Source organism: Variovorax sp. NFACC27 (assembly GCF_048301545.1).
In the GTDB taxonomy this organism is placed as follows: Bacteria; Pseudomonadota; Gammaproteobacteria; order Burkholderiales; family Burkholderiaceae_C; genus Variovorax; species Variovorax gossypii.
Genome location: NZ_CP157613.1, coordinates 8,105,072 through 8,162,580, shown reverse-complemented (window position 1 = coordinate 8,162,580; position 57,509 = coordinate 8,105,072). Strand labels below are relative to the sequence as shown.

The following is a 57,509-nucleotide window of genomic DNA, read 5'->3' as shown; positions in this document are numbered from 1 at the left end:
CGCCAGCAGCAGCTCGACGCCGGCGCCATCACCGCCGAGGAAGCCCTGAATTCGCCCACCCGCAACCTCGTGACGCGCGCCGTCGGCGTGGAGGCCCAAGTCTTGCTGGAAATGCACGAGCACAGCGCAAGACCGGGCGATCTCTATATGCTTTGCTCCGACGGGCTCAGCGAGATGGTTTCGGATGAGCAGCTTTTCACGCTTCTAGGACACGATGTCGGGCTTCAGAAAAAAGCATCACTTTTGGTTGCAATTGCCAATGACAATGGCGGACGGGACAACATCTCCGTTGTTCTGGCCAGCGCGAGCGTTGCGGAAACGCCCCGCACGGGCAGGTAACAGGCTCCGGGGGCGGCTTTCCGGCGTGCCTGCCGTCTTTCAAGCTTTGGATTCGGGGAGTCGGCAATGCCGAAGATGATCATTTCGGTCGATGGCGTTGTCATCGGGCAAGTGGCGCTCGCCAAGGAACGCACGACGCTGGGACGCCGTGCCTACAACGACATCGTGATCGACAATCTGGCGGTCAGCGGCGAGCACGCCGTGCTGCACATGAGCGGTGGCGAAGTCGAAATTGAAGATCTCAACAGCACCAACGGCACCTACGTCAATGCGCTCGCCATCCAGCGGCAGGCGCTCAAGGACAACGATGTCATCGAGGTCGGGGGCTGCCGAATCCACTTCCGCGCGCGCAGCAACCTTGACCCGGCCGTCGGCGCCGGTTCGGTTCGCGCCACCTCGGGCGAATACACGTCGGGTGCCATGCCGCTGTCGTCGGCACCCACGGAATCGGGCGCGCTGGTCGAGCTCGGCATCCCGGTGCTGCGCGTGCTGTCCGGCGCCAACGAGGGGCAGGACGTCGGGCTGCAGAAGGTCGTCACCACCATCGGCAAGCCGGGCGTGGCTGTGGCTGTGGTCACGCGCCGGCGCCAGGGCTACGTGGCCGCCGGCGTCGAAGGCAGCGTCACGCTCAACGGGCTGCAGCTGGGCACCGAGGCCGTCGCGCTGCAGGAGCGCGACGTGCTCGAGCTGGGCGGCGCCACGCGCATGCAGTTCGTGCGCATCTGAGCCGCCTTTTCCCTTGGCTTGCCGCGGTCACGCCCGCACGGACCCGGCGCCGTGAGAGAAGAGCTGCGGCGGCACTGGCCGCGCATCGTGATCACCCTGCTGCCGGTGCTTCTGGCGCTGGCGCACGCCACCGGCGCCTGGCGACTCACCGCCCTCGAACGCCTTGACCAGCTGATCTACGACGTCCGCCTGCGCGCCACCATGCCGGGCACGCCCGACGCGCGCGTGGTGATCGTCGATGTCGACGACGCCAGCCTGGCGCGCCAGGGCCAGTGGCCCTGGCCGCGCGACAAGATCGCTCGCCTGACCACCGAGCTGATGACGCGCCAGCAGGCGGCCGTGCTCGGCTTCGACGTCATGTTCCTAGAGCCGGACCGCAGTTCGGGCCTCGAAAGGCTGAGGCAGATCGCGAGCGGCCCGCTGAACGGCGTGCAGGGCCTGGCCGCCGAGGTCGAGCGGCTCGCCCCTTCCCTCGATCACGACGCCACGCTCGCCGCGGCGCTGGGCGGCCAACGCGTGGCGCTGGGCTATTACTTCACGCGGACCGGAACGCCGAGCGCCAAGGGGCAGCTGCCCGCGGCGCCGCTGCTGACGGAAGGCGCTTTCCCTCCGGGTGGTACCTACGCCACGGGGTGGAACGGCTTCGGCGCCAGCCTGCCGGAACTCGCGAAGGCCGCGCCGGTGGCGGGCTTCCTGAACACGCTCGTCGGCGCGAATGCCGATGGCGTCATCCGCAGCGTTCCGCTCATCGCCCGCTACGACGGCGACAAGGCGCAGCCGGGGTACTACGAGTCGCTGGGGCTGGCGGTCTATCGGCTGGCGAATGGCTCTCCGCCCGTACAGCCGGCCTTCGCGTCGGGCGCGGGCGCCATGCCGCAGCTCGAGTCGCTGCGGGTGGGGCGGCTTCGCATTCCGGTCGACGGCACGGGCAGCATGCAGGTGCCATTTCGCGGCCCCGGCGGCTCGGATGGCGGATCGTTCCGCTATGTGCCCGCCTCCGACGTGCTCGAGGGGCGGCTCGGCCCCGGCGAGCTCAAGGGCAGGATCGTGCTCGTGGGCGCCACGGCGCCGGGCTTGCAGGACCTGCGCGCCACGCCGGTCGAGGCGGCGTTCCCCGGCGTGGAGGTGCACGCCAACATCGTCTCCGCGCTGCTCGACCAGCGTCTGCTCAGCGTGCCCGACTACGCGCCCGGCTACGAAGTGCTGCTGGTCGTCGTCGCGGGGCTCCTGCTGGCCTTCGGGCTCTCGCTGCTGTCGGCGCCGCGCGCCGTGCTGCTGGCCGCGGGCGTGATCGTCGCGCTGATCGGCCTCAACGCCTGGCTGTACGTGGGTTTCAGCCTCGTGATGCCGCTGGCTTCCGCGCTGGCCATGACGGCGCTCGCCTTCGCACTCAACATGAGCTGGGGCTACTTCGTCGAATCGCGTGCGCGGCGCGGGCTGGTGCGGCTCTTCGGCACCTATGTGCCGCCCCAGCTCGTCAACGAGATGATGGCGCACCCCGACCGCTACAGCATGCGCGCCGAGAGCAAGCCGATGACAGTGATGTTCTGCGACATGCGCGACTTCACCCGCCTGTCGGAGCAGATGGCGCCGGCCGAGCTGCAGGCCTTTCTCAACACCGTCTTCAGCCGGCTCACCAACGTCATCAGCGCGCACCGCGGCACCGTCGACAAGTACATGGGCGACTGCGTCATGGCCTTCTGGGGCGCGCCCATCGACACGCCCGACCACGCCACGCTCGCTGTGCGCGCCGCGCTCGACATGGCCGACGCCGTGCGCGACATCAACCGCATCCACCGCGCCAGCGGCCGGCCCGAGATCAGCGTGGGCATCGGCATCAACAGCGGCGTGATGAGCGTGGGCGACATGGGATCGGCGGCACGCCGCAGCTACACCGTGGTCGGCGACGCGGTCAACCTCGCGTCCCGCCTCGAGGGGCTGAGCGGACACTACGGCGTGGAAGTGGTCGCCAGCGGCGCGACGCGCGAACTCGCGCACGACTTCATCTGGCAGGAACTCGACAGCGTGCGCGTCAAGGGAAAGGCACAAGCCGTTGCCGTTTTTACGCCCCTTGCCGCGCGCACGCCCGAAGCGATGGAGCAGGCTCAGCAACTGCTCGAACGCTGGAGCGAAGTGCTCGCCGCGTATCGCCGCCAAGACTGGGCCATGGGCCGAAACTTGCTCGCGCCCCTGCTCGCCGCGGATGCGAAAAAAGTCCTTTACCAGCTCTACGCCCAGCGTTTAGCCTCGATGGCGTTGCGACCGCAAGACCCGAACTGGGATGGCGCGACCCGGTTCGAGACCAAATGACGACAGACACATACAAAGGGGTCTTTCACAATGCAGGTTCGTGTGCTGGGTTGCTCGGGCGCCATCGCCAAAGACTGCCGCACCACCTCGTTTCTGGTCGACACGGATCTGCTCGTCGATGCGGGCACCGGTGTTGGAGACCTCACGCTCGATGAAATGGTCTGCATCGACGACGTGGTGCTCACGCACAGCCATCTCGATCACATCGCCGCACTCCCCCTGATGCTCGACGCTATAGGCGGCCGCCGCACGCAGCCGCTGCGCGTACACGCGCTGAGCGCCACCATCGATGCGCTGCGCACGCACGTCTTCAACAACGTCATCTGGCCGGATTTCGAGAGCATTCCCAGCCTCGAGGCGCCCTTCGTGAGCTTCCATGACATCGCGGTCGGACAGCGGCTGCAGCTCGGCAGCCGCGAGCCCAAGGTGGTCGAAGTGCTGCCCGCGTTCCACACCGTGCCGGCCTGCGGATTCGCCGTGCGGAGTGCCGAGGGTGGCGCCCACTGGGTGTTCAGCGGGGACACCGAACGCAATGCGCCCTTCTGGGAGCGGGTGAACGAACTCGACGTGGCGATGCTGGTGATCGAAACGGCATTCAGCAGCCGTGAGCAGGCGCTGGCCGAGCGCAGCCTGCACCTGTCGCCCGCCGTGCTGGCCCAGGAGCTCGCGCACATCGGGCCGGACAAGCACTACCCGATCTACATCACCCACACCAAGCCCGCCGAAACCGACGAGATCATGAGCCAGATCGAGGGGCTGGTGGAAGAGCAGGTGGCAGGGCTGGCGCAGCGGGATATTCGCTGGCTGAAAGCGGATGGCATCCTGACCTTCTGACAGCCGGTGACGCATTGGCATGACAAATTTGTCACCGTGTGTAGCGTCTTTAGGCGGATTCTGTCACATCGTGTAACGCCAAAGTGGGTAGAGGTGACGTGTTCGGTCGGCAGGAGGCCTTGAGGACGGGTGGCACAGATGCTGCGGAAGGTACTTCGCTCCGGGCAGGTTCCCGGGCGTAACAACCAACCTACCTGGAGTTAGTTCAATGAACCGTCGTACTCTCGCTCGCCGCGCTCAGGCCGGCTTTACCCTTATCGAACTGATGATCGTTGTGGCGATCATTGGTATCTTGGCTGCTATTGCAATCCCACAATATCAAACTTACATCGCTAAGTCGCAAGTCACCCGCGTAATGGGCGAGGCTGGAAACCTCAAGACGGCTGTCGAAACGTGCATGCTGGAAGGCCGGACGGGTTCGGTTTCCTCCAATATCCCGACGGGAACTGCCCAAGCTGCTGACGAATGCAATCTGCAAGCTACTGCATCGTCGATTCAAGATGGCGCGAAACAAGGTAGCGGCGTGGCTGCGGCAACCGGTACGGGCTATCCGCAAGTTACGCTGTCGACCACCGCGCCGGTGACGATCATTGCAACATTCGGTAACGGTGCCGCTGCAACTCTCAAGACGGCAGGTACGAACACGTTGACCTGGACGCGGAGCCTTGAAGGCACTTGGAAGTGCACCGCCACTGTTGACGCAAAGTATCGCGCAGCTGCATGTGCTGACGCCTCCTAACTGTTGTCGACTCTCAACAAAAAAGGCTCTGCTTTGGCGGAGCCTTTTTATTTGATGATGACCCGTCCTGAAATGTGTTGACACCTTTCATCAGCGAAAGGAAAAAATGCAATGGACACAGACGTCAAGAGAACGCGATGTCGAAATTAAAGCTCAAGGTCCGGGGCGTTACTCTGATTGAACTGATGATCGTCGTTGCGATCATTGGGGTTCTTGCTGCGATCGCTATTCCGCAATATCAGACGTATGTTTTTCGTTCCCACGTGCAACGGGTTGTCGGGGAGTCTGGCGCGATAAAGACAGCGATAGAAACTTGTCTAGCCAGTGGCCAAATCAATGTTGGCAATCCCGCCATAGCAAACAACTGCGACCCACAAGCTAGTGGCTCAAACTTGCAGGCGACTGCAGGCAATGCGGCACCATCGATTTCTGAGATTTGGGCAGCATCTGGCACTGGCGTCCCGCAAGTCACGCTGTCTCTAACCGCTTCTTCGACGATCGTAGCGACATTCGGAAATTTAGCGGGAGCGCCATTGCAGGGCGCTACAGCCGGAACCATCACATGGGCGCGTGACTTGAACGGCTCCTGGAGTTGCAAAGCCGCCAATATCGACGCCAAGTACGCTTCCGCGGCGTGCCCTCTGTAATCGATCATTCTTCATCTGTACTTAGGAGCAGGCACAGGGAAAATGCCAAGGCGAGTTTCTCTGCGACGCCAGCCAAGGCGGAGGACATTGCCAAGCTAGACTTTGCTACCTCAATCGATAGCGCCTTGATTGTGTTGCCTTTGCTTTCCCCATTGCTGCGGGGCTATCGGTCAATACTTGGAAACAGTTGGCCTCTTGGCTATGTCTGCCTACCTTGCTTATCTTGTGCAGGGCTGGTCATTTCAATCTTCGCCCTTCGGTAGTTCTTCGATGCGCATCGAACACAGGACTCGTTTTGATTTTTCAGGGTCCTCTTCCTGGACTTGCCCCTTGGTTTTCTGCCATCGCAGTTTTCCTTGTGATCGCCTGAGCTGCCTGCGTCGGTACAAGACTCACAAAGGATCGTGGCCAAGCGTACGACACACTCGCCTACGGCCTGCTTCAGTACTACGCGCTAGCCGGCATTTTGGGGCTTGACCGCAGAGCTCGGTGCGGGCCGAGCCTTTGGCAACTTGCGTCAACACAACCAGTTCGCGGCTTGATCAGCATGTACTGATTGCCGCGCTATGGTTCTATGTCCGCTATCGCGGCGCACCATTGTGAAGACGTCTGCTGTGGACGGGCGTGATTTTATTTCTCTTGATTGCGGCTGCGGCCTCGACATCGCGCACAGGCCTGCTCGAAATCTTGTTAATCGTCGAAATCGCGGCCTTCATCGCGTGTCGGGTGCGATAGGTGTATCGCGTCGACGAACGCGCATAAATTGCTGTTGTATCTCGTGGTTGAACTCGGCGTGCCTGCAGCGCTACTCATCTGTAGCAGCTTTCTCCGATTGCTGATCAGCACGAAAATCCGGCACGAGCATGATCCATTCAACACCGTAGCCTGTGGGGGCTGCTCGGCGTGATCGCGTTGCACAGCCTGCTTGAATGCCCGCTGTGCTATGGTTCATTTCAACTGGTGTTTGGCCTCTTTGCCTTGGGTTTCTGTGGCCTGTCTCCAATCCGTTTGGCAACCAGGCGCAGTACTGCGGGAAGAAAAATATCCGTAGCAATGTGCTTCCGCGCTGATCGTTGTCATCGGCTATGTAGTCTGGGATTACATCAGTGTCAGGCAGATCTATTTGCCGCGGGGAGTGCTTGTCTGCTTATCGGGACGACAAGCCGGCTCACGCGCAGAACCCATGACTGCTTGCAAATTAGGCGAACTTTGCTGAACTCACGTTGATAACAGTGACTCCTGCCAATGCGGCAAGGATGTATGACCTGGCCAAGCGTGTCTTGCATTTTTCGCCACAGCCGCGTGCCATCAGCGAAGCTGATCGAAAGAGCGCGACTGCTGAGCTATAAGGACGAAACCCGCATCGAAGCGCAGCGATTCAGCATCGCATTTCCGCTCCAGTACGGCTTTGGATAGAGGGCAAGCCGATGAATCCATCAGCGCCCTGACTGACCCGAATCGACGACGTCAGCAGGGTTTCTCGCATCCCCCCGCGCCTTACTGTGTCACGAGTTCGCGCCACGAGATCCGGCGGGTACCAGGACCACCAGCACCTGGCGGCAGTTCGATGTTCTCGAGCTTTCCTGTGGAGAGCTTCACGCTGCCGATCAGCTGACTGCCTTTTCGTGCATACACCGAGGCTGCGGCTCCCAGACCATTGCCTCCCGCGAGAAGCGTTCCGACCACCTGGGCCTTTGTCGCCGGGAAAAGCGAGAGGCCTGTTTTGTAGTCGACATAGTTCAGGTACGCCGAGCCCCCGATGCCGCAGGCATTTGCGTTGTTCGGGATGTTCGAGACGAAAACCAGAACGCCCAGTTGCAGGGTCGAATCGGTATTGATCCGCTCGCCCGTGTTCGGCAGATCGATGAACCAGCCGTACATGTTGCTCAGGTTGGTGGCATAGCTCATCGAGCTCGAAACCGTCCGTACCCCATCCTTGTCGGTGAACGTCTGCTTCATGAAGCACTTGGTCTTCAGCGTGGTCGAGCAAGCCGTTGTACGGGGGCTTCCGTAGATGCTCGTAGTCGTACTGCTTCCCGTCAGGGGATCCTTGATGGCATAGATCGTCTGCACCTGCGTGGCGCCCGCGCTCTTGGCGTCGATGTCCGACACCCCAAGGTAGCTGCCCGTGCCCACGTAGATGATGTGACTGCTGCTCGCGAAACCGAGTTCGATCCAGCTCGTGATGGGTTGCGGATTGTTGTTGGCGTCCTGGAGCGTGGCCAGAAGTTGCACCGTGGGTGTTCCGGATCCATCTGCCTTCAGGCTGCTGAGGTCGAAGCGCCAGACATTGCCGTAAAGGTCACCGCTGTACACCTGGGTCACGGTGTTGTTGAGGTTGATGTTGTCCATCCACGCGCTGATGCGGGACAGGCCACTTGGGCATGGGGCGACCGTGCATCCCGAGCCGGGAACCACTGCCGTTGCGCTGCCGACGCCGGTGCTGATCTTCTTGATGACTGCGCCGGTCTTCGCGTTCAACACCCACAGGTGGCCGCCGCCGCCGCCAGGCGAGATGTTGTTGTAGCCAGAGGTCACAAGCACAGCCCAGGTGCCGTCGCCGAGCTTGGTGATGATTGGGATGCCGTAGGTGTATCCGAGGTCGTTGTCGTTGTTGAACGTGAATTCCCACAAGACCTTCGGCGTGTCCGGCGTGGTTACATCCAGCGCGTAGTACCCGCGACCGCCTGCGGCCAGGCCGCCGACAAGAAGCGTATGCCATGCGCCGTCGAAATACGCTTCGCCCTGCTGGGGTGAGCCGTTCACGAAGTACGAGTGGTTGCGGCTGTAGTTCTTCTCTGCCAGCTTGTAGAGCTTGGGCAGCAGCACCGAGGGAATGTATGCCCAGCTTTCGGCGCCGGTGTCGGCGTTGAACGCGTGCAGCATGCCGTCGTTGGCGCCGACGTAGAGCATGCCCTGGCGCGTTTCGTTGGTCTTCTTGAATGCGGCATAGCCGGTATCGGTGTAATTGAAGTTCGACTTCTTCACATAAGCCGATTGCGAGCCGACGATGTCACCGAGCACGTGAGTGCGCTTGAAGTAGTACTTGCCGCCGCTGCCGTCCTCGTTGCTCCGGTCGCCGCGCAGGAAGTTCACGAGGTTGATGCCCCCCATGCCCTTGTCCGAACCTGCAACAGTACTGTCGATCTGCTGCGCTGAGGGAACACAGGCGCTGCCCGCGGCACAGACCTGCGACAACGAGCCGATCGCCGACATCTTGAAGTAGTTCTTCATCGTGTCGGTCAGCGAGTCCCACGCGAAGTTGATCAGCGTGCTGCCGTTGTTGGTGTAGATCTTGCGCGCGCTGTAGGTCGTGTTGTCCAGAAGCGCGGTGGGCAGTGTCGCGGAGGAGGTGTTGGCGGTGCCCGATTGCGACCATTGCGGCACCGTACCGGGAACGCCGGTGACCGGATCGATGGTGTAGCGTGCGACTTCGCCGAACCACTGTACCGAGGTGAACCCGGAGTCGAACAGGAAGTTGTCGGAGCTCGTCACGTTCGCCGTGCTGGGTGAGACGGCTGCGCCAGCGCTGTTCTGGGCGTCGACGTTGTTGAGGAAGTTGGTGATGCCGTCCTTGACCGCGACGGGGTCGCCCGCACTGTAGTAAGCGCCGCGCCCGTTGACGGCCGCATGCCACAAGTCGTCGACCGTGGTTTGCGAGTTGCTCACCGGTGTGGGCCAATTGCACGCACCGCTGCTTTGCCAGCGGCATTTCGTGTTGGAAGCGGTCGTGCCCTTGAGGACATCGTAGTAGTCGCCGCTGGTTGCTGTCTGATAGTCCGACTGATACTGCATGTAGCCCGACACACCCAAGCCGATGGTGTAGGTGTACATGCGTTGCTGACCGGCGAGTGTGTTGTCCGCTCCGACGTCCACGCCGCTGCTGTTCTTGCTAGTGCCAAGAATGCTCGAGCGGATGTCGGTGGTGTAGTAGTACTGGGCTACGTCGGCCAGCGTGTTCGAAACCTGGCTTCCGTCGTAGTAGGGTCGTTGCACGGTGGAGCTGTCACCGTCCTGATCGCCGATGGCGGTTGTGCCGTCGACCTGTGTGATCGTGTTGTACACGACTCCGGTGTTTGTCTTGGCCGTCGCTGCTTCGTTCCAATAGCCGTCAGTCGACAGCATGGTGTAGTTGCGTTGACAGGCGTACTGCATCGGATCCTTGACAGTAACCGCGGTCGTGTCGCCGCTGGATGCATTGACCCAGAGCTTCTGGCTGCCTGTCAGTTTGCCTGCATACATGCGGCCGGCCGTCGAGAGCGCCACGCGAAGGCCGGTGCCGTTGCTCGGTATCGCCGCTGTCAGTTTTTGGTACCACAGGTCTTTCTGTCCGCCCTTCGTGGTCGCAATGTCGTCGACATTGAGAAAGTCGGAGCCTGTGTTGTTGTTGAGGCTCATGAAGCCCAACCGATAGCTGCTGGTCAGGCCGGAAAATCCAAGGCCTGCGGCAGTCTTCGTCATCTGCATGCGTGTACGGTAGTAGGCCCACCAATTGGCAAAATTGGTCATCTCCTCCGTGTAAGTGCACGCGGTGGTGCTCATGCAGTCCGTACGCGTTCCGGTTTGGGAATAGCTGGTCACGTCGGAGCTGATCGTCGTCAGCACGTTTTGCCCTGGGACGTAGACGGCCGTCACACCGCCGGTGAATGCGGTCGCGCCGATGGTAATGCTCCCGGACTTGCTCACGACGGGGGTGTCGGTGAAGTCGCCCAAGGCGCTGGGCGCGGTGATCGTCACCGTGCTGCCTGATCTGGAAGCGCTGAAGCCGGTGACCGTGCAATTGCCAGTGCTGTTGGTCGTACAGTCGTTGATGCTGTTCGCAATGGCTTGGGCCAGTGTGTTGCGGTTGCTGGTGGAGCCTGTTCCGCCCGACATGATCTGTTTTGAGCCCACAGTAATTCCACTGACGGAGCTGTTGCCTGAGCCACTGAGAGTCAGCTGGCTTGTTGCCCCGACGGCGCCGACAAGCGTGACCCCGGGATATCGGGCATATACATATTTCTTCCCTCCAGTGGGGGCGGTATCGATGCGGGTGGCTTGGCAATCGGTCAGCGCGGTGTCGCTGCACCAGCGCAATGTGGCGGGGACGGTGTTCGACGCCGACGGCGCCGATTGCGTCGCACAACTTCGCAGGCTCTGGTCGGTGCAGTACTCACCCGCCACGAACTTGTAGTACAGGGCATTGCCGACAAGGTTCTGCGTTACCCCTGAATTGGCATTCGTAAACAGGTTGGCCTGGTTACCCGTGAAGCCTGTATCAGCCGACTGCACGCCATAACCGTCATAAGGGACGGCCGTCCATTTGTCGGAGCCCATCGTTGGGTACTTGCTTCCGTCGTACTTGATGGGGGGCGAGTAGGTGGTGTTCGGGTTGTAGTAGATCTTGTTGTACGCACTGTTGCGAACAAGACCGGCGTTGTTTCTGTAATTCCCATCTTGTCCCGCCGTATCTGGCAGATAGTCCCAAGTCATGCTGCCCGAGTCGTCGAGCACGAAGAATAGATTGGGCTTGACCAGCGTCGGGCTCGACGTTTCGAGTGGGGCGGTGGCTAGGTCGGTCTGTGCCGCCTTCGCGGTGTACATCGCCGCCAGCAGCGGCGCGATGCAGAGCGTGGCCTGCAGGAGATGGAGGGTGTTGCGTTTCATGAAGAGGCTCTTCCTGTTGCGGCGGCTAGATCGCCACCATGGCCTGGACCATGCTCTGGGTGTTGCGCGGTCCATCGACCACGACAGTGATGCGGTAATAGGTCTGCTTGGGCGAGTCCACATTGCTGCCGGTACCGCCGCGACCGCCACCGCCCGTGCACGAGGTACCGCCCGGGCAACTGCCGGCGGTGGCGCGCGGCGACGTGGCGCAGATGTTGGTGCCGACATTCGCTTCGCCCGTAGCGGGGCACATGCGATGAATGACGTAGCGCACCGTGTTGCCCGTTGTTGCATCCTTGTCCAGGGACTTGGCGTTGGTCGACAGCTTTGTCGTCCAGAACTCGGCCCAGGTTTGGCCGCTCGCGGGGTCTGCTCTGGTTGCCAGGTAGCCCTGGGCCGTCTGGTCGCACGTGACGGTACTGCCCGAGGCGCAGACTCCCACCGCATTGACGTTGTCTTCGAGCCATTTCACGGCCGTTTCGACGCCAACGTCCGCCGAATGCGTAGCTGCCTGCTGAAAGGCCAGGTTGCCTGCAACGGTATTGGAGGTACCCACTGAGCGCGTCAGTGCCACTGCAGCCAGGGTCAGTGCGACCAGCACGATCAGCGCAAGGATCAGTACGACGCCGTGCTGCGACCGGTGACTCTGCCGTGAGCGTGTGCACGCGAAGCGGTGCGCCATCAGAAAACCCTTGCTCTTGTTGTCGTTGCTCAGCATCCGCCGGTCCCTCCTTGTGCTGTGGTCTGCGAGCCCTGCCAGACCAGATTGCGGACCGGTACCGTGGTTTGCAGTGTCTTGTAGCGATAGTTCTTCCACTCCGAATTGCCGCTCAGGTCGAACGGCGCGGAGGCGCTACCGGCCCAGGTGGGCGCGGTGCTGGTGGACGGGGCCTCGCCTGCTGCTGCGTCATACTTCGTGTATTGCCCGCTGCGAGCCACCAGGGCAACGCGCAGCGCCAGCGTGCGTGCCCAGCCGCATTGAACGGCGAGGCCGCTCTTGTCCGCGGTGCTCCCGGGGGTGATCTGGTCGTAGGTGTCGACGATGCCAGACATCTTGTTTGAACCGATGCCCGAGGTATCGCGCCCGTATTGCGCACGCAGGCCGACGATGCTGGAGGCAATGGAAACCCAGACGGCCGGGTTGACCTTCGGTGACACGTAAGTTGCGTCCGCGCAGTTGTAGGCGGTGTAGTCGCAGACGGTCAGATTGCCGTCGCGTACCGCATAGGCGCGGGCGATCAACGATTGCCCAATGTTGTAGACCATGCTGCCCAGAGCCAGACCGGTGGGATCGCCCGGATCTACCGTGAGAGTGGTGTCCGTCTTGGCGGTGATCTTGTCCAGGTTGAGACTGCAAGGCGATGGACGACTCGAAGGCTGCGCGATCACATAGTCGTTGACCGCGAAAGATCCGGCCGTGGTGATCGGGTAGGTCTTCGAAGATGGTGCGGTGGCAATCAGGTCGCCTTCGGCGGGGCTGTCGCTCGTTCCGGAGATCATCAGCAGGGTATCTGTGCCCGCGGTGCCCGCAGGCACGAGCGTTGTCGCCGGATTGACGACAACAGGCGCCAAGGCATCGAGCTTGACGGTCTTGCTGTCCTTGCTTGTCTTGAAGGACAGGCTGCAACCCAGAAGGCTGAATGCATTGATGCCGTAGCCGGCTTCACGCGCATCGCGTTCCAGGCCATACAGTGCTATAGAGCCATTGATCTGTGCGTCGTCGCCACCGGTAGTTGTGCGCTTGTTGCCTTCGAAGACGCCGAAGACCTGCATGATGACGATGACCGACAGCATGCCGATCAGCAGGCCGATCAGGATCTCGATCAGGCTGAAGCCCGAGGCCGCCTGGCGTTGGCGGGAACGCTTGTACTGGTTCATTGCTGGGCTTACTTCTGTGGCTGGTCGAGCCGCGCAACCATGGTGTATTGGCGCTTGTCATCTCCCGGCGCCTGCCAGTAGATGGTGATGGTGACCGTGTTGGTGCCGAGGGCCGCGGTGGCACCCTTGTCCTCGCTCTTGATGGCCACGTCGGGTGGGTTGTCGGTGGTTCCAGGCAGTGCGCTGGCCCAGGCATCCTTCCAAGCCTTGTAGCCATCGCCGGTGGCCGCGAACTGGGTTTTCAGAACCGTATCGGATCGGTCGCTGACCCACATGCGGCTGATCAGGTCATTGGCTTGCAAGACCGCCGTCGACCTGTATTCCGCCGCCGATGCCTGCTTGACGGAGGTGATCTGCAGGCCGATCAGTCCGAGGATTCCGACCGAGAAGATCAGCAGCGCAACAAGCGCCTCCAGCAACACGATGCCGCGTTGGTTCTTGTTCGAGCGCAAGCCGCGGCTGCGTTGGATCGCGTGACGATGAGGACGTGTGTTCATGGTCTTCGTCAGGGAGTGCAGGCCATCGGATCACCGCTGCCGCGCTTGGGGTCGCACATGCGAATCTGCCCGCCTGCGGAAACGAGAACGCGCAGGCAACGCAGGGTGCCGCCGGACTCGGCCGCACAGGTACCTTTGCTGGATTTGATGTCGATGGCGCCATCCAGGATGTCGGTATCGGGAGAAGTCGTCTTCACGATGCGTCCGAGGCCGTTGAAGCCGAAGGTGCCCGCGTGGTCGCTGGTGATCGTGGCGCTGGCCCGGCCCGAGACGGGTTGACCCGACTGAAGGACAGTCGCATCGTCATTGCACTTCGAAGCCGGCGTGCCTGCCGATGCGAGGCTCACGACCCAGCTGGTGCCCGTCGTGGAAATCGCGCAGGAACTGTCGAGCGAGGTCGTGAACTGCATTCGCACGGGGGTGTTGCGCCGCACGGCCTCGGCACGTGCGAACTGCAGGCCGTTTTGCACCGACTCCGCCGTGCTGCGAATCTGCGAGTTGTAGATCCATTCGGTGAACGATGGCGCACCCATGGCAACGGCAATCGCGATGATGGCAATGCCGACCATGAGCTCGATCAACGACACACCTCGAAGGGCCGCCGTTGCAGCTGGACGGAAACGCGGCGCGGCTGGCATTCAGCACCCGCCCTTGTTGGTGATCCAGCAGTTGGTGCCAGCTGTCCAGCCTGTCTTGCCCTTGGAAGTCTTGCCTCCCTTCTGATCGAGCGTGAACTCGAATCCAGGCATGGTGCTCGTCTTGCCGCTCGCCTTCAGCGTGAAGGTATCGGCCGTGGCTGTGCAGGAAAAATCGAAGCTCTTGTTGGTGCTGGTAAGTGCCGTTGTCTGCGTATCGATCAGGCACTTGGTGGTGGAGCCGCTCAGGTTGTAGCTGCGACTGTCCTGATAGCCCTGTTCCATCCTTACCGCGAGCGCGGAAAGATTGGACGTCGCATCGGGGATGCGACCCCGCAGCACATATTCGCCATACAGCGGCACGGCAATCGCCGCGAGAATCCCGACGATCGCGACCACGATCATGATTTCGATCAGCGTGAAGCCATGCGACCGGGAATTGGCGATTCGGCTTCGAGCAGGTTGCTGTGTCATCGGGAGAACGCCTTTCAGCCCCGTCCGACAGAGTCGGAAACGAAGTGGAAACAATTGAACATAGTTGTTAAATGGTGTCTTCAAATGTTTACGTTTACAAAGCCTCTCGTCTCCCCCCGATGACCATTCGTCGGCAAGTCAGCCCGGCACAATGGGTCGAATGACGTCTGCGCGGTACCTGCCGACTTCGGTTGGCCTGTTTACAAAGATGCTCGGCTTCATCCGCGTGGCTCTCGTTGCGTTAACTTTTGTTTGCCCCTTGGTCGGGGGGCCATCTGTCAGCGTTTGGCAGTTGCTTGTTTCCTGGGCTTGTCTGGCGGGGCTGTTGCTGAGCGGGCCCGTCGGCACGCCCACGCCACGGATTTGGGTGTGGCTTGGGCTGGGAGGCTTTCTTGTTGCGCTTTCCGGCTGGAGCGGGTTGGCAGCATGTCTCGCAATTGCCGGAATCGCCGCGGCCGCGAGTGTGGGCAGTGCACCGGCGTGCGATCAGGGAGGTGCTTCGCAGTTATTGGCGAGGGGCGTGCTTGTCGCCGGGCTCATCAGCGCCGTTCTGGGCTTGCTGCAGTACTACGGGCTTGCCGAACCGCTCGTGCCGTGGACCACTTCGCCGGCGCTGGGGCAAGCTTATGGCAATCTCCGCCAGCGAAACCAGTTTGCGACCTTGATCAGCATGGCTTGGTGCGCTGCCCTTTGGCTCTATGCCACCAACGAGGCATTACAGGTTCGGCGTGGTTTGGTGGCGGCGGCCGGGCTCTTGCTGATTGCCGCGGCAGCGTCGACTTCGCGTACGGGCCTTCTGCAACTGCTGTCGATCACCGGCGTGGCAACGCTGATCGCAATGCGAGAAAGGCGAAATGCACCTGAAGGCAGCATTGCCACCTGTCGCCTCCCGAGTCCGAAGTGGCTGGTCGCGACCATCCCGTTGTACTTTGCGATCGCCTGGGTGCTTCCGCAGCTGACAAGCGGTGGCGACGGCGCAGTCGAAGGCATGCTCCAACGCCTGCACACCGGCGCACCCGAAGACCACAGCCGCCTGATCCTGTGGCGCAACGTACTCACGCTGATCGCCCAGCACCCCTGGACTGGCTGGGGATGGGGCGAGCTCAGCTTCGCGCACTACAGCACTCAATACGACGGCGCCCGGTTCGTCGAAATCCTCGACAACGCCCACAACCTTCCACTGCACCTGGCGGTGGAGCTGGGCATTCCCGCCGCCGTGCTGATCTGCGGCGGCTTTCTCTGGATGGTGATTGCCGCGCGGCCCTGGCGTGAACGCGATCCGGCTCGCCTGATGGCCTGGGGCATGCTGGGTGCGATCGTGCTGCACAGCCTGCTCGAGTACCCGCTCTGGTACGGCCCGTTCCAGCTGGTGTTCGGCCTGTGCCTCGGCATGCTTTGGCCGGGCAGGGCGCGTGTTGCGATCCGACCTGCGCTGTCATTCTTGGTGGCGGGCGTCATGCTGCTGGTCGTGGGGCTCGCCGGCTGGGACTACGTCCGCGTCAGCCAGATCTATCTGCCACCCGACGAACGGCTCTCCGCGTACAAGGAAGACACGCTCGCCAAAGTGCGGGGAACGTGGTTGTTCGCGCGCCAGGCCGAGTTCGCGGAGCTGACGCTGACCACCGTGACGCCAGCGAATGCCGCCGAGGTGCATTCGCTGGCGCAGCGTGTGATTCATTTCTCGCCGGAGCCGCGCGTCATCGTCAAGCTGATCGAAAGCGCCGAACTGCTGGGCCGCGAACGCGAAGCCGAGGCGCAGGCGGAACGTTTCCACGATGCTTTTCCGCAGGAGTTTGCGCGCTGGCTGAAAGAGGCCGATCGGGATCCTGCGCGACTGGCCGCGCCGCAATAGAAGAAGACCTCGAGACGAGGCTCTGCACGCACTGCCGTCGGCGCATCGTGCGTCAGGCACCTGCCGGCGGCACCCGATTTCTCTCAGCGGCGTTGCCCGGAATACAGCGAAGGCGTCGAGCGGTCGCGTGCGGGTGACAAACGGCGATTTAGTACTTTCAAACTCATTTAGCATCGAGAGACACATATAGACACAACGTTGCGAGGGGAGGATTCCAGCCATGTACTGGAAGCGCAAGGTGTTTCATTCAGGCGGCTTCACGCTCGTCGAACTCGTCGTCGTCATCGCGATGATGGGGGTACTGCTCGCATTGGCCGTGCCGAGTTTCGTGGCGATGCAAAGGAACTCCGCAGCCGCAACGCTCGGCAACGAATTCGCCATGGCGGTCGGCTTTGCGCGCTCGGAGGCCATCGCAAAGAACAAGTGCGTCACCGTCTGTGCGCCCGAGGACATCACCGTCGCCGCCCCGACCTGCGCCGACGAGGGGCGCGAATGGAGCAGCGGGTGGATCGTGTTCTCGAATCCCAAATGCGACAGCGTCGCCACCGACGACACGGCGGAGTTGCTGAAGTTCTATATCGGCAGGACGGGCGGCCCCACGCTGACCGCACCCACCAGCAAGGTCGCGACGCTGCGGTTCGACGCGCGCGGCCGCTCGAGTCTTCCGGGGCAGCAAGCGCTGGATCTCGTTCCCGCAGGCGGCTCCGTCACCAAGCTCGTGTGCCTGGACATGATGGGGCGCGCCCGGATCGGCAACGTCGGCGCCATCAGCTGCAACGACAGCAATCAGAACTAGGTGGGAGTGCGAATGATGATGACGTATCGCACTCGGCAATCGGGTGTGGCGCTGATCGAGGCGCTGGTTGCTCTCCTGATCTTTTCGCTCGGCCTGGTTGCCATCGCAGGCCTGATGGCCGCCGCGGTGAAGTACCAGACCGGCAATGAAGCCCGGCTGAATGTCTCGGCCGCGATCAACGACCTGTCCGAGAGGCTGCGCATCAACGCGCCCGGAGCCAATGGATATTCGGGGGTCATCGGAGGTGCGCGGGCAACCGGGACGGGCTATCAGTTGACCGAGACCTACTCGGAGCAGGTCGCCGAGGCAGTCGCGGATTCGCCGACGGATTGCGGGCAAGTCGTCTGTTCACCGGCGGAGCTGGCCGTCTTCGATCTCGCCAGCTGGAAGAACATCCTGCGCACCGCTTTTCCGGGCGGGGCGGGCTACATCACCGGGGACGTCAGTTCGGGCTTCGACGTCAGCGTCATGTGGTTCGACAAGAGCGCGGTGGATGAAAAGGGCGCTGCCGTGCAACCGGCCAGCTGCACCGGCAAGGTCAAGGATCAGCAAACGGTGTCCGCACGCTTCTGCTGCCCCGAGGGAGCAGAAGCGCCGGCTGGAGTGCGTTGCTACACCGCGAGGGTTCTTCCATGAAGACGCGTGCCTGCAGGTCACGCGGCCTCACATTGGTCGAGCTGCTGGTCGCGATCGCGCTCGGGCTGCTGCTCGTCGCTGCGGCCGGCTACCTGCTCGTCTCGACGACGCGAGTTTCAAGGGCCGTCGACGCCAACGCCCAGCAGCAGGAAGCCGCCAGCGTCGTGCTGGACATCATCGGCCGCGACCTGAAGAACGCGGGCTTCTATCCAGCCAGCTTTCCTGTTTCGGTCGAATCCTCCAGGTTCCAGGGGACCTATTCGAACGTCGTCTCGACTTCGGTCGAGGCGTTCGACCAGGGGATCTTCGGATGCAGCGAAGGGCTGTTCGACGTCGCGAATGGCACCTGCCCTGCATCCAAGTCAACGGAGCCCGATTCGCTCGTCGTCAACTACTTCTCTGCCGACAACTTCGAGGTCGAAGGCGTCGGCACGAGAAAAGACTGCCTGCGCCAGGACGTGGAGCTCGCCGAGTTCAATGGAGCCAGGTACAACGAAGCCCGCGCCGGCTCGGGAGCCAAAGGCACCGGCACCGTCGCGCTGCCGCTCTTCATCAGCAACGTCTACGGCCTCGGGGCAAGCTACACCTACAAGCAGGATGGCCGCTCCATCTCGACGCGAAGCTTCCGCTGCGCCGGCAACGGGCCCAACACCAAACCCCATCAGCCCATCGTCTCCGGCGTCACCCAATTGAGGTTTCGCTACGGGGTTTCGGAGGCCGATACCCTCGAAGCTCCCGCACGCTTCTTCACGGCAGCGGAAGTCGGCGGTCTTCCGGTTGCCACCATCAACGGGGAGCGCAAGACCGCCTGGCAGCGCGTCGTCGCCGTGCAGGTGTGCGTCGTGACCAAGACGCTCGACGCCACCGTGAGGCAGACATCGAGCGGCAGCTATGTGGACTGCGATGGCGCGTCCGTCGCGTTCGCCGATTCCGATCGCGCCGTCTACAAGCAGCAGACCCGCATCTTCGGCGTTCGCAACAATCTCACGAGGACATTTTGAAGACCTCGCGCCACCCGGCCGCCGAGCGCGGACTTGCCATGGTCGTCGTGCTGGCCTTCATCCTGATCCTCTCGGGCGTTGCCGCCTTCACCGTGCGGCGCGTGATGTTCGGCGAGCACGTTGCGCGCAACGTGCTCGACATCGAAATCGCCAGGCAGGCGGCCGAGGCTGCCTTGCGCGATGCGGAGCGGGACATCTCCCTGACTGCCGACGTCGCAGGCGCGACCTGCACCCGCGGCGACGATCGTCCGATCAAGTCGGCCTACAGCGAACCGAACTTCGGTACGGATTGCCCCCGCGGCCAGTGCCGTTTCGGCGAGCAAAGCCCCGCAGCCTATTACGCAGCCAGCAACTCCAAGGCCGAGACCAACCCCGAGCCTTGGTGGCCTGCGGGCAAAGGGGGCGTCGGCTGGAAGGCATCCCCGCCATCCGGTTGTTCGTTCACTGGAGCGGTGCCTCTCGGCACCTTCACCGGTACGCCAGGCGTCAAGGGCGTGTCGCGTCAACCCGAATATCTGATCGAGTACATGCAGCGCGGGGAAGACATCTATTTCAGGAATACCGCGCGTGGCTGGGGCCTCGATCCGAATACGGAGATCGTGCTGCAGAGCTATTTCAAGCGAAGCTGAAAAATGAAATCATCGATCCTGAAGTTTGCAGCGATGCTGGCGCTGCTTGGAAGCGGGGCCGCCAACGCCCAGATCCAGGCGATTCCGCCCAACGTGAGTCCGGCTCCGAATCTCCCGATGGTCGTGCTGAACGTGTCGAAAGACTACAGCATGTTCAGCCGTGCCTATACGGACTATGAAGACCTGAACTTCGACGGCAGCATCGACTACTTTTTCTTGCCGTACTTCAAGTACTACGGCTACTTCGATCCCACGAAGTGCTACAGCTACAGCACTCAAAGCGGTAACTTCGTGCCGGATTCCTTTGCAGACAGGGAGGCGGTTGCCGGGGATCCAGCGGGCTCGAAAAGGTATTACTGCGCCGCTGCATCGGCGACTACTTCAAATCTCTGGAGCGGCAATTTCCTGAACTGGGCCACCATGTCCCGGATGGATGTCCTGCGCAAGATACTTTACGGGGGCTTGCGCTCCACGGACGAAGCCGGCTCATCGGGAGGCTCCGGAAAAACCGTGCTCGAGATGGCCTTCGTCCCGAGAAACAGCCAGGCCTATGCGAAGTACTACAACGGCAGCGACCTGATTCGCCTGACGCCGTTCTCCTATTCCAGAGGGCTCACCCTTTGCCGGCGACATGAAAACCCGGGGAGCAGCGATACACAGGAATCGCAGGTATCCAGCTTGCGTCCGGTAATTCGTGCGGCCGAAGGCAACTACATCCTCTGGAACATGACGGAAGTGCTGAGCTGCAACTGGGCGGGAGAAAACGGCTACACGTGGCAGGTTCCCACGGTCAGGTTCATGACCGACAACTACGTGGGAGCTGGCGGTGCGTCGACCCACAGCAGCAGCATTCCTTCCGTGGCTGGCGAGTACCTGGCCCGCGTGGAGGCTTGCAAGAAGGACCTCGTCGGAGAAGAGCGCTGCAAGCAGTATCCGAACAAGAACCTGAAGCCTATCGGCCTGCTGAATGAATTCGGTGAAAGTGACGACTACGGACGGCGCGCGGCCAGGGCCGAATTTGCGATGTTTCTCGGCTCCTTCGATACCAATCTCGATGGCGGCGTGCTTCGCAAGAACATGTCCGAAGTCAACGATGAAATCGATGCGCAGACCGGCGTATTCAAATCTTCGTCCGATGCCAATGAGCGGGGCATCATCTATTCGTTGAATCAGCTGAGGCCCTTTGGATACAACCCGAAGACGGGCAAATACTCGAAGAGCTGTACTTCCGACAACATCAAGAACGGAGATTGCCCGGCCTGGGGAAACCCCATCGGCGAGATCCTCCTGGAAGGGCTTCGCTACTACGCCGGAAAGGCTCCCCTCTACAGCGGTGGAAGCAATGACGCGCAGCTCGGGCTTCCGTCTCCCGCCTGGATCGATCCGCTGAAGGCAAACCCGACCCATGCGGACTCGAACAAAACGAGAGAAGGGCTCTACGGAAAGAACATCTGCCGGCCACTCAACATGGTCACCATCTCCAGCGGCGTGGCGACGTTCGATGGAGACAAGATGAGCGCACTGGACGACCGCTCTTCGGGCATGGGCGCACCGCAGAGCGCCGCCTACTACACGAATCTGATCGGCGGCTCCGCGCAGGAAGGTATTTCAAGCACGACCCGGCTGGCAGGCTCCAACGGTACGGCCGTTGATGGCATCTGCACCGGCAAGCTCATAGGGGACCTGAGCCTCGTGGCAGGCCTTTGTCCCGAGGCACCGAACATGCGGGGCACTTACCTCGGTGCCGGTGCCGCTTACTACGCGCACGTGAACCGCATCCGCTCGGATCTCACTGTTCCTGCGGACGCGAACTCCAAGGTGCTGAAGGTCCGGCAGTACGCGGTGACGATGTCGGGCGGATCCGCGTCCATCCGCATTCCGGTTCCGAGGTCCAATCCGCAGAAGTACGTCTTCATCACTCCTGCCAGCATCGATTGGAGCGGTGCGACTCCTCTTCCAGGCAACATGGTGGACTTCAAGGTCTTGAGGCGCGGCGCGAATGGCGAATCCGGGACCTTTCTCGTGCTTTGGCAGCACCAGGCACTGGGCGAGGACCAGGATCAGGACATGTTGGGGTCCATCCGGTACGAGACCGATTCGAGCACCACCCCGCCCACGCTGCGTGTCTTTACGCAAACGCTGGAGTCGAACACCGGGGTCTCCAAGCCGTTCGCCTTCGGCTACACGATGGTGGGCAGCGACAAGGATGGAAGCCACTTCCACAGCAGCATCAACAACTATGTCTCCAGCGAGTCGACTGCGACCTACGCCGCGTCGAGCGTGCAGACCGAGCCCAGGAATACGGAAGAAAAATGCTATCTGAACGATGACGGAAGCAGGCCGAGCGGATGGAGCTACGCCAGGGCACCGCGCCTGTGCGTGAAGATCGGCAGCAACTTCGTGAAGGGCGAGACCCAGCTCAGCTACCAGATGCTCGGCTCGAGCGACGCCGTGATCCAGGATCCGCTCTGGTACGTTGCCAAGTACGGCGGCTTCAGGGACGACGAGAAAAAGCCGACCGGACTGCCGGACGCCGTGTCCAAGTGGGACGCCAAACGTGCCGATGGCGCTGCCTGCGGGGCCGCCGGTCAACCCGGTTGCAACGACGGCATTCCGGACAACTATTTCCTGGCACGGCGCCCGGATCTGCTTGAAGAATCGCTGCGGCAAGTCTTTGCGGACATCACCGGAAACTCGAACTCTGCCCCTGCCGTATCCCGGCCCGACCTGCGTGCCGGCGACTTCAAGTACGTCGCGAACTTCTCGGCGTCCGATCTGCACGGCGAGTTGCTGGCGTATCGACTGGACACCGCGGGAAATTTTGTCGGCACGCCCGCCGCGAAGGGGCATGTCAATCTGACCAACGCGGGGACTCGCGCGATCATCACGAACCTCGGAACTGCCGGGGTGCCGTTCACTTATGTGGGCCTGGATGTGCCTGCAGGCGCCGGATACCTGGCCGAACTCGATGCCTCCTCGACAAGCGTGCGGCGAGACATCATCAATTACATGCGCGGCACTCGCACCAAGGAGAAGCTGTCCGGAGGTACTTTCCGCGACCGGAATTCGGATTCGATCATGGGTGGCGTGGTGAACTCCAACCCCTGGCTGCAGGACTTGCCCGTGGCCAACTTCTTCGGCCCAGCCTTCCCGGGCTACGGCAAATTCAAGTCCGCGCAGAAGTCGCGGCCCAAGCTGGTCTGGGTTGGGGCGGGAGACGGCATGTTCCACGCCTTCACGGCCGACGCGCTGATGCCGGTGATGTCCTATGTGCCGCAGGCACTTGCCTCGCGCCTCAAGGAGATTCCGAACGCGACGGTGACCGACATGCGCGCCTATGCGGACGGCTCCCCCTTCACCGCGGACGTGATGACTTCCGCCAGGACGGATCCGTGGAAAACCTATCTGTTCTCCAGCCTGGGGCGTGGCGCGAAGGCGATCTTCGCGCTCGACGTGACGTCGCCGGCCCGGCTCACCGAGGGAAATGCCACCGAGACCTACAAGTGGCAGTTCACCGCCGCGGACGATGCCGATCTCGGCTATGTGATCTCCGAAGGGGGAACGCATCCGGCAAGCAATCAGGCTGCTCAGGTCGCCAAGATGGCGAATGGCAAGTTCGCGGTGCTCTTCGGCAACGGCGTGTCCAGCATTTCGGGCAAGACCGTGCTCTACATTCTTTTCGTGGACGGCCCGAATTCCGACGGCAAGTGGGTCAACAACACCCACTACAAGCGCCTGGAAGTCGGCACGGCGGGCGGCAACGGATTGATGCAGCCGACCTGGCTCGACACGAACGACGACGGCATCGCCGACGCGATCTACGCCGGCGACCTCAAGGGCAACATGTGGAAGTTCGATGTCTCCAGTGCCGAGGTGACAGAGTGGAAGGAGGCCTACGGCAAGCCGCTGTACGTCGCCTTGGACGCGTCGAACAACAGGCTTCCGATCACGACCGCGCCGGCGCTGCGCTTTCACCCCAACGGCGGGCAGATCGTGGTCTTCGGTACAGGCCAGTCGATATTTTCCGGAGACTTCCCCGACACGGGACGCAGTCACCGCATCTTCGGAATCTGGGACAAGGCGAGCTATGCCGCGAACCCCGGCACCATCCCCTCGGGTGTGACCGATCTTCAGGAGCGCAGCTGGAGCCTCGATGCGAAGACCGATGCGGTCGTCCAGAACGCAACCAGTGCGGTCGATTGGGGCACCAGGAAGGGCTGGTATGTGGGCATTCCGATGCCTTCGGGGATGGTGCTGAGCAATCCGAAAGCCACCGGCAAGGACGTCAACATTCCCATCGTCTACAAGAAAGCGGCGGAGGGTGTCGTGTGCGCCGCCAGCGCGGCGGGTGCGGACGTGCAGGTGAATGGGGTCACGGGAGTCTCCACGACGAACCTCTTCGGCATTGCCGGCGCCGCGGGCGATGTGATCGGCATCGTCGGCCTCGACCAGCGCTTCGCCATTCCCGAGGACTCGACCAGCCGGTGCGCGGCGGGGCTCTCCTGCTCCCGGATAGTGGGGCCGAACACAGACGTCACGATGAGGAAGAACACCACCCAATCGCGAATCTTCTGGCGCGAGATCCCTGGCCTGAAGACAACCGTGGAGAAGCACCGATGAGCGCGGCGCGCAAACGTGCGGGAGGCTTCACGCTGATCGAGGTGATGATCACGGTGGTCATCATCGCGATCCTCAGCGCCATCGCCTACCCGAGCTACAGGGAGCAGATTGCCAAAGGCAAGCGCGCCCAGGTGAAGGCTTCGCTCTCCCAGGCCCAGCAATGGCTGGAGAGGCACTACAGCGAAAACTACAGCTACGCGAAGGCGGCAAATGGAACGGACGTCAACCAGGATGGCGGAGCGTTCAAGACGCAGTTCGGCACTTCGCCCTTGCCAGGCGAAGGCGCCGCGAACTACAACATCGCGCTGACACCCACCGGCAAGGGGGCCGGCTACACCCTGAAGGCAACGCGCACGGGCTCGATGAGCGGCGACCGTTGCGGCGACTACGTCGTCACCAGCACGGGACGGAAATCGGTCGAGAACTACACGGGCTTCAACGCTGCGCTGGCGGCAGCGAGCGAGTGCTGGAACTGAGCCGCGGTTTTTGCGAAGGCCTTGCGAAGGCGGGCTACCCCGCCACCCAGCTCCCCGACTTCCCCCCATGCTTTTCCAGCACATGCACATCGGTGATCCGCATCCCCCGATCCACCGCCTTGCACATGTCGTAGATCGTCAGTAGCGCTACCTGCACCGCAGTCAGCGCCTCCATTTCGACCCCCGTCGGCCCCACGGTCTCGACAGTCGCGGTGCAAACCACCTGCGGCGCGCTTCCCGCATCGGCCAGCGCGAAAGCCACCGCCACCCGCGTCAGCGCCAGCGGGTGACACAGCGGAATCAGGTCGCTGGTCTTCTTCGCCGCCTGGATGCCCGCGATGCGCGCGATGCCCAGCACGTCGCCCTTCTTCGCCGTGCCGGACTCGATGAGCGCCAGGGTCGCCGCCTGCATCTCGATGCGGCCTGTGGCGACCGCCACGCGGTGGGTTGCCGGCTTGGCGGCGACGTCGACCATGTGGGCCTGGCCCTGGGCGTCAAAATGGGTGAGGGTGCTCATGGGTGAACGATCAGGTTGGAGGTGCATCATACGAGCCCGAGCCACAGACGAGGAATGCCGCGCTTGACTCCCCAACGCCACTCCAGAAGCCAGCCAACGCCCGCCCTGCGAGCGTTATGCGCTAGCGTTTTGATAGCTTCACAGGTGCTGATGCCGGTACCCGCGCTGGCGCAGATCCAGCAGGTGCTTCCCGGCATGGGCGACGGCGGCGAGATGACCGCCAGCGCCGAGCGCCATCTGGGCGACCAGATCGCCCGCGAGCTGTACCGCGACACCGACTACATCGACGACCCCGTGATCGCCGCCTACGTGCAGGAGATCTGGCAGCGCCTGCTGGTCGCCGCCCGTGCGCGCGGCGAGCTCACGCCGGAGCTCGACGAGCGCTTCGCCTGGACGATCCTGCTGGGCCGCGACCGCAACATCAATGCCTTCGCGCTGCCCGGCGGCTACCTGGGGCTCAACCTGGGCCTGGTGGCCGCGGTCGGCAGCCGCGACGAACTGGCGACGGTGCTCGGCCACGAACTCTCGCACGTCACGCAGCGCCACATCTCGCGCATCATGACCCGCCAGGGCAAGCAGATGCCGCTGATGATCGCCGGCCTGATCCTGGGGATGATCGCCGCCAGCAAGAGCCGCAACGGCGATGCCGGCCAGGCCATGATCATGGGCAGCCAGGCGATGTTCGCGCAGAACCAGCTGAACTTCTCGCGCGACATGGAGCGCGAGGCCGATCGCATCGGCTTCGGCGTGATGACGCAGGCCGGCTTCGCGCCGCAGGGCGCGGCCGCGATGTTCGAGAAGCTGCAGTACGCCTCGCGCCTCAACGACAACGGCTCGTACCCCTACCTGCGCAGCCACCCGCTGACGACCGAGCGGATCTCCGACATGCAGGGCCGCTTCCAGTTCCGCATGGACGCCGCGCCGCCGCTGCCGCTGGCGATGGACCACGCGATGATCGCCTCGCGCGCCCGCGTGCTGACGCGCCCGGGCGTCGACGTGCTGCGGCTGTGGATCGATGCCGCCTCCAGCGGCGAGTTCGCGAAGAGCACCCCGGCGCAGCAGGCCGGCACGCTGTACGCGGCAGCGCTGTCGGCGAAGGAGATGCGCGACTACAAGGCCGCGCGCGCTCTGGTCGAGCGGCTGGTCGCGCGCACGGCGGACGATCCGGCTGCGGCGAAGCAGGCGCGCTGGCTGAACGCGGAGATCGAGCTCGCCGCCGGTGGAGCGCCCAAGGCGGCTGCGCTGCTCGACGTCAAGTCGAAGGAGCGGCCCGAGATGCTGCTCGCCGCCGAGGCTGCCACCGCAATGCGCCAGCCCGCGCCGATGATTCCCGTGCTGCGCGACTGGGTGGCCGCGAATCCGCGCGATGCGACCGTGTGGCGCGCGCTCGGCAACCTCTATGGCGCGCAGAACGACACGTTGCGCGCGGTGCGCGCCGACGCCGAGGCGAACGTGGCGATCCTCGACTACCCGGCGGCGCGCGACCGCTTCAAGGCGGCGCAGGAACTCGTGCGCCAGTCCAGGGTGGTCGATCACTACGAGGCGTCGATCATCGACACCCGGGCGCGAGCGGTGGAAGTGCTCGTGAAGGAGCAGGCGGCGGAGCCGCCGTTGAAGTAGGAGCAGGCGGCAGCGGCAGTTGCCGCCGACTACTGATGCTCAGCGCCGGGAGGAAAGCAGCCCGCCCAGCGCGGACTCGATCAGCAGTCCCAGCAGCGAGTACAGCAGCGAGCCGATCAGCGCGGCCAGGAAGCCGTTCACGTGGAAGCCGCCCAGCAGCCCCGAGGCGGCCCAGAACAGCAGCGCGTTGATGACGAACAGGAAGAGCCCGAGCGTGACGATGGTGACCGGCAGCGTCAGCACCACCAGCACGGGCCGCACGATCATGTTGAGCAGGCCGATCACCGCGGCCGCGATGAGCGCGGAGCCGAAGCTGTTGACCTGGACACCGCTGTAGAGATAGGCCACCGCCAGCAGCGCCACGGCGCTGAGCAGCCATTTGAGGATGATGCGCATGGCGGCAGGATACCCCAGCACTCGTAAAAGACAACGAGCCCCGGTGCGTTGCCGCGCCGGGGCTCGTCGGGGAAGTTTCTTCCTGCGGTTGCGGTCTTACTCGGCCAGCTCGTTGGCCAGCACCAGCAGCGCACCCATGCCCATCACTGCGCCGGGAAAGGCCCAGCCCGACTGATGGGGCGGCGTCTGGTCCGGCGTCACCGGCTCCAGGTCGACGCCGATCTTCGGGCGGCGTGCATCGACCACGTGAACGGCCGAATGCTCGCGCTTGAGCTGGGCGGTGAGCTCGGCCAGCGGGCCCTTGGCCAGCACCGGCGTCACCTGGCCGCCGTTGCGCTCCAGCAGCGGCGTCATCTGCGCCTGCACCTTGCTGAACCACTTGGCGCGCCAGTTCTCGCGCGCGCTGTGGCTCACCCACTTGCTGATGCGATGCGTCATGCGCGGAGCGCAGGCCACGAGCACCCAATGGCGCGCCACGACACTGTTCGCATCCGGCGCGAGTTCGGCGAACTGCTCGCAGGCATAGGTGGCGTCGTCGACGTAAAGAATGATCTTTTCCATTGCGTGCTCCTTCAGGTAGTTAGAGTGACAGAGACTGGTTTGGACAGGAAGTTCGTGGCAGGGGGCAATGACTCGCGGCGATCAGCCGGTCGTCACCGCCGATTCTTCGGGCTTGCTGCGGGCGTGGCGTGCGGCCACCCACTTGCCGATCACCAGCACCAGCAGCGCACCGATGACGCCAGCCGCGTACTTGATCGTGTCGGTCTGGGGCAGCTTCGGCACCCAGGTCCAGGCAGCGGTGTTCGCCAGGGCGGGGTCGGAAACGGCCATCGTGCCGGCGATCCAGCCGAGCAGCATGCCGCCGGCGGTGATGATCATCGGGAAGCGGTCCATCAGCTTGATGACCAGCTGGCTGCCCCAGACGATGATCGGGATGCTCACGAGCAGGCCGAAGATCACGAGCGGCATCTGGTGGCTGTCGCCGGCACCTTGGGCGGCGCCCGCGATGGCGATCACGTTGTCGACGCTCATCACGAGGTCGGCCACGATCACGGTCTTGACCGCGCCCCACAGCTTGTCGCTGCCGGTGATGTTGCCGTGGGCGTCGTCATGCTCGGGAGCCAGCAGCTTCACGCCGATCCACAGCAGCAGGATCGCGCCCACCAGCTTCAGGAACGGAATGGCCAGCAGGGTCAGCGCGAAGAAGATCAGGATCACGCGCAGCACGATGGCGCCCGCGGTACCCCACAGGATGCCCTGGGTGCGCTGGGCAGGCGGGAGCTTGCGGCAGGCCAGCGCGATCACCACGGCGTTGTCGCCGCCCAGCAGGATGTCGATCATGATGATCTGACCGACTGCGACCCAGAACTCCGGGGTCATGAACATTTCCATAGGTTTCCTCTTTGTCTTCGCGCCCCTGCCTCTCCCTTCGGGGACGACGACGGAAGGCGCATGGCTATGCGTTTCGATTCATCCTGAGCGGGTGAGTCGAAAGCGAGGAATGAAGTCCGGGTGACACCGGGAGCTTGCGAGCGCTTCGACCAAACCTGCACAGGTTCAAATCGAAGGTCTTGCTCGACAGCGCGCGCGCAAGAAAACGCGCGTACGTTGCCCGGCAGGCCGGAAGTGTTTTGCTTCGTATTGACGACCTGACGATTCGCGCTGCCGTAGACGACAGCGGTCGGGAGCTACTCCCCTTCGTGCGCGGATTAGAGCATCGATGCTCTCGGCGGCGCAATCGAAAGTTTTCAGAAATTTAAAGAGAAGCGCTTCGGAATGCCCATGGATACAAGGTGCGATGCTCTTGTTTTCATAGCGATGATGCCCCTTCGGCGCTTCGGGACATTGCCGGACTATGATCGCCGTCCGCTGTTTTTTCACGCTCCATGGCCGCCATACACATCACCGACATAGAGGCCGCCATCAACTACTGGCGCGAGAAGACGCCGTCGCCCGACGGCGTCACGCTGGGCCCCGAATTGCGGGCGCTGGCCGAGGTCTACGCGCTCATGGTCTTCCATCACGAGGACGAGGTCGACGAGGTCGGCTTCCCGTCCAAGGCGTGGGCCGCCTGGATGGCCTGGTACGACAGCACGCCCGATACGCCCTGCATCGCGATCTGTTCCACCAGCCAGGGCGACGACGAGTGCAAGGGCTGCGGCCGCAGCTTCGACGAGGTGCAGTTCTGGCCCGGCATGTCGCCCGTCGAGAAGCGCGCCACGTGGCGCCGCATCACCATGGAAGACTCGGCCTGGCGCTTCAACCGCTATGCCGAGCGCGCACGCGAGGCGGAGCGCGACACGTCGTCGTCGCCATCGGCCGACGAACCCGAGTTCGATCCCGACGACGAGAAGAACTGGGCCCCCTGACCATGCGCCGCCTCGCGCAAGCGCCCAACCTCGCGATCGCGACCGTGTGGGCGCATGCCCTGCGCGAAGAGGGCGTGGCGGCTTCGGTGCAGCGTGAATTCCTCGGCGCGGTGATGGGCCAGCTTCCGCCCGACCAGTGCCTGCCCGAGATCTGGATCGACGACGAGACCCAGTTCGAGCTTGCGAAGCGCCTGCTGCACGAGCTGCAGCATCGTCCGCAGCGCAGCTGGCGCTGCGTGTGCGGCGAGCAGGTCGAGGGCGGCTTCGAGCAGTGCTGGCAGTGCGGCCGGATGATGCCGGCCGTCTAGCCTTCAGCTGCGCCCGAGGCTCATCTCCAGCGCAGCGGTTCGATGTCGACGCTGTTGGTGCCGTCTCCCAGCGTCAGCGTGTTCTCCTGAATGGTCGCCTGCAGCTGCATGCTGCGCTGCGCGAGCGCGGCCAGCGCTTGAGAGGCAGCCGTCGGCACGCGGTACACCTTGAGGTTCTGCGGCCGCGTGAGCTTGTTCTCGATACCGCGCCACCAGATCTCGGCCGCGTGGTTGAAGGCATAGACGATCACCTCGTCGGCCTTGTTGCAGGCCTTGATGACGGGCTTGTCTTCCGGCTGGCCGACTTCGATCCAGAGCTTGACCTCGCCCGTGAAGTCGCGAAGCCACACGTCGGGCTCCTCGACGTTCGACAGGCCTGCACCGAAGGCCAGCGTGCCGTCGCCGTTGCACACGTCCTGCAGTTGGTGTGCGTTGAGCGCGAGCGCGACGAGGCGGATCATCATCCGCTCGTCGGTCTCGCTGGGGTGGCGCGCCAGGGTCAGCGCGTGGTCGGCGTAGTAGCCGTGGTCGATGTCGGCCACCGCGAGGGTGGCCTTGAAGATGGTGGATTTGAGGGCCATGGGTGCGCGAGTTTAGGCCCCGCGCCTGCCCGCGTGCTCCAGGCGGGCCATCAGAACGCCACCGAGGCCTGCAGGTAGACCGTGCGCGGCTGCCCCACGTACTTGCCGCCGTTGTTGTCCACCGAGCGGTTGAAGTAGCGGCGGTCGAACAGGTTCTTGACGCCCACGGCGACCTTCAGGTTGCTCATCGACGGCCCGAAGTCGTAGGCGGCGCGCAGGTTCATCGTGGCGTAGCCGGGAATGTCGCCGAGCCGGCCGGTCGCGTCTTCGAGCGTGACGTACCTGGCGCCGTCGTCCGGCGAACCCGGCGAGCGCTGCTTCGACTGCGCGTAGATGTCGGCGTTGAAGGTCCACGGCCCGCGCTCGTAGCGCGCGCCCAGCGTCGCCACCTGGCGCGAGTAGAAGGGCAGGTCGCGCCCGGCGAATGCGCCGGCCTTCGAGGTCGCCTGCGTGTACGTGTAGGTGCCCGACACCGACAGCCCCTTGAGCGAGTCGCTCAGCGTGCCGAGGTCGTAGCGCAGCGCCGACTCCAGCCCGCGATGGCGCGTCGCGCCCAGGTCGGTCCACTGGCCGACGTCGCCGGTGATGGAGCGCGCCAGCTGCAGCTCCTTGTCGAAGTTGATGTTGAACAGCGTGAGCTCGCCGCTCCAGGCCTCGCCCTTGTAGTGCGTGCCGATCTCGTAGGTCTTGGCCTTCTCGGGATGCAGGCCGGTGGTCGACTGCGCGAGCTGTGCGTACTGCTGCGGCCCGAACGACACGCCGGCGTTGGCGAACACCGACCAGCGGTCGCTCATGCGGTAGAGGACCGACAGCGTGGGCAGCCACTCGTCGGAGTCGATCTTCGGAAAGATCGCGCTGGTGGCCCGGCCGTTCGTGATGGTGTAGACGTCGTTGAACGAGCGGATCGATTCGTGGCGCACGCCGGGCGTGATGGTCCAGTTGCCGAAGTCGATGCGGTCGTCGATGTAGAAAGCATGTGCGGTCGTGCCGCCCTTGCTGGTCTGGTACGCGGGGTTGGCCAGGCCGAAGGCGTTGAAGCCCGGGCGTGGCTGGTAGTAGGCGCTGCGCGTCGCGACTTCCGATGCCTCTTCCTTCAGGTAGCGGTAGCCGAAGCTCACTTCCTGCACCACGCTGCCCGAGTCGATCAGGCGCGAGTAGCGGGGCTCGACCGCGAAGGTCTTGTAGTTGCGCGGCGCGGAGGTGAGGCGGCGCCTGCCGTTGTTGGCGCCGGTGCCTTCCTGCTCGAGGAAACTGCTGCGGTACGAGTCCGTGTAGTAGGTCAGCATCTCGAACTTGTTCACGCCGTCGTTGTGCGTGTACTTCACCGAGCCGTCGGTGCGGCGGCCGGTGAACTCGTCGAAGGGGCGGTCCGACTGGAAGGGGTTGGCCGCGAACTGCGCCGTGGTCAGGCCGCCGGGCATGCGGCCCTTGCCCTCGAAGTGATGCAGCGTGACGGCGATGTCGTCGGTCTTCGAGATGCGGTAGGCGCCCTTGAGCATCAGGTCGTCGATGCTCGTGTGGTCGTTGCTCTGGCGGAAGCCGTCGCCGTGCGTGCCGGAGTACAGCAGCGCCAGGCCCAGGCCGTTCTCGTTCGTGCCGCCGATGAACAGGCTGGGCGTGGTCTTGGTGCCGCCGCCGTGGCCGGCGCTTTCGACTCCCACGCTCACCTCGCCCGAGAACTGCTTCGGGATCGAGCGCGTCACGAAGTTGATGATGCCGCCCACGTTCTGGGGGCCGTAGCGCACCGAGCCCGCGCCGCGCACCACGTCGACCGCCTCGAGGCTGCCCAGCGACAGCGGCGCCAGCGAAAGCTGCGGCTGGCCGTAGGGCGCGTAGGCCAGCGGCACGCCGTCCAGCAGCACGGTGGAGCGCGGCGACAGGCGCGAGGTCAGGCCGCGCACGCCCACGTTCAGCGAGATGTCGCTGCCGCCGGTGCCGTTGCTCTCCTGCACCTGCACGCCGGGCACCTGGCGCAGCACGTCGCGCACGCTGGACGAGCCGCTTTCCTGGATCTGCTTGCGCTCGATGATGCTGCGGGCGCCCGGGTGCTCGAGCACCTTGGTTTCGCTGGGGCTGCCGAGCCAGTCGCCGGTGACGGTGATGGTCTCGAGCGACTTCGATGCGTCGGCAGCCGTGGGCTCGGCCTCGGCGGCGAAGCCCTGCAGGCTCAGGGGAAGCAGCGCCATCGCGATGGCTGTGCGTTTGTGCGTGAACAAAAGAGATCCCTCCTACGGGTTTTCTGATGGTGATGAAACTGGGTGCGGGCCCGGCGCGGAACCGCTCAAGGCGTCGTCGTGCCGCTGGAAAGCCGGTTGTCGTTGTTGCGGGCCGCTGCGGCCATGGCGCGCCGGCGCCACCAGAGCCAGACGCCGCTCAGGCCCAGGCCCGCGAGCGCAAGGCCCAGCAGCGCCGTGACTGCTTCATGCAGCGGGCCGCCGAGTTCGCCGGTGTGCAGCGGATAGATCACCGCCACCGCGCCGTTGCCGGCGTCGAGCTCCTGCCACTTGCGCGCGGCCAGCACCTCGCCGGTCACCGGGTTCAGCCACACCGAGCCGATGCCGTTCGGATGCGGGTCGTCCGACAGGCGGAAGCGCACGCGCATCGGACGGCTGGTCTTGGCGGGCACCTGGATGTAGCCGATGGGCTGGCCCGGATAGGCCTGCTGCGCGCGGGCCACGAGTTCGTCCAGCGGCAGGCGCGGGCCGGTCGCGGCACCCTTGGCGATCACCGGCGGCTTGATGGGCTGCTGCCCCATGGCGCTCGAGATGAAGTTGCCCAGCGGTCGCCAAGCCATGTACGCGCCCGTGGCCACCGACACCGCGATCAGCAGCCCGAGCACCGCGCCGCCGGTGCGATGCAGGTCGAACAACCCGCGCAGCAGGCCGCGGTTCAGCACGATGCGCAGCGACGGCGGCCAGCGCACCGGCCACCAGAGCACGATGCCCGTGACCAGCAGGAACAGGTAGGCCAGCGCGACGAAGGCCAGCACGCCCTTGCCGGTGTCGTCCAGCAGCAGGCTGCTGTGCAGTTCGAACAGGACGTTATAGGCGCCCTCGTGCGTGCCGCGGCGTCCCTGCTCCGCGCCGGTTGCGGGGTCGAGGTAGAGCGTGCCTTCCCACTTGCCGCGCACCAGCACCCACAGCGTGTCGGTGGGTTTGCGCGGCGGGCGCAGCGTGAAGTTGGCGTCGGGGCCGAATTCGGCGGCGAGGCGCTGGCGCAGCGGCTCCAGCGGCAGCGCGGCCCGGGTCGCATCACCCGCGGAACGTGCGACGAAGAAGGCCGGATGCGCGGCCCGGTCGAGCGGCAGCGCCACCACCAGCACGGCGCCGAGCAGCGCGGTGAGGGCGAGGATCGGACCGAGCGTGAGGCCGATCCAGCGGTGGACCTTGAGCCAGAGGCGTCTCAGAGGGGCGCGCATGACCAACGGGGACGGCGAGTCCCTCGACAAGAGTTGTTGGCTGGCGCCCGTGGCGGGCGTTGGCTGGAAAAAAGATAACCACCGACGCAAAACAGCCGCCTTCAGGCGGCTGTTGCATCGGTATGGGAGGCCTAGATTCTACTGGCGAGCTCTGCTGCCTTGCCCACGTAGCTGGCCGGTGTCATGGCCAGCAGGCGGGCCTTTTCCTCTTCGGGAATCTCCAGCGAGCGGATCAGCCCGTGCAGCGCCTCGGCCGTCACGGTCTTGCCGCGCGTCACTTCCTTGAGCTGCTCGTAGGCGCCCTGCACGCCGTAGCGGCGCATCACCGTCTGGATCGGCTCGGCCAGCACTTCCCACGAGGCGTCGAGGTCGGCCGCCAGCGCTTCGTCGTTGAGCTCGAGCTTGCCCAGGCCGGTGGCCAGGCTGGCATAGGCCAGCGTGGCGTAGCCGAAGGCCACGCCGATGTTGCGCAGCACAGTGCTGTCGGTCAGGTCGCGCTGCCAGCGGCTGATGGGAAGCTTCTCGCTCAGGTGGCGCAGCACCGCGTTGGCCAGGCCCAGGTTGCCCTCGGCGTTCTCGAAGTCGATCGGGTTGACCTTGTGCGGCATCGTCGAGGAGCCGATCTCGCCCTTCTTCAGGCGCTGCTTGAAGTAGCCCAGGCTCACGTAGCCCCAGATGTCGCGCGAAAAGTCGATGAGGATGGTGTTGGCGCGGGCCACCGCGTCGAACAGCTCGGCCATGTAGTCGTGCGGCTCGATCTGGATGCTGTAGGGCTGGAAGCTCAGGCCCAGGCCCAGCGGCGCGGGCGTCTCGACGACCTTGCGGCTGAAGGCTTCCCAGTCGAAGTCGGGCCAGGCGGCCAGGTGGGCGTTGTAGTTGCCGACCGCGCCGTTCATCTTGCCCAGCAGCAGCACCGCGGCGATCTGCTCGCGTGCCTTCGACAGGCGCACCGTCACGTTGGCGATTTCCTTGCCGACGGTGGTCGGGCTGGCGGTCTGGCCGTGCGTGCGCGAGAGCATCGACACGTTGGCGAACTGGTGCGCCATCTCGCGCAGCTTGGCGATCAGGCCGTCGATGGCCGGCAGCACCACCTTGTCGCGCGCGGCCTGGATCTGCAGGGCGTGGCTGGTGTTGTTGATGTCCTCGCTGGTGCAGGCGAAGTGCACGAACTCGGCGGCCGCGAGCAGCTCGGGACGGGCCTCGAACTTCGACTTGATCCAGTACTCGACCGCCTTCACGTCGTGGTTGGTGGTCTTCTCGATCTCCTTGATGGCCAGCGCGTCGGCCTCGGAGAAGTGCGACACCAGGCCCAGCAGGTACTTGCGGGCGCCGCCGGTAAGGGGCTTGAATTCGGCGAAGCCGCAGTCGGACAGCGCAATGAACCACGCCACCTCGACTTGCACGCGCCGGTGCATATAGCCCTGTTCGCTCATCAGCGGACGCAGCGCCGCGAGTTTGGCCGCGTAGCGGCCATCAAGGGGGGAAAGGGCGGAAACGGTGGAAAAGCTCATGCCCGAATTTTAGGCGGCCGCCGGCCCGTGGGGCAGGCATCGTGCTTTGGGGGCGATTCGGGCCCGGTTTTCCCGTTCACCTAAAATGACTATTAACAAACGTCATCAATGCATAGGGAGAGAGCCTTCATGAAACTGATCGGATCCGCCGCCAGCCCCTACGTGCGCAAGGTGCGCGTGGTGCTGGCCGAGAAGCGGCTCGATTACCAGTTCGTGATCGAAGACGTCTGGGCTGCCGACACCACCATCTCCAACTCCAATCCGCTGGGCAAGGTCCCCTGCCTGATCATGGAAGGCGGCGAGGCGATGTTCGACTCCCGCGTGATCGTCGAATACCTGGACACCCTGTCGCCGGTCGGCAAGCTGATTCCGCAGCAGGGCCGCGAGCGCGCCGAGGTCAAGACCTGGGAGGCGCTGGCCGACGGCGTCATGGACGCCGGTGTGCTCTGGCGCCTCGAAGCCACCTGGTCCGGCCGCAGCGACGGCGAGCGCAGCGCCGCCTGGATCGAGCGCCAGCGCGCCAAGGTCGAGGACGGCGTCGCCGCCATGTCCAAGGGCCTGGGCGACAAGCCCTTCTGCAGCGGCATCCACCTGAGCCTGTCGGACATCGCGGTGGGCTGCACGCTGGGCTGGCTGGACCTGCGCTTTCCCGAGATCGACTGGCGCGGCGACCACGCCAACCTCGCGAAGCTGTACGACAAGCTGATGCTGCGGCCCAGCTTCATCGACACCAAGCCCTGACGAAAAGGCGCCCTCGGCGCCTTTTTCTTTTCCGCTCAGGCCTGGCGCCTGCGCAGCGTGTACTGCACCACGTCGATGTTCGCTTGCGAGAACGCTGCCTCGCAGTAGGCCAGGTAGAACTCCCAGATGCGCATGAAGCGCTCGTCGAAGCCCTGCTGCAGGATGCGGCCTCGCTGCCCGAGGAAGCTCTCGCGCCAGCGGCGCAGCGTCTCGGCGTAGTCGGCGCCGAAGGCGAATTCGTCCACCACCTCCAGCCCCGCGGCCTCGGCCTCGCGGCGGAACTCGCGCGGACAGGGCAGGCAGCCGCCCGGGAAGATGTACTGCTGGATGAAGTCGGTCGAGTCGATGTAGCGGTCGAACAGCGCGTCGTCGATCACGATGCTCTGCACGCAGGCCCGGCCGCCCGGCTTGAGCAGGCGGCTCACGGTCCGGAAATAGGTCGGCCAGTACTCGCGGCCCACGGCTTCCACCATCTCGATGGAGCAGATCGCGTCGAAGGGCGCGTCGTCGATGTCGCGGTAGTCCTGCAGGCGCAGGTCGGCCGCCAGCCTGGCGGTGCGCTCGCGGGCGTAGGCGAGCTGCTCGGTGGACAGCGTCACGCCCGTCACCGAGGCGCCGAAGTCGGTCGCCGCCATTTCGGCGAGCGCGCCCCAGCCGCAGCCGATCTCGAGCACGCGGTCGCCGGGCTTCACGTCCGCCAACTGCAGCGCGCGGCGCACCTTGGCGCGTTGCGCCTCGGGCATGGGCTTCGACAGGTCGCCCTCGAACCAGGCCGACGAATAGTTCATCGTCTCGTCGAGCCACAGCCGGTAGAACGCGTTGCCCAGGTCGTAGTGCGCGTGGATGTTGCGCGAGCTGCCGGACCTGCTGTTGCGATTCATGAGATGCCGCACGCGGTACAGCAGGCGGCCGAGCCAGCTGCCGTACATCATGTCCTCGATGGCGCGGCGGTTGGCGATGAACACCTTGATCAGCTCGGTGAGGTTGGGCGTGGTCCAGTCGCCGGCGATGTAGCTCTCGGCGAAGCCGATGTCGCCCGACTTGAGCGCGGCCCGGCAGGCGTTCCAGTTGCGCAGCGTGAGCGAGGCCGTCGGGCCGCTGCCCGGCGTGGCGCCGAAGTGCCGCACCGAGTCGTCGGGCAGGCGCACCGTGAGCGAGCCGTAGGACAGCCGCTGCAGCAGGCCGAGCACGGTTCGCGCGGCGGCCGGCGCGTCCTGGGGCAGCGAGAAGCGGGAGGCGGTGGTGGTGCTCGTCATGGGTTCGCCTGCTGCTGCTGGGGGTGGTTGTCTCGCGACACGAAGTGGACGGGCGCTGCCGGCTTGGCGACGAAGGGCACGCGCTTGAGCCACAGCTTCGCGGCCTGCCAGTGGATGCGCGCGATCAGCCCGAAGGTCATCGCCGGGTAGCGCCAGAGGGCGCGCCTCGTGCTGGCGGCGGTCATCGGGCCGAGTTCGCCGCTCACGCTGGTCTGCAGCAGCGGGCCGTCGGCGTCGTCGTGGTCGATGCGCACCACGGTGCGCGCGAGACCGGAGTCGACGAAGAAGCGGAAGCGGTAGCTGCCGTCGACGCGGCAGAAGGGCGAGACGTGGAAGGCCTTGGTCGCGCGGAGTTCGGCGCCGTACGCGGGGCGGTCCAGCAGGTAGCAGTGGCGCTCGCCGAAGGTGTTGTTGACCTCGACCACGATCGCCCGCAGGGCGCCTTCAGGCGTGTGGCAGTACCAGAAGCTCACGGGCTTGAAGGTGTAGCCGAACACGCGCGGGTAGCAGTGCAGCCAGGCTTCGCCGGTGGCGTCGTCGATTCCGTGGGCGGCCAGCAACTCGTCGAGCCATGCCAGCGCGCCGCCACGTTCGGGCGGGCGGGCGTCGCCGTGGTCGACGTCGTGGAAGGAAATGGCCGCCGCGCGGTTGAGCGCTAGCGTCCTGCTGCCCCCGGCGCGCAGGGTGCGCATCGGCAGCATCAGGAAGTAGGTCGGGTAGACGAAGGCATTGCGCGCGGGGCGCAGGCGCGTGTGGCGGACTTCGCCGAAGCCCATCAGCGGTACGGCCTGCGCGGGGGTCATGCCGCCAGCCTTGCTTCAGCTGTCGTGTTGCCCTCGCCGGCGGACGACAGCCGCGCCCGCAGGCCCTCGGCCACAGCCAGGCCGGCCTTCAGGCCGTCCTCGTGGAAGCCGTAGCCCATCCACGCGCCCGCGAACCAGGTGTTGCGCAGGCCCTGCAGGGCTGGCACCTGGGCCTGCGCGCGGATCGCGGCGAGGTCGAGCACCGGGTGGTCGTAGTCGTATTCGGCCATGACCTGACTACGCGCGATCTCCCGAACCGGATTCAGCGAGACGACCACCGGCTGTTCCCACGGCAGCGGCTGCAGCTTGTTCAGCAGGTAGTGCAGGCAGACGCGGCCCGACTCGAGTTCGCCGGCGGCCGCGCGCTCGTAGTTCCAGGCGGCCCAGGCCGCGCGGTTGCGCGGCAGCACCGAGGCGTCGGTGTGGAGCACGGCCCGGTTGGCCTGGTAGCGGATGGCGTCGAGCACGGCGGCTTCGGCGGGGCTCGCGTCGGCCAGCATGGCGAGCGACTGGTCGGAATGCGTGGCCAGCACCACGTGGTCGAAGCGCTCGGTGCCGGCGTCGGTGGCCACCAGGACTTCGCCGCCGTCCCGGGTGATGCGGCGCACGCGGGTGTTCAGGCGCTTGTCGGGCAGGCCGGCGACGATTTTCTCGACGTAGTACCGCGAGCCGCCGCGCACGGTGCGCCACTGCGGCCGGTCGGCGACCTGGAGCAGGCCGTGGTTGTGGCAGAAGCGGATCATGGTCGCCACCGGGAACCTCAGCATCCGCGTGGTCGAGCAGCTCCAGATGCAGCCCATCATGGGCAGGAAGTACCAATCGCGGAATGCCGTGCCGAAGCGGTGGGCATCGAGGAACTCGTCCAGCGGCTGGGTCAGTTCGCCCTCGGTGCCGGCTTCGGCGATGCGCGTGGTCAGGCGGTTGAAGCGCAGCAGGTCGGCCAGCATGCCCAGGAAGCGGCCGTCGACGAGGTTGCGCCGCTGCGCGAACACGGTGGCGAGGTTGTTGCCGCTCCACTCCAGTCGGCTGCCGTTGGCGCGGGTGGCCTGCACCGAGAACGACATGTCGGACGGGGCCGTCTCGACGCCGAGTTCGGCGAAGAGCCGGATCAGGTTGGGATAGGTGCGGTCGTTGTAGACCAGGAAGCCGGTGTCGACGCCATGGGCGACCGAAGTGGCATCGGCGGACGAGCGCGGAAGCTCGATCGTTGCCGTGTGGGCGTGGCCACCGAAGTAGTCACTGGCTTCGAAGAGAGTGATGGAGGCCGCATCGCGCAGCGAGTGCGCCGCGGCCAGTCCCGAGATGCCGGCGCCGACGATGGCGATGCGAGGAGGCCGCGTCATCGCGAACCCCCATCCCGGCTGGAATACAAAAATGCTGCGAGGCGCCCCGACGCGAAGGAGGGAGGGAGGGAGGAGGAGAAGAATCGCCTCGGGATTTCGACCGGACGGCAGGCGCCCGGAAGACCTCGCAACATGAAAACCGTAGGGCACTTACTGCCCACGCGAATTAGGAGCGCTGCATCCGCGGCACGGTTCCCGTCCGTTTCGTAAACGTTTGTGTCGCCGAGTTCACAATGGGTTAGACGCATCGGTGAATAATATTACCGATGCGTTTTCTTGTGAACTGATCAGTTTTGATTTGCTCCGAGCTGCTTCTCGATGACGCTCACGAAACCGTTCTCGTCGGGCGCCGTCATGCTCGACCACGCCTGCACGACCTTGCCGTCGCGCCCGATCAGGTATTTGTAGAAATTCCATTTCGGGGTGGTGCCCGAGGCCTGCGCGAGCTGCTTGAAGAGCGGATTGGCATCGGTGCCGCGCACCGAGGACTTGGCGAACATCGGGAATTTCACCCCGAAGGTGCTTTCGCAGAACTCGGCGATCTCCTTGTTGGAGCCCGATTCCTGGGCGAAATCGTTCGACGGGAAGCCCAGCACCACGAGCCCGCGCGAGCGGTATTTCATGTCCAGCGACTCCAGGCCCTTGTACTGTGGGGTGAAGCCGCAGAAGCTGGCCGTATTCACCACCAGAACGACCTTGCCGGAGTACTGGCACAGAGACTGGGGTTTTTCGTCCTGCAGCCTCGGGAAGGTGTGTTGCAGGATCGCCGGGCATCCTGCGGCCTCCGCCGGTGCAGGCGCGGCGGCCGCCGTCTGGGCGTGCGCCGGAAGGGCCGAAACGAGGCTCGCCACGAGGGAAACCGCAGGGGCGCAGCGCCACAGCGTCGACAATCGGAAGGGGGTTCGCATCGCGGGCTCCTGATTCAAAAAGGGGGTGCGCATCCATGCCGCAAGGGCGCGCGTATCCGCATCATCGCGCGTCTGTCACGGGCGCGCCAAACGGGCCGACTAAAATCGACGGCCTTAGAAAGATATAGATGCTCTATCCGGAACTCTTCAGACAACTCGAATCCGTCCGCTGGGACATGGACAAGGACATTCCCTGGCAGTCGTTCGACGCTTCCTTGCTGTCGGAAGAGCAGGCGCAGACCATCAAGATGAATGCCATCACCGAGTGGGCGGCACTGCCGGCTACCGAGATGTTCCTGCGCGACAACCGCCACGATAGCGACTTTTCCGCTTTCATGTCGATCTGGTTCTTCGAGGAGCAGAAGCACTCGCTGGTGCTCATGGAGTACCTGAAGCGCTTCAGCCCCAAGCACGCCCCCACGGAAGAAGAGCTGCACGAAGTGCGCTTCGACTTCGACCCGGCTCCGCCGCTCGAAACCCTCATGCTGCATTTCTGCGGCGAGATCCGCCTCAACCACTGGTACCGCCGTGCCGCCCAGTGGCACACCGAGCCGGTCATCAAGCACATCTACACGACGCTGAGCCAGGACGAAGCCCGCCATGGCGGCGCCTACCTGCGCTACATGAAGCGTGCAATGGAAAAGTTCGGCGACGAGGCCCGTGCCGCCTTCACCAAGGTCGGCGTCCTGATGGCCAGCGCCCGCCGCACGGCGCAGGCCCTGCACCCGACCAACCTGCACGTCAGCAAGGCGCACTTCCCGCGCGACACCGTCCAGAGCCGCATGCCCGACCCCGACTGGCTCGAGCACTGGCTCGACAAGCAGATCAAGTTCGACGCCGTCTGGGAAACCAAGGTCGGCGAGCGCATCCTGCACAACCTGAGCCTGCTGATGAACCGCAGCTTCAAGACAGTCCAGGAACTGAACCGCTACCGCAAGGAACTGGCGGCCACCCTAGGCCCCAGGCCCGAATACCAGGGCGCCTGAGCCTGGAGGCACACAAATAACGCCCCGCATGCCGGGGCGTTATTTTTTGCAGAATCCATGTCACAAACCGGGGACGCAAGCCGTCTAGCCCGTATGGACGACGCAACCCTCACCTTCGACCGCCACCGCCCTCGCCTGCAGGGCATCGCCTACCGCATGCTCGGCTCCATGGCCGAGGCCGAGGAGGTCGTGCAGGACGCCTGGCTGCGCTGGCATGAGGCCGCGAAGGACACCCTCGACAGCGCCGAAGCCTGGCTCGTGACCGTGGTCACGCGCCTGTCGATCGACCGGCTGCGTGCCGCCAAGATCCAGCGCGAGCACTACATCGGCGCCTGGATGCCCGAGCCCACGCTCACCGGCGCGCCCGATTCGCCCGCGACGCCCGAGCAGCTGCTCGAGCGCGCCGACAACATCTCCGTCGCCTTCCTCGCCGTGCTGGAGCGTCTCGCGCCCGAGGCGCGCGCCGCCTTCCTGCTGCGCGAGGTGTTCGACGCCGACTACGACGAAATCGCCCTCACCCTCGGCAAGTCCGAGGCCGCCTGCCGCCAGCTGGTGCACCGCGCCAAGCTCCAGGTGCAGGAAGGGCGCCCGCGCTTCAGCGTGCCGCGCGAGACCCACGAGCGCCTGCTGCGCGCCTTCGCCGACGCCGCCGCGCGCGGCAGCCTGCAGGAGCTGAAGGCGCTCATGTCCGAGGACGTCGAGCTCATCGGCGACGGCGGCGGCAAGGTGCAGACCTTCAGCAAGATCCTGCGCGGCAGCCAGCGCCTCGCGCAGCTGTACTACTCGCTGTGGCGCCGCATGGGTCCGGCCGTGCGCATGGAGCTCGTCGACATCAACGGCGAGCCCGGCATGCTGCGCTTCCTCGACGGCGAACTCGAGTCGGCCCAGACCTTCGAGATCGAGAACGACCGCATCGTGCGCATCCGTGCGCAGCGCAATCCCGACAAGCTCGCACGCATCGCGCAGCTTTTTTCCTCGAAATAGTTCGCGCGGCGTGTCACAGGGCGACCGGCTCGCCCGTCTTCAGTGGGTAAGCAGATCGATTCCATCGCAACCTGTCCCTCACCCACTGGAGAAAACCATGAACACCACCGCACGCCTGAACTGGTTCAAGCTCGTCCCGAAGTCCTTCGAGGCCATCCTCGCCGTCAACACCACCATCGAGTCGAGCACGCTCGGCAAAGTGCTGGTCGACTACGTCTTCGCCCGCGTCTCGCAGATCAACGGCTGCGCCTACTGCCTCGACATGCACGTGCGCGACCTGCGCAAGCAGGGCGAGGAATGGCAGCGCATCAACAGCCTGGCGACGTGGCGCGAGGTGAGCTTCTTCAACGAGCGTGAACGCGCGGCGCTGGCCTGGGCCGAATCGCTCACGCGCCTGGCCGACCGCTACGACGCACGCGAGGCCGAGTTCGCGGCACTGAAGGCCAACTTCAGCGACCTGGAAATTGCCGAGCTGTCGGTGGCGATCGCGCAGATCAACACCTGGAACCGCCTCAACGTCGCCAGCGGCATCCCGGTGGCGGTGAAGCCGCTGCTCTGATCGGGCGCGGAGCTACCTGCGCTCCACCACCATCGGCGCGATGCGCAGGCTCTCGCGCAACTGCGTGACCGCTTCGCCGGCTGCGTTGCGCGAGGCGAATGGCCCTGCCTGCAGCCGGTGCGTCCCGGCTTCGCTGAACACGTGCAGCTGCGGCGCCAGCGAGGGCAGGCCGCGCGCGGCCTGGTTCAGCAGGCTCTCGGCGCCGTCCCGCTCACGGAACGCGCCGAGCTGCACCCAGAAACCGGGAAGTGCCGCGGCGGGCCGCTGCGAGATGTTCGCGGGCAGCGGCGCCGGTTGTTGAGCCGCTGCCGCCTGCAGCGGGGGCAACTCGTTGACCACGATGGCCTGCCGGCCCGGTGGAATGGAAGGCGGCGACTGCGCCGATTCCGGCTCCGCCCCCGTTCCCGGCGGCAAGGCCGTGGTCATCGGCGTCTGAGGCGCGACGGGCATGGTCGATGCCGGCTGAGGCATGTCGTTGCCGGCCGTCGCGACAGGCGCCACCCACTCGGCCGGCACCCGCACTTGCTGCTGTTGTTGCGGCTGCGGTGCGCTCGCCACGCGCACCGGTGCCGTACGCACGGGCGCGGCCATGGGAGCTTCGGCCGCGGCATACGCAGTCCCCGAATCGCGCCGCCAGGCGCCGGTGCGGATGTCCTCGTTCGTGATCCGCTCGATCTCCACCGGCGCCACGCCGCGCAGCAGGTCGAGCTTGAGCGCGGCCGTGTAGCTCAGGTCGATGACGCGGCCGTCGACGAAGGGCCCGCGGTCGTTCACGCGCACGATCACCTCGCGACCGTTGGCCGGGTTGCGCACGCGCACGTAGCTCGGCAGCGGCAGCGTCTTGTGCGCGGCCGTCATGGCGTACATGTCGTAGGGCTCGCCACTCGATGTGGAAGCCGCGTGGAACTTGCGCCCGTACCACGAGGCCAGCCCCGATTCGCGGAACGGCCGGTCGTCGGTGATCGGCGCGTAGCCGCGGCCCAGCACCGTGTAGGGCTTGCTGGTGCCGCCGCTGGTGCGGATGGGCTCGATGCGAGGCTCGGCGTCGGGCACGTTGGCGAGGTCGGGCGGAATGTTGGTGCCCGGGCCGTCGCGGCCGCTGGCCACGCCGCCCCCGCTGCGGGGACCGCTGGCGCAGCCCGCAAGAAGAATGGCGATGGCTACCGCGCACGCCGCCAGCGCGGTGGTGGCCGGGGAACGGGCGCCCTCAGCCAAATACTGCCTTCCACAGCGCCAGCATGGCGTCGCGCTCGGCCGCCAGCGCGGGCGGCGTGACCTGTGTCGGCTCTTCGTTGAGTCGTGCGCGGTGCTGCACGCGGCGCAGCTCGCGATACGCCCGCGCCGCGCCGCGGCCCACGCCCTCGGGCAGCAGTCCCGCCAGTTCGGCGCGCAGAAGCAGCGCGATGTTGCCCACGTTCGGAATCAGCTCGGGATGCTCGGCCGAAGACGACAGCACCAGGAACTGCACAGCGAACTCGGCATCGACCATGCCGCCGGGGCTGTGCTTCACGTCGAAGCGGTCGGCCTTCACCGGCCGCGCGCCGCGCAGCTTGTTGCGCATCGCGATGATCTCGGCCTTCAGCGCCTCGCGGTCGCGCGGCGCCACCAGCACGGCCTCGCGCACCTGGTCGAAGCGCGCGCCCAGCTCGGCGCCGTGGTCCTCGCTGCCCAGCACGAAGCGCGCGCGCGTCATGGCCTGGTGTTCCCAGGTCCACGCGGTGTTGCTGCCGCGGCCGAGCTGGTACTTCTCGTAGGCTTCGAAGCTGGTGGTCAGCAGGCCCGAGTTGCCGTTGGGCCGCAGGGCGGTGTCGATCTCGAACAGGTCGCCCTCGCGCGTCTTCACCGTGAGCCAGTTGATGAGCTTGCGCACATAGGCCGCATAGACCTCGCCGGCTCGCTCGTCGTCATCGTCGTAGACGAACACGATGTCGAGGTCGCTGCCGTAGCCCAGTTCCTTTCCGCCCAGCTTGCCGTAGCCGATGATCGCGAACTGCGGCACCTCGCGATGCCGGTTGCGCACGTGCGGCCAGCACCAGCGGGCGGTCACGCGCAGAGTGGCGTCGGCCAGCGCGCTGAGGTCGTCGGCCACCTGCTCGACGGTGAGGCGGCCGTCCACGTCGCGCGCCAGCGTGCGGAACACCTCGGCGTGATGCGCGTGGCGCAGCAGGTTCAGCAGGCGCTCTTCGTCGGCTTCGCCGGTGCGGGTGAGCGATGCGTGGCGCGCGTCGAGCTCGCGCTCGAACTCGGCGGCGACGAAGCGGCCCGAGAGCATCTCGTCGCTCGCCAGTTCGTCGATCACGCCGGGGTGCTGCATCAGGTAGCGTGCCGGCCACCTGGCCGCGCCCAGCAGGCGCAGCAGGCGTTCCTGCACGGCGGGGCGCTCGACCAGCAGCGCCAGGTAGCTCTCGCGGCGCAGCAGCGGCTCGATCCAGTCGGCCCAGCGCATTGCGGCGTCGACGTGGCGCGGGGTCTGGCCCGCGCCGTCGCCGTCGGGCTCCTTGAGCCACTGGCCGGTGCGCTGCACCAGCTGGCGCAGGCGCGCGCGCGTCTCTTCGCGCAGGGCCAGCACGCGGGGCTGCTCGCACCAGTCGCGGATGCGCTCGGCGAAAGCCGGTGGCAGGTCGTCGAGCAGGTCGGCCAGGTCGGCGGGTGCGGCGGCCTTCTTGCCGTTGCACTTGCCGTTGCAGGGCTTCTCGCCGCCGAGCAGCTTGTCGAATTCCTGCGCGACGAATTCGCGATGCGTGTCGAGCTGCTCGAGGAAGGGGCAGCAGCTGGGGTAGCCCATGGTCTGGGCGATCCAGCGCAGGTCGTCGTCGGACACGGGCAGCACGTGCGTCTGCTGGTCGTCGAGGTACTGGATGCGGTGCTCGACGCGGCGCAGGAACTCGTAGGCCGAGGCCAGCGCATCGGCGGTTTCCTGCGGCATGAGGTTGGCGCGCGCCAGGCGCTGCAGCGCGTCGAGCGTAGGCCGCGTGCGCAGCTCGGGGAACTGGCCCCCGCGCACCACCTGCAGCAGCTGCACGGTGAACTCGATCTCGCGGATGCCGCCGCGCGAGAGCTTCACGTCGTTGGCGCGCTCGGGGCGCCCGGCGCTGCGGCGCGCCGACTGCTCGCGGATCTGCCGGTGCAGCACGCGCAGCGAATCGAACACGCTGTAGTCGAGATAGCGGCGGAACACGAAGGGCAGCACCGCGCCGCGCAGGCCCTGGGCCTGGCCCGCGAGCACGATGTCGCGCGGCGCGACCACGCGGCTCTTCATCCAGGCGAAGCGCTCCCACTCGCGGCCCTGCACCTGGAAGTACTCCTCGAGCGCATCGAGCGAGACCACGCTCGGGCCCGAGTTGCCGTTGGGCCGCAGCGCCAGGTCGACGCGGAACACGAAGCCGTGCTCGGTGGTGTCGCCCACCAGCGCGTAGATGCGCTTCACGGCGCGCGCGAAGTACTCCTGGTTGGCCAGCCGGCCGCGCCCATCGGCGTCGCCCTTGGTCTCGCCGTCCACGTCGTAGAGGTAGATCAGGTCGATGTCGCTCGACACGTTGAGCTCGCGCGCGCCGAGCTTGCCCATGCCCACGATCCACAACTGCGCGCGACGGCCATCGGGCCCCAGCGGGGCGCCGTGCGCCGCGTCGAGTTCGCGACAGGCTTCCTGGCACGCAATATCGAGTGCCAGCTCGGCCAGCTCGGTGACGGCGGTGGTCACCACGGCCAGCGGAGCCTGCTCGTCGCAATCAAGAGTTACAAGCCGCTCCATCACGAGCTGCCGCACAATCCGGAGTGCATCGCCGACACCGTCCCCGCGCTGGCGCAGTGCCTCGTAGGCCACCGTCATCGATTCGCGCCGCGGCGCGCCGGGGGGAAGCAACGAAAGCTCGGCTGCATACCTGCGGCGCAGGCGCTGCACGAACCTCGAATACGAAGAGAAGGCGTCTTTCGGCGCCGAAGAAATGGGAGAAATGGTGTCTGGCAACTGGTTCACACCGATGCTGGTTTCCGTGGAACCCGTCTGAAAGCTGGCGGTCATAATTCCCGACACAGCGCGATCCTCAATGAACGACACGGCGTCTACCCCTTCACGTCTGCTCAAAATAACCGCTGTGACGGCGCGCTGGCTGCTGGGTCTGTTGATCGCTGCATGGCTTCTGCTGGCGCTGTCAGTCGTTGTCCTACACGCGTGGATTGTGCCGCGAATCGGCGATTTTCGTGATGCGCTCGAGGCACAGGCTAGCAAGGCCATCGGCGTGCCGGTTCGCATCGGATCGATCACCGCCCGCTCCGAAGGGCTTTTCCCGGCCTTCGAATTGCGCGACGTGGTGCTGCAGGACGCGGACAAGAGAGAGGCCCTGCGCCTCGCGCGCGTGGTGGCCAGCGTGTCGCCGCGCTCGCTCTGGCGGCTCAACTTCGAGCAGCTCTACATCGAGGGCCCACAGCTCGACGTGCGCCGCGACACTCAGGGAAAACTCCATGTGGCTGGTTTGCACATGCCCACCGATACCACCGGAGAGACCCGCGGTGCCGACTGGTTTTTCGCGCAGCGCGAGCTGGTCATCGAAGGCGGCACCGTGCGCTGGACCGACGAGCAGCGCCAGGCCGAGCCCCTGCTGCTGACCGACGTCCGCTTCGTCGCGCGCAACAGCGCCAGGCGCCACGGCCTGCGGCTCGATGCCACGCCGCCCGCCGGCTGGGGCCAGCGCTTCACGCTGCGCGGCCAGTTCCGCCAGCCGCTGCTGTCCATCCGCAGCGGCCACTGGCAGACCTGGGACGGCCAGCTCTATGCCGACCTGCCCTACATCGACGTCACCCGGCTCGGCCAGTACGTCTCGCTCGACGCCCGCATCCGCGAGGGCAACGGCGCATTGCGCCTGTGGGCCGACGTGGACGACGGCCAGGTCGTCGGCGGCGCGGTCGACCTGGGGCTCGACAAGGTCGACGTCTCGCTCGACAAGGGCCTCCAGCCGCTGGTGCTGCGCGCCGTCACCGGCCGCATCTCGGGGCAGCTCACCGAGGAGACGCTGGAGTTCGCCACCACCGCGCTGCAGTTCGACACCACCGACGGCATGCGCTGGCCCGGCGGCAACCTGTGGCTGCAGCACACGCCGAACCGGGGCCGCACGCCCGAGCACGGAGCTTTGCGCGCCGACCGCCTCGACCTGGCCGCGCTCGCCCTCATCGCCGACCGGCTGCCGCTGGGCGATGCCACGCACCGCATGCTCGATGCATACGCGCCGCGCGGTCTCGTCGAGCACGTCGACCTGAACTGGCAGGGCTCGCTGGGCGCGCCGAGCCGCTACCAGGCCAAGGGCCGCGTCAGCGGGCTGCGCATCGCTTCCCAGCCGGCCAAGGCGGATGCGGCAACCACGACCACCGCTTCCTCCAATGCCTCCGGCACGGCCACGCCCCAGCCGAAGATCCACACCGGCACTCCGGGCCTGAGCGGCGCCACCATCGACTTCGACGCCACCCACACCGGCGGCACCGCCACGCTCGCCATCGCGCGGGGCACGCTCGAATTTCCGGGCGTGTTCGACGAGCCCGTCATTCCCGTCGACCGGCTCTCGACGCAGCTGCAATGGAAGCTCGACAGCGGCAACGGCAGTGTCCAGCTGCAGATGTCGAAGCTCAGCTTCGCCAACGCCGACGCCGAGGGAGAAGCCCAGGCCAGCTGGCGCACCAGCGATCCCGCAACCTCGAGCAGCAAGGCCCGCTTTCCCGGCGTGCTCGATCTGCAGGGCAAGCTGACCCGCGCCGACGGCACGCGCGTGTTCCGCTACCTGCCGCTGGACATTCCCCAGCACACGCGCGACTACGTGCGCGAGGCCGTCACCAAGGGCATCGCCAGCAACGTCGACTTCCGCGTACGCGGCGACCTGCACGACATGCCCTTCAAGGACCCGAAGCAGGGCGACTTCCGCATCGCGGCCAAGGTGGCCGACGTCAACTACGCCTATGCGCCGCCGTCGATCACGGCCGCCACGCCTTCGCGCAACGGCGCTCCCGCGCGCATCTGGCCGGCGCTCACCGGCCTTTCGGGCGAGCTGGTGTTCGAGCGCGACAGCATGCTGGTGCGCAACGCGCGCGGCCGCCTGGCCGGCACCGCCGGCGTCGAGGTGACCAAGGGCGAGGCGCTGATTCCCGAGCTGTCGCACCACGCGCAGGTGCTGCGCGTCGACGTGCAGGCCAAGGGCCCGCTGGCCGAGGTGCTGCGCGCGGGGGCGCCGCTGGCCGGTACCGAGGCGGGAGGCGTGGGCGAGGTCATGCAGGCCGCGCGCGCCACCGGCTCGGCCGACTACAAGCTGCACCTCGAGCTGCCCCTGGAGGCCATGGACAACGCCAAGGTGCAGGCCAGCGTGGTGCTGGCCGACAACGAGCTGCAGGTGGTGCCCGAGGCGCCTTCGTTCACGCAGACGAAGGGCACGGTCAACTTCACCGAAACAGGCTTCTCGCTGGCCGGCGTGCAGGCGAAGCTGCTGGGCGGCGACGTCCGCCTGGAAGGCCGCGGCCGCTTCACCGGCCCCAACCGCGAGGTGGCCCTGAAGGCGCAGGGCACGGCCAGCGCCGATGGCCTGCGCGGCGCGCGCGAGGTCGACTGGCTCGCCCGCCTCGCGAAGAAGGCCACCGGCAGCACGCCCTACGCGGCCACCTTCTCGGTGCGCGACGGCGCGACCGAGTTCTCGCTCAGCAGCAGCCTGCAGGGCCTCGCGCTGCAGCTGCCGCCGCCGCTGGTGAAGACGGCCGAGGAGCAGATGCCGCTGCGCATCGAGAAGAAGGTGCTCGCGCGCGAAACCACGAAGCAGGGCGCGACGGTGGCCACGCAGGACCAGCTCTCGCTCGACCTCGGCCGCGTCGGCGCCGTGCAGTACGTGCGCGACCTGCTGGCCAACGGCGAGGCGCGCGTGGTGCGCGGCAGCATCGGCGTGGGCCTCGCGCAGGGCGAGACGGCCAGCCTGCCCGACAAGGGCGTGTTCGCGAACGTCAACGTCGCCAAGCTCGACATGGCCGCATGGCAGTCGCTGCTCGGCGAGACCGGCAGCCCGGGTACCGAATCCTCCGAGCACCCCGACGATCCGTCGATGGCCTACCTGCCCACGCGCATCGCGGTGCGCGCGCAGCAGCTGGGTGTCGCGGGCCGCACGCTGCACAACGTGGTGCTCGGCGGCACGCGCGACGGCGCCGTCTGGCGCGCCAACATCGACGCCACTGAGCTCAGCGGCTATGCCGAATATCGCCACGCGCAGGCTGGGCGCCTCTATGCGCGGCTCGCGCGGCTGAAGATCGCTCCCTCCGAGGCCAACCAGGTCGAGGCCCTGCTCGACGAGCAGCCCGGCACCCTGCCGGCGCTGGACATCGTGATCGACGACTTCGAACTGCTCGGCAAGCGCCTCGGCCGCGCCGAGATCGACGCGGTCAACCGCGGCGGCGCGGGGCGCGAATGGGCGCTCAACAAGCTCACCTTCACCATGCCCGAGGCCAGCTTCGCGGCCAAGGGCTCCTGGGCCGCGGTGCCCGGCGCGGCGGCCGGCCAGCGCCGTACCGCCATGACCTTCAGGCTCGACATCGCCGATGCCGGCGAGCTGCTCACGCGCTTCGGCATGCCGGGCGTGCTGCGGCGCGGGCGCGGGCGTCTCGAGGGCGACGTCAACTGGCGCGGCTCGCCGTTCTCGCTCGACTACCCGAGCCTGGGCGGACAGCTGCAAGTCGACGTGGAGCAGGGCCAGTTCCTCAAGGCCGACCCGGGCCTGGCCAAGCTGCTCGGCGTGCTGAGCCTGCAGGCGCTGCCGCGCCGGCTCACGCTCGATTTCCGCGACGTGTTCAGCGAGGGCTTCGCCTTCGACTTCATCCGCGGCGACGCGAAGATCAACAAGGGCATCGCCAGCACCAACAACCTGCAGATGAAGGGCGTCAACGCCGCTGCGCTGATGGACGGTTCGGCCGACATCGTGCGCGAGACGCAGGACCTGCGCGTGGTGGTCGTGCCCGAGATCAACGCGGGCACGGCGGCGCTGGTGGCCACCGCCATCAACCCCGCCGTGGGCCTGGGCACGTTCCTTGCGCAATGGGTGCTGAGCAAGCCGCTCGCGGCGGCGGCCACGCAGGAGTTTCATATCGAAGGCACCTGGGCAGACCCCAAAATAGCGAAGGTGCCGCGCACGCTGCAGCTGCTGCCGCAGAGCATTCCCGGCATTCCGGGGCTGCCGCCTGCCTCCAGGACCGCGGACGAAGGCAAGAAAACGGAGACCAAGCAATGAAAGTCGCAGCCATCCAGATGGTGTCGGCCATCGCCCGCGAAGCCAATCTCGCGCGCGCCCACGACCTGCTCGCGCAGGCTGCCGCGGCCGGCGCCGAGCTCGCGGTACTGCCCGAGTATTTCTGCATGATGGGCGCGCGCGACACCGACAAGCTGGGCCTGCGCGAGACCGCCGGCGCGGGCACGGTGCAGGGCTTCCTGGCCGACGCGGCGCGCGAGTTCGGCCTGTGGATCGTCGGCGGCACGCTGCCCATCGAGAGCACCGACGCCGAGCACGTGTTCAACAGCTCGCTGGCCTTCTCGCCCGACGGCCGCTGCGTGGCGCGCTACGACAAGATCCATCTCTTCTTCTTCGACAACGGCACCGAGCGCTACGACGAGCGCCGCGTCATCGCACCCGGCGCGAAGCCGGTGGTGTTCGAGCTGCCCTCGCGCGACGGCCACCGCTGGCGCGTGGGCATGAGCGTGTGCTACGACCTGCGCTTTCCCGAGCTGTACCGCGCGCTCGCCAAGCAGGGCGCCGACCTGCTGCTGGTGCCCAGCGCGTTCACGCGCACCACCGGCGCCGCGCACTGGGAGGTGCTGCTGCGCGCCCGCGCCATCGAGAACCTGGCCTGGGTGGTCGCGCCCGCGCAGGGCGGCACGCACGAGAACGGTCGCCAGACCTGGGGCCAGTCGCTGGTCGTCGACCCGTGGGGCACGGTGGTGGCGCAGCAGGCCTCCGAAGAAGGCGTGGTGCTGTTCGACATCGACGCCGCGAGAGTGCAGAGCACGCGCACGCAGCTGCCCGTGCTCTCGCACAGCGTCCTCTAGCGATGTCCGATGCGCTGCTGACCGTCGCACCGCCGCGGTGGGCGCTGCTGGCGTACGGTCGGCTGCGCTCGCTGTGGCAGCGCTGGTTCCTGTGGCTGCTGCTGGCGGTGCTGGTGTCGGTGCTGCTGGTCACCGTCGTGTGGCTCGCGGGCCGGCACGAGGTCGAGCAGGTGCAGGCCGCGCTCGATCGCGACACCTCCGACGCTGTCTCCGACCTGCGCAGCGGCTTCCAGCGCAATGCGCAGAGCCTGCGCGCCACGCAGGCGCCGGGCGCCGATGCATCCAAGTGGTCGGAGGTGGCCGCGACGCTGCTGCGCGAGCATCGCGAATGGCTGCGGCTCGAATGGCGAGACGCCGCGCTGCGCCCGCTGCAGGCCGTCAACACGCCCTACCGCATGCGCGTGCTCGACGAGGACACGCGCGGCCAGGAGCAGTCCGACGTGACGCTGGCCTGCGCCGCCGCGCGCAAGCTCGGCGCGCCGGCCTACTCGCCGAGCCACTACGTGCCCATTGCGGGAGGCGGCGGCATCGAGGTGATGGAGCTGTGCGTGCCCATCGACGCCGGCGGATACCTCGTGGCGAGCTATTCGCTGCGCGACGCGCTGATCGAACTCGTCGGCCCCACCCTCACGCGCGGGCAGGAAGTGGCCTTCACCGAGGCCGACGGCACGCGGCTGGTGGCGCTGGGCAGCTCGCGGCGCACCGGCACGCGGGTGTTCACCTCGCAGCAGCTCATCGACCTGCCGGGCACCGCGCTGATGCTGCGCGTGGACGGCTGGCGCGCCGCGCCCGACCTGTTCCCGAACATGCTCACGGCGCTGGTCACGGCGATCTCGATCGCGCTGGTGTCGGTGCTGGTGCTGCTCGCGCGCGACACGCGTCGCCGCCTGCGCGCCGAGCGCGACCTGGCCGACGCGCTGGCCTTCCGCAAGGCGATGGAAGACTCGGTCATCACCGGCCTGCGCGCGCGCGACCTGCAGGGCCGCATCACCTACGTGAACCCGGCCTTCTGCGAGATGGTGGGCTTCAGCCCCGAGGAGCTCATGGCGGACAACGCCGAAGCCCCTTACTGGCCCACCGAGCTGGCGCACGAATACCAGCAGCGGCAGGCGCGCCGGCTGGCCGGCGGCATGCCGCCGCGAGAGGGCTTCGAATCGGTCTTCATGCGCAAGGACGGCACGCGCTTTCCGGTGCTGATCTTCGAGGCGCCGCTGATCAACGCGCACAAGGTGCAGACCGGCTGGATGAGCGCGTTCATCGACGTGAGCGAGCAGCGCCGCATCGAGGAGCTCTCGCGCGCCAGCCAGGAGCGCCTGCAGGCCAGCGCACGGCTGGCCACCGTGGGCGAGATGGCTTCGCTGCTGAGCCACGAGCTCACCCAGCCGCTGGCCGCCATCGCCAGCTACGCGAGCGGCTCGCTCAACCTGCTGGGGCCCGAGGCCAAGGGCGACCAGGGCGAGGTGGCCATGGCCGTGAAGCGCATCGCCGAGCAGGCCGACCGCGCGGGGCAGGTGATCCGCAGCGTGCACGACTTCGTGCGCCGGCGCGACCGCACGCGCGAGGCCGTGGCGCCGCAGGCGCTGATCGACGCTGTGCTGCCGCTGGTGCGGCTGCAGGCGCGCAAGCTGGGCGTGATCATCGAGGTGGTGCTGGAAGACCGCCTGCCCGCGGCCATGTGCGACCGCACGCTGGTCGAGCAGGTGCTGCTGAACCTCGCGCGCAACGCGATGCAGGCCATGGACAGCCCCGACAATGTCGGCAGCCGCGTGCTGCGGCTGCGCGTGGCGCGCGCCACGGCGGTGGGCGGCGCGGTGCAGGAAGACGGCAGGCGCTGGATAGAGTTTTCGGTGGCCGACCTCGGCAGCGGCATCGACGCGGATGTGGCCGAGCGGCTCTTCACGCCCTTCTTCACCACGCGCGCCGATGGCATGGGGCTCGGCCTGAGCCTGTGCCGCACGGTGGTCGAGCAGCACGGCGGGGCGCTCGTGTACGAGCCCAACAAGCCGCGCGGCACGGTCTTCAGGTTCACCCTGCCGGCGGCTGCCTGAGAACGCTTTTTTCGACGGACAACTTTTTGCTGGACTTCATCGCATGCAACCGCTGATCGACGGCTTGATCTTCATCGTGGACGACGACGCCAGCGTGCGCGAGGCGCTGGCCTGGCTGCTGCGCTCGCGCCGCCTGGCCAGCGAGCACTTCGCGAGCGCCGAGGCGTTCGAGCAGTTCCTCGACCAGGGCCCGCTGCCCCAGCAGCCGCTGTGCCTGCTGCTGGACGTGCGCATGCCCGGCACCAGCGGGCTGGTGCTGTTCGACCGCATCGTCGAACGCGGCCTGCTGCCCGCGATGCCGGTGATCTTCCTCACGGGCCATGCCGACGTGCCGACGGCCGTCGACGCGGTCAAGCGCGGCGCCTTCGACTTCTGCGAGAAGCCGTTCTCGGACAACGCGCTGGTCGACCGCATCGAGCATGCGTTGAACGCGTCGCTGCAGGCGCTGGAAGTGCAGCGCGCGCGCCGCGGGCTGGCCGAGCGCATCGGCGAGCTGACCGAGCGCGAGCGCGACGTGATGCGGCTGGTGATCGAAGGCCTGCCCAACAAGCTCATCGCCGACCAGCTCGCGATCAGCGTGCGCACGGTGGAAGTCCACCGCGCGCGCGTGTTCGACAAGATGGAAGTGAAGTCGGCCGTCGAGTTGGCTAACCGCCTGAGAGAGCTCTAGCCTCCCCGATTCCCCAGGGAAACACCGCGGAACCGGCTTTGCCGGGCCGCTGGTGTTGCCCCTGCAAGGGGGCGAAGCGACACGAAGTGTCGCGAAGCCTGGGGTTAGGCCTTCTCCGCCACGAAGATTTCGACGCGGCGGTTCTGGGCGCGGCCGGCGGCCGTGTTGTTGTCCGCCAGCGGCTCGCGCGAGCCGCGGCCGTCGGTGGTGATGACCGTGGTCGAGACGCCGCGGCTCACGAGGTGGTTGCGCACGCTGTCGGCGCGGCTCACCGAGAGGCGCTCGTTGCCTTCCTCGCTGCCCACGCTGTCGGTGTGGCCGACCACGCGCACGCTGGCGGCGGTGGCGCTCTTCAGGCCTTCGGCCACCTTGTCGAGCACCTGCGCGAGGTTGCGCTTGACGTTGGAGCGGCCAGTGTCGAACGACAGCTCGTTCGGGATCACCACATGCAGCTGGTTGTCGGTGGTCTGTTCGATCACCACGCCCGTGCCCTTGGTCGAGGTCTCGAGGTCGGTCTTCAGGGTGGCCAGGCGGGCTGTCCAGCTGTTGGCCGGTGCGGCCGGAGCGGCTGCGGGCGCGGGGGCCGGCGGCGGCGCCGACTGCGATGCGCAGCCCGCGATGAACAGCAACGCGGCGGCGGCCGCACCAGAAACAACAAACTTCCTCATGAGATTCCCTCTTAATGGACCAATGGAACGGTAATGGCGGGAACCGGCCTTTCAGCGCGGCCGGTTTCCCTTCGTGTGCTGGAGATCGTTCAGCCTTGCGGCCCGCGCTCGCCCACGTAGATTTCGACGCGGCGGTTCTGCGCCCGGCCCGCGTCGCTGTTGTTGTCGGCGACAGGCTCGCGCGAGCCGCGGCCCTCGATGCGGAAGGCCGCCGCGTTCACGCCGCGCGCCACGAGGTAGTCGCGGGTGCTGGTCGCGCGTTCGACCGACAGCGGGTTGTTGATGGCGTCCGAGCCGGTGCTGTCGGTGTGGCCGATGATGCGCACCTCGGCGTTCGGGTTGTTGCGCAGGCCGCTGGCGAACTGGTCGAGCACCGGCGCGAAATTGGGCTTGATGTTGGCGCGGCCCACGTCGAAGGACACGTCGCTCGGGATCTGCAGCTTCAGCTCGTTGTTGGGCGTCTGCGTGACGGCCACGCCGGTGCCCTGCGTGGCGGCTTCCATCTGGCGCTTCTGGTTTTCCATGCGCTGCGACCACAGGTAGCCGCCCAGCGCGCCGGCCGCCGCACCCAGCACCGCGCCCGTGCCGATGGCGCCGCGGTTGCCGCCGGTGGCCGAGCCGATCGCGGCGCCGCCGAGCGCGCCGATGCCGGCACCGATGCCGGTGTTGCGCTGCGTGTCGGTCATGCCGCCCGCGCAGCCGGAAAGAACGAGTGCGGCGGCGGTGGTGGCGAGTACGAACTTTTTCATGGCGATCCCTTTCAAGGTTGAATCAGGCGGGGCACAGCTTAGCCTTCGGGGAGTGCGTGATGGTACGGGCTCAAAGCCCTACGGAAAATAAGAAAAGTTTCGCCTTCGCGCATGAATGCTGCAATGATTGCTACTAAAGCAATAGCAATTGAGTGCTTGTCCGACAGTGCCGCGCGCCGCGGGACTGCACGAGCAATTCACGGATTGGGCGGCGGCTTCCGGTCGGCGGTGTCGCGACCGGCTTCGGGGCCGTCGTCGTCATCGTGCAATTCACCCTTTTTGCGGCCGGAGAACATGGTCCACCAGATGATCAGGATGAACACGAGTCCCGCGGCGAGGGCTTCAAGCAGAATCAAACCCATGAGAAATGGACTCCAGTGGCTGGTCGGGCTTGCGATCGTAGCAACGCTCGCCGCCTGTTCCACCGGCCCGCGCACGCCCGAGGCCCCCATCCGCCCACCCGCCACCCAGCCGCGCGACCTCGGTCCGCTCACCGGCTCGCTCGCGCATCCCAAGAGCCGCTGGGTGCCGGTCGGCTGGGGCGAGCTGCCGGGCTTCGGCGAAGACCCGCTGCACGAGGCCTGGATCGCGCTGCTGGCGAACTGCTCGCGCCCCAATGCAGCCTTCGCGCCGCTGTGCCGCGACGTGCGCCAGCTCGCCATCGCCACTCCCGAAGAGCAGCGCCAGTGGATGACCGACCGGCTGCAGCCCTACCGCGTCGAGGCGCTGAACGGCCAGACCGAAGGCAAGCTCACGAGCTACTACGAGCCGGTGTACGAAGCCTCGCGCGTGCCCACCGCCACCTTCAACGTGCCGATCTACCAGGCGCCCGACGGCCTGGTGCCGCGCCGCCCCTGGTACACGCGCCAGGAGATCGAGACCCTGCCCGAGGCCCAGGCCGCGCTGCGCGGGCGCGAGATCGCGTGGATGGCCGACCCGATCGACGCGCTGATGCTGCACATCCAGGGCTCCGGGCGGCTGCGCATCACCGAGGCCAACGGCTGGCAGCACACCGTGCGCATGGCCTTCTCGGCGACCAACGAGCAGCCTTATCGCAGCGTGCAGCAGTGGCTGATGAGCCAGGGCGTGGCCAAGGTCGGCAAGTGGCCCGACGACACCAAGGCCTGGGCCGCGCAGAACCCGCAGCGCGTGACGCAGCTGATGTGGAGCAACCCGCGCTACGTGTTCTTCCGCGAGGAGACCATGAGCGAGGTCGACGCCGCCTTCGGCCCGCGCGGCGCGCAGGGCGTGCCGCTCACGGCCGGCCGCTCCATCGCGGTCGAC

General features: G+C 65.9%; 49 protein-coding genes (2 of these 49 running past the window's edge). 26 read left to right on the top strand and 23 right to left on the bottom strand.

Features of this window, described 5'->3' with window-relative positions; all coding sequences use genetic code 11:
• The 7 genes from ABL840_RS38290 to ABL840_RS38260 form a co-directional block, all read left to right on the top strand.
• Positions 1–339, top strand: partial view of a Stp1/IreP family PP2C-type Ser/Thr phosphatase gene (locus tag ABL840_RS38290; protein ID WP_093300191.1) — the end only. 471 nt of this gene lie to the left of the window's left edge; only the last 339 of its 810 coding nucleotides appear in the window; its start codon lies beyond the left edge, outside the window; the stop codon is at positions 337–339.
• Positions 340–405: 66 nt separating this feature from the next.
• Positions 406–1,065, top strand: coding sequence for an FHA domain-containing protein (locus ABL840_RS38285; RefSeq protein ID WP_093300190.1), 660 nt, complete (start codon positions 406–408; stop codon positions 1,063–1,065).
• A gap of 51 nt (positions 1,066–1,116) precedes the next feature.
• Positions 1,117–3,375, top strand: a complete 2,259-nt coding sequence (locus ABL840_RS38280) for a CHASE2 domain-containing protein (RefSeq protein WP_093300189.1) — start codon at positions 1,117–1,119, stop codon at positions 3,373–3,375.
• 30 nt (positions 3,376–3,405) lie between these two features.
• Positions 3,406–4,209, top strand: coding sequence for a 3',5'-cyclic-nucleotide phosphodiesterase (locus ABL840_RS38275; protein WP_093195946.1), 804 nt, complete (start codon positions 3,406–3,408; stop codon positions 4,207–4,209).
• 208 nt (positions 4,210–4,417) lie between these two features.
• On the top strand, positions 4,418–4,948 hold the full coding sequence (locus ABL840_RS38270; RefSeq protein WP_093300188.1) for a pilin: 531 nt from the start codon (positions 4,418–4,420) through the stop codon (positions 4,946–4,948).
• Positions 4,949–5,025: 77 nt separating this feature from the next.
• A complete protein-coding gene (locus ABL840_RS38265; RefSeq protein WP_418116147.1) occupies positions 5,026–5,595 on the top strand; it encodes a pilin in 570 nt (189 codons plus the stop codon).
• Positions 5,596–6,498: 903 nt separating this feature from the next.
• The gene (locus ABL840_RS38260) at positions 6,499–6,822 is read left to right on the top strand and encodes a hypothetical protein (RefSeq protein WP_176947412.1); all 324 of its coding nucleotides are present in this window, start codon (positions 6,499–6,501) and stop codon (positions 6,820–6,822) included.
• Positions 6,823–7,092: 270 nt separating this feature from the next.
• Here ABL840_RS38260 and ABL840_RS38255 read toward each other — a convergent pair whose 3' ends face one another.
• From ABL840_RS38255 to ABL840_RS38230, 6 genes are read right to left on the bottom strand one after another with little or no spacing between them, the layout of a single operon-like run.
• Entirely contained in the window at positions 7,093–11,241 is a 4,149-nt protein-coding gene (locus ABL840_RS38255) for a pilus assembly protein (RefSeq protein WP_103893577.1), read from the bottom strand.
• A gap of 25 nt (positions 11,242–11,266) precedes the next feature.
• A complete protein-coding gene (locus tag ABL840_RS38250) occupies positions 11,267–11,959 on the bottom strand; it encodes a pilus assembly PilX family protein (protein WP_103893578.1) in 693 nt (230 codons plus the stop codon).
• A complete protein-coding gene (locus ABL840_RS38245; RefSeq protein WP_093300181.1) occupies positions 11,953–13,119 on the bottom strand; it encodes a PilW family protein in 1,167 nt (388 codons plus the stop codon). Before ABL840_RS38245 ends, ABL840_RS38250 begins: the two co-directional genes overlap by 7 nt.
• A gap of 8 nt (positions 13,120–13,127) precedes the next feature.
• On the bottom strand, positions 13,128–13,616 hold the full coding sequence (gene pilV, locus ABL840_RS38240; protein WP_143042908.1) for a type IV pilus modification protein PilV: 489 nt from the start codon (positions 13,614–13,616) through the stop codon (positions 13,128–13,130).
• 8 nt (positions 13,617–13,624) lie between these two features.
• Positions 13,625–14,254 carry a GspH/FimT family pseudopilin gene (locus ABL840_RS38235; protein WP_093300564.1) on the bottom strand — a complete coding sequence of 210 codons (630 nt, stop codon included), beginning with the start codon at positions 14,252–14,254 and terminating at the stop codon, positions 13,625–13,627.
• Positions 14,255–14,725, bottom strand: a complete 471-nt coding sequence (locus tag ABL840_RS38230; protein WP_093300178.1) for a type IV pilin protein — start codon at positions 14,723–14,725, stop codon at positions 14,255–14,257. It lies immediately after the preceding gene.
• A gap of 208 nt (positions 14,726–14,933) precedes the next feature.
• Here ABL840_RS38230 and ABL840_RS38225 point away from each other — a divergent pair, with 208 nt between their 5' ends.
• From ABL840_RS38225 to ABL840_RS38195, 7 genes are all read left to right on the top strand, one after another.
• On the top strand, positions 14,934–16,577 hold the full coding sequence (locus ABL840_RS38225) for a Wzy polymerase domain-containing protein (RefSeq protein WP_176947411.1): 1,644 nt from the start codon (positions 14,934–14,936) through the stop codon (positions 16,575–16,577).
• A gap of 220 nt (positions 16,578–16,797) precedes the next feature.
• Positions 16,798–17,373, top strand: a complete 576-nt coding sequence (locus tag ABL840_RS38220) for a GspH/FimT family pseudopilin (protein WP_093300177.1) — start codon at positions 16,798–16,800, stop codon at positions 17,371–17,373.
• A 12-nt stretch (positions 17,374–17,385) separates the two neighbouring features.
• On the top strand, positions 17,386–18,009 hold the full coding sequence (gene pilV, locus ABL840_RS38215) for a type IV pilus modification protein PilV (protein WP_093300176.1): 624 nt from the start codon (positions 17,386–17,388) through the stop codon (positions 18,007–18,009).
• A complete protein-coding gene (locus tag ABL840_RS38210) occupies positions 18,006–19,010 on the top strand; it encodes a PulJ/GspJ family protein (protein WP_093300175.1) in 1,005 nt (334 codons plus the stop codon). Before pilV (ABL840_RS38215) ends, ABL840_RS38210 begins: the two co-directional genes overlap by 4 nt.
• Positions 19,007–19,639: a pilus assembly PilX family protein gene (locus ABL840_RS38205; RefSeq protein ID WP_093300174.1), complete on the top strand. Its 633-nt coding sequence runs from the start codon at positions 19,007–19,009 to the stop codon at positions 19,637–19,639. Before ABL840_RS38210 ends, ABL840_RS38205 begins: the two co-directional genes overlap by 4 nt.
• A 3-nt stretch (positions 19,640–19,642) precedes the next feature.
• Positions 19,643–24,259 (top strand): pilus assembly protein, encoded by a 4,617-nt coding sequence (locus ABL840_RS38200; RefSeq protein ID WP_093300172.1) that lies wholly within the window; start codon positions 19,643–19,645, stop codon positions 24,257–24,259.
• A complete protein-coding gene (locus tag ABL840_RS38195; RefSeq protein WP_093300170.1) occupies positions 24,256–24,735 on the top strand; it encodes a type IV pilin protein in 480 nt (159 codons plus the stop codon). The genes ABL840_RS38200 and ABL840_RS38195 overlap by 4 nt, the downstream gene beginning before the upstream one ends.
• A gap of 34 nt (positions 24,736–24,769) precedes the next feature.
• On the opposite strand, the gene moaC is transcribed toward ABL840_RS38195, so the two are convergent.
• Positions 24,770–25,252 (bottom strand): cyclic pyranopterin monophosphate synthase MoaC, encoded by a 483-nt coding sequence (gene moaC / locus ABL840_RS38190; protein WP_019653841.1) that lies wholly within the window; start codon positions 25,250–25,252, stop codon positions 24,770–24,772.
• A gap of 54 nt (positions 25,253–25,306) precedes the next feature.
• Between moaC and ABL840_RS38185 the strand changes: the two genes are divergently transcribed.
• The gene (locus ABL840_RS38185) at positions 25,307–26,872 is read left to right on the top strand and encodes a M48 family metalloprotease (RefSeq protein WP_093300169.1); all 1,566 of its coding nucleotides are present in this window, start codon (positions 25,307–25,309) and stop codon (positions 26,870–26,872) included.
• A gap of 39 nt (positions 26,873–26,911) precedes the next feature.
• Here the strand turns inward: ABL840_RS38185 and ABL840_RS38180 are convergent, their stop codons facing one another.
• The 3 genes from ABL840_RS38180 to ABL840_RS38170 all read right to left on the bottom strand — a co-directional run bounded on the left by ABL840_RS38180 (position 26,912) and on the right by ABL840_RS38170 (position 28,660).
• Entirely contained in the window at positions 26,912–27,268 is a 357-nt protein-coding gene (locus ABL840_RS38180; protein WP_093196182.1) for a phage holin family protein, read from the bottom strand.
• 96 nt (positions 27,269–27,364) lie between these two features.
• A complete protein-coding gene (locus ABL840_RS38175) occupies positions 27,365–27,829 on the bottom strand; it encodes a hypothetical protein (protein WP_093195962.1) in 465 nt (154 codons plus the stop codon).
• Positions 27,830–27,910: 81 nt separating this feature from the next.
• Positions 27,911–28,660, bottom strand: a complete 750-nt coding sequence (locus ABL840_RS38170) for a TerC family protein (protein WP_093300167.1) — start codon at positions 28,658–28,660, stop codon at positions 27,911–27,913.
• Between the two features lie 494 nt (positions 28,661–29,154).
• Here ABL840_RS38170 and ABL840_RS38165 point away from each other — a divergent pair, with 494 nt between their 5' ends.
• The gene (locus ABL840_RS38165) at positions 29,155–29,637 is read left to right on the top strand and encodes a DUF3717 domain-containing protein (protein WP_093195964.1); all 483 of its coding nucleotides are present in this window, start codon (positions 29,155–29,157) and stop codon (positions 29,635–29,637) included.
• A gap of 2 nt (positions 29,638–29,639) precedes the next feature.
• Positions 29,640–29,945 carry a putative signal transducing protein gene (locus tag ABL840_RS38160; protein ID WP_093195965.1) on the top strand — a complete coding sequence of 102 codons (306 nt, stop codon included), beginning with the start codon at positions 29,640–29,642 and terminating at the stop codon, positions 29,943–29,945.
• A 20-nt stretch (positions 29,946–29,965) separates the two neighbouring features.
• On the opposite strand, the gene ABL840_RS38155 is transcribed toward ABL840_RS38160, so the two are convergent.
• The 4 genes from ABL840_RS38155 to purB all read right to left on the bottom strand — a co-directional run bounded on the left by ABL840_RS38155 (position 29,966) and on the right by purB (position 35,455).
• Positions 29,966–30,526, bottom strand: coding sequence for a YaeQ family protein (locus tag ABL840_RS38155; protein ID WP_093300166.1), 561 nt, complete (start codon positions 30,524–30,526; stop codon positions 29,966–29,968).
• Positions 30,527–30,576: 50 nt separating this feature from the next.
• Complete coding sequence (locus ABL840_RS38150) at positions 30,577–32,712, bottom strand: TonB-dependent siderophore receptor (protein WP_176947410.1); 2,136 nt, start codon at positions 32,710–32,712, stop codon at positions 30,577–30,579.
• 95 nt (positions 32,713–32,807) lie between these two features.
• Positions 32,808–33,944 (bottom strand): PepSY-associated TM helix domain-containing protein, encoded by a 1,137-nt coding sequence (locus tag ABL840_RS38145; RefSeq protein ID WP_093300163.1) that lies wholly within the window; start codon positions 33,942–33,944, stop codon positions 32,808–32,810.
• Positions 33,945–34,075: 131 nt separating this feature from the next.
• Positions 34,076–35,455 (bottom strand): adenylosuccinate lyase, encoded by a 1,380-nt coding sequence (purB, locus tag ABL840_RS38140; RefSeq protein WP_093195969.1) that lies wholly within the window; start codon positions 35,453–35,455, stop codon positions 34,076–34,078.
• Positions 35,456–35,584: 129 nt separating this feature from the next.
• Between purB and ABL840_RS38135 the strand changes: the two genes are divergently transcribed.
• Positions 35,585–36,196, top strand: coding sequence for a glutathione S-transferase N-terminal domain-containing protein (locus ABL840_RS38135; protein ID WP_093195970.1), 612 nt, complete (start codon positions 35,585–35,587; stop codon positions 36,194–36,196).
• 35 nt (positions 36,197–36,231) lie between these two features.
• Here ABL840_RS38135 and ABL840_RS38130 read toward each other — a convergent pair whose 3' ends face one another.
• The 4 genes from ABL840_RS38130 to ABL840_RS38115 all read right to left on the bottom strand — a co-directional run bounded on the left by ABL840_RS38130 (position 36,232) and on the right by ABL840_RS38115 (position 40,506).
• Positions 36,232–37,452, bottom strand: coding sequence for an SAM-dependent methyltransferase (locus tag ABL840_RS38130; protein WP_093195971.1), 1,221 nt, complete (start codon positions 37,450–37,452; stop codon positions 36,232–36,234).
• Entirely contained in the window at positions 37,449–38,255 is an 807-nt protein-coding gene (locus ABL840_RS38125) for a DUF1365 domain-containing protein (RefSeq protein WP_093300161.1), read from the bottom strand. The genes ABL840_RS38130 and ABL840_RS38125 overlap by 4 nt, the downstream gene beginning before the upstream one ends.
• On the bottom strand, positions 38,252–39,598 hold the full coding sequence (locus tag ABL840_RS38120) for an NAD(P)/FAD-dependent oxidoreductase (RefSeq protein ID WP_093300159.1): 1,347 nt from the start codon (positions 39,596–39,598) through the stop codon (positions 38,252–38,254). Before ABL840_RS38120 ends, ABL840_RS38125 begins: the two co-directional genes overlap by 4 nt.
• A 287-nt stretch (positions 39,599–39,885) precedes the next feature.
• Positions 39,886–40,506, bottom strand: coding sequence for a glutathione peroxidase (locus tag ABL840_RS38115; protein WP_093195974.1), 621 nt, complete (start codon positions 40,504–40,506; stop codon positions 39,886–39,888).
• Between the two features lie 128 nt (positions 40,507–40,634).
• Between ABL840_RS38115 and ABL840_RS38110 the strand changes: the two genes are divergently transcribed.
• The 3 genes from ABL840_RS38110 (at position 40,635) to ABL840_RS38100 (ending at position 43,035) form a co-directional block, all read left to right on the top strand.
• Entirely contained in the window at positions 40,635–41,492 is an 858-nt protein-coding gene (locus ABL840_RS38110; protein ID WP_093300157.1) for a ferritin, read from the top strand.
• Positions 41,493–41,585: 93 nt separating this feature from the next.
• Positions 41,586–42,476 (top strand): RNA polymerase sigma-70 factor, encoded by an 891-nt coding sequence (locus tag ABL840_RS38105; RefSeq protein ID WP_093300155.1) that lies wholly within the window; start codon positions 41,586–41,588, stop codon positions 42,474–42,476.
• A 97-nt stretch (positions 42,477–42,573) separates the two neighbouring features.
• Entirely contained in the window at positions 42,574–43,035 is a 462-nt protein-coding gene (locus ABL840_RS38100) for a carboxymuconolactone decarboxylase family protein (protein WP_093195977.1), read from the top strand.
• A gap of 12 nt (positions 43,036–43,047) precedes the next feature.
• Here ABL840_RS38100 and ABL840_RS38095 read toward each other — a convergent pair whose 3' ends face one another.
• Together ABL840_RS38095 and glnE are read right to left on the bottom strand one after the other, a co-directional pair.
• Entirely contained in the window at positions 43,048–44,250 is a 1,203-nt protein-coding gene (locus ABL840_RS38095) for a septal ring lytic transglycosylase RlpA family protein (RefSeq protein WP_093300154.1), read from the bottom strand.
• The gene (gene glnE / locus ABL840_RS38090) at positions 44,243–47,056 is read right to left on the bottom strand and encodes a bifunctional [glutamate--ammonia ligase]-adenylyl-L-tyrosine phosphorylase/[glutamate--ammonia-ligase] adenylyltransferase (RefSeq protein ID WP_093300153.1); all 2,814 of its coding nucleotides are present in this window, start codon (positions 47,054–47,056) and stop codon (positions 44,243–44,245) included. The genes ABL840_RS38095 and glnE overlap by 8 nt, the downstream gene beginning before the upstream one ends.
• Before the next feature lie 25 nt (positions 47,057–47,081).
• Here glnE and ABL840_RS38085 point away from each other — a divergent pair, with 25 nt between their 5' ends.
• Genes ABL840_RS38085 through ABL840_RS38070 form a run of 4 tightly spaced genes read left to right on the top strand, consistent with a single transcriptional unit; the run spans position 47,082 to position 54,808 of the window.
• Positions 47,082–51,278, top strand: coding sequence for a YhdP family protein (locus ABL840_RS38085; protein ID WP_093300151.1), 4,197 nt, complete (start codon positions 47,082–47,084; stop codon positions 51,276–51,278).
• Positions 51,275–52,090 (top strand): carbon-nitrogen hydrolase family protein, encoded by an 816-nt coding sequence (locus tag ABL840_RS38080; RefSeq protein WP_093300150.1) that lies wholly within the window; start codon positions 51,275–51,277, stop codon positions 52,088–52,090. The genes ABL840_RS38085 and ABL840_RS38080 overlap by 4 nt, the downstream gene beginning before the upstream one ends.
• Before the next feature lie 2 nt (positions 52,091–52,092).
• On the top strand, positions 52,093–54,138 hold the full coding sequence (locus tag ABL840_RS38075; RefSeq protein ID WP_093300149.1) for a two-component system sensor histidine kinase NtrB: 2,046 nt from the start codon (positions 52,093–52,095) through the stop codon (positions 54,136–54,138).
• Between the two features lie 43 nt (positions 54,139–54,181).
• Positions 54,182–54,808: a response regulator transcription factor gene (locus tag ABL840_RS38070; protein ID WP_093300148.1), complete on the top strand. Its 627-nt coding sequence runs from the start codon at positions 54,182–54,184 to the stop codon at positions 54,806–54,808.
• 104 nt (positions 54,809–54,912) lie between these two features.
• On the opposite strand, the gene ABL840_RS38065 is transcribed toward ABL840_RS38070, so the two are convergent.
• From ABL840_RS38065 to ABL840_RS38055, 3 genes are all read right to left on the bottom strand, one after another.
• A complete protein-coding gene (locus ABL840_RS38065; RefSeq protein ID WP_093195984.1) occupies positions 54,913–55,476 on the bottom strand; it encodes an OmpA family protein in 564 nt (187 codons plus the stop codon).
• Positions 55,477–55,565: 89 nt separating this feature from the next.
• Positions 55,566–56,225, bottom strand: coding sequence for an OmpA family protein (locus ABL840_RS38060; RefSeq protein WP_093195985.1), 660 nt, complete (start codon positions 56,223–56,225; stop codon positions 55,566–55,568).
• A 197-nt stretch (positions 56,226–56,422) separates the two neighbouring features.
• A complete protein-coding gene (locus ABL840_RS38055) occupies positions 56,423–56,587 on the bottom strand; it encodes a hypothetical protein (protein ID WP_176947409.1) in 165 nt (54 codons plus the stop codon).
• On the opposite strand from ABL840_RS38055, the gene ABL840_RS38050 reads away from it, so the two are divergent.
• Positions 56,586–57,509 carry the 5' portion of a murein transglycosylase A gene (locus tag ABL840_RS38050; RefSeq protein ID WP_093300147.1) on the top strand. 225 nt of this gene lie beyond the right edge of the window, so 924 of the gene's 1,149 nt are visible here — the first part of the coding sequence; its start codon is at positions 56,586–56,588; its stop codon lies off the right edge, out of view. The genes ABL840_RS38055 and ABL840_RS38050 overlap by 2 nt on opposite strands.

Coding starts and splice junctions, on each gene's coding strand:
- ABL840_RS38285 (WP_093300190.1), top strand. CDS start 406: ATGCCGAAGATGATCATTTCGGTCGATGGCGTTGTCATCGGGCAAGTG.
- ABL840_RS38275 (WP_093195946.1), top strand. CDS start 3,406: ATGCAGGTTCGTGTGCTGGGTTGCTCGGGCGCCATCGCCAAAGACTGC.
- ABL840_RS38270 (WP_093300188.1), top strand. CDS start 4,418: ATGAACCGTCGTACTCTCGCTCGCCGCGCTCAGGCCGGCTTTACCCTT.
- ABL840_RS38255 (WP_103893577.1), bottom strand. CDS start 11,241: ATGAAACGCAACACCCTCCATCTCCTGCAGGCCACGCTCTGCATCGCG.
- ABL840_RS38250 (WP_103893578.1), bottom strand. CDS start 11,959: ATGCTGAGCAACGACAACAAGAGCAAGGGTTTTCTGATGGCGCACCGC.
- ABL840_RS38245 (WP_093300181.1), bottom strand. CDS start 13,119: ATGAACCAGTACAAGCGTTCCCGCCAACGCCAGGCGGCCTCGGGCTTC.
- pilV (WP_143042908.1), bottom strand. CDS start 13,616: ATGAACACACGTCCTCATCGTCACGCGATCCAACGCAGCCGCGGCTTG.
- ABL840_RS38235 (WP_093300564.1), bottom strand. CDS start 14,254: ATGCCAGCCGCGCCGCGTTTCCGTCCAGCTGCAACGGCGGCCCTTCGA.
- ABL840_RS38230 (WP_093300178.1), bottom strand. CDS start 14,725: ATGACACAGCAACCTGCTCGAAGCCGAATCGCCAATTCCCGGTCGCAT.
- ABL840_RS38225 (WP_176947411.1), top strand. CDS start 14,934: ATGCTCGGCTTCATCCGCGTGGCTCTCGTTGCGTTAACTTTTGTTTGC.
- ABL840_RS38220 (WP_093300177.1), top strand. CDS start 16,798: ATGTACTGGAAGCGCAAGGTGTTTCATTCAGGCGGCTTCACGCTCGTC.
- pilV (WP_093300176.1), top strand. CDS start 17,386: ATGATGATGACGTATCGCACTCGGCAATCGGGTGTGGCGCTGATCGAG.
- ABL840_RS38210 (WP_093300175.1), top strand. CDS start 18,006: ATGAAGACGCGTGCCTGCAGGTCACGCGGCCTCACATTGGTCGAGCTG.
- ABL840_RS38200 (WP_093300172.1), top strand. CDS start 19,643: ATGAAATCATCGATCCTGAAGTTTGCAGCGATGCTGGCGCTGCTTGGA.
- ABL840_RS38195 (WP_093300170.1), top strand. CDS start 24,256: ATGAGCGCGGCGCGCAAACGTGCGGGAGGCTTCACGCTGATCGAGGTG.
- moaC (WP_019653841.1), bottom strand. CDS start 25,252: ATGAGCACCCTCACCCATTTTGACGCCCAGGGCCAGGCCCACATGGTC.
- ABL840_RS38185 (WP_093300169.1), top strand. CDS start 25,307: ATGCCGCGCTTGACTCCCCAACGCCACTCCAGAAGCCAGCCAACGCCC.
- ABL840_RS38180 (WP_093196182.1), bottom strand. CDS start 27,268: ATGCGCATCATCCTCAAATGGCTGCTCAGCGCCGTGGCGCTGCTGGCG.
- ABL840_RS38175 (WP_093195962.1), bottom strand. CDS start 27,829: ATGGAAAAGATCATTCTTTACGTCGACGACGCCACCTATGCCTGCGAG.
- ABL840_RS38170 (WP_093300167.1), bottom strand. CDS start 28,660: ATGGAAATGTTCATGACCCCGGAGTTCTGGGTCGCAGTCGGTCAGATC.
- ABL840_RS38165 (WP_093195964.1), top strand. CDS start 29,155: ATGGCCGCCATACACATCACCGACATAGAGGCCGCCATCAACTACTGG.
- ABL840_RS38160 (WP_093195965.1), top strand. CDS start 29,640: ATGCGCCGCCTCGCGCAAGCGCCCAACCTCGCGATCGCGACCGTGTGG.
- ABL840_RS38155 (WP_093300166.1), bottom strand. CDS start 30,526: ATGGCCCTCAAATCCACCATCTTCAAGGCCACCCTCGCGGTGGCCGAC.
- ABL840_RS38150 (WP_176947410.1), bottom strand. CDS start 32,712: ATGGCGCTGCTTCCCCTGAGCCTGCAGGGCTTCGCCGCCGAGGCCGAG.
- ABL840_RS38145 (WP_093300163.1), bottom strand. CDS start 33,944: ATGCGCGCCCCTCTGAGACGCCTCTGGCTCAAGGTCCACCGCTGGATC.
- purB (WP_093195969.1), bottom strand. CDS start 35,455: ATGAGCTTTTCCACCGTTTCCGCCCTTTCCCCCCTTGATGGCCGCTAC.
- ABL840_RS38135 (WP_093195970.1), top strand. CDS start 35,585: ATGAAACTGATCGGATCCGCCGCCAGCCCCTACGTGCGCAAGGTGCGC.
- ABL840_RS38130 (WP_093195971.1), bottom strand. CDS start 37,452: ATGACGAGCACCACCACCGCCTCCCGCTTCTCGCTGCCCCAGGACGCG.
- ABL840_RS38125 (WP_093300161.1), bottom strand. CDS start 38,255: ATGACCCCCGCGCAGGCCGTACCGCTGATGGGCTTCGGCGAAGTCCGC.
- ABL840_RS38120 (WP_093300159.1), bottom strand. CDS start 39,598: ATGACGCGGCCTCCTCGCATCGCCATCGTCGGCGCCGGCATCTCGGGA.
- ABL840_RS38115 (WP_093195974.1), bottom strand. CDS start 40,506: ATGCGAACCCCCTTCCGATTGTCGACGCTGTGGCGCTGCGCCCCTGCG.
- ABL840_RS38110 (WP_093300157.1), top strand. CDS start 40,635: ATGCTCTATCCGGAACTCTTCAGACAACTCGAATCCGTCCGCTGGGAC.
- ABL840_RS38105 (WP_093300155.1), top strand. CDS start 41,586: ATGGACGACGCAACCCTCACCTTCGACCGCCACCGCCCTCGCCTGCAG.
- ABL840_RS38100 (WP_093195977.1), top strand. CDS start 42,574: ATGAACACCACCGCACGCCTGAACTGGTTCAAGCTCGTCCCGAAGTCC.
- glnE (WP_093300153.1), bottom strand. CDS start 47,056: ATGACCGCCAGCTTTCAGACGGGTTCCACGGAAACCAGCATCGGTGTG.
- ABL840_RS38085 (WP_093300151.1), top strand. CDS start 47,082: ATGAACGACACGGCGTCTACCCCTTCACGTCTGCTCAAAATAACCGCT.
- ABL840_RS38080 (WP_093300150.1), top strand. CDS start 51,275: ATGAAAGTCGCAGCCATCCAGATGGTGTCGGCCATCGCCCGCGAAGCC.
- ABL840_RS38075 (WP_093300149.1), top strand. CDS start 52,093: ATGTCCGATGCGCTGCTGACCGTCGCACCGCCGCGGTGGGCGCTGCTG.
- ABL840_RS38070 (WP_093300148.1), top strand. CDS start 54,182: ATGCAACCGCTGATCGACGGCTTGATCTTCATCGTGGACGACGACGCC.
- ABL840_RS38065 (WP_093195984.1), bottom strand. CDS start 55,476: ATGAGGAAGTTTGTTGTTTCTGGTGCGGCCGCCGCCGCGTTGCTGTTC.
- ABL840_RS38060 (WP_093195985.1), bottom strand. CDS start 56,225: ATGAAAAAGTTCGTACTCGCCACCACCGCCGCCGCACTCGTTCTTTCC.
- ABL840_RS38055 (WP_176947409.1), bottom strand. CDS start 56,587: ATGGGTTTGATTCTGCTTGAAGCCCTCGCCGCGGGACTCGTGTTCATC.